Origin of the sequence: Gottfriedia sp. NPDC057991 (genome assembly GCF_042886615.1) — a bacterium.
Lineage (GTDB): Bacteria > Bacillota > Bacilli > Bacillales > Bacillaceae_G > Gottfriedia.
Genome location: NZ_JBHVQN010000008.1, coordinates 57,672 through 115,342, shown reverse-complemented (window position 1 = coordinate 115,342; position 57,671 = coordinate 57,672). Strand labels below are relative to the sequence as shown.

Annotated in this window: 53 protein-coding genes and 3 pseudogenes (1 of these 56 only partly in view); 10 read left to right on the top strand and 46 right to left on the bottom strand. The window is 31.1% G+C overall.

Annotated features, from left to right (window positions below; all coding sequences use genetic code 11):
* Positions 1-402 precede the first annotated feature (402 nt).
* Positions 403-1,047, bottom strand: a pseudogene (locus ACFVR2_RS22730) (sugar phosphate isomerase/epimerase family protein); the annotation flags it as partial.
* Between the two features lie 371 nt (positions 1,048-1,418).
* On the opposite strand from ACFVR2_RS22730, the gene ACFVR2_RS22725 reads away from it, so the two are divergent.
* On the top strand, positions 1,419-1,994 hold the full coding sequence (locus ACFVR2_RS22725; RefSeq protein ID WP_387367165.1) for a hypothetical protein: 576 nt from the start codon (positions 1,419-1,421) through the stop codon (positions 1,992-1,994).
* A 493-nt stretch (positions 1,995-2,487) separates the two neighbouring features.
* Here the strand turns inward: ACFVR2_RS22725 and ACFVR2_RS22720 are convergent, their stop codons facing one another.
* Together ACFVR2_RS22720 and ACFVR2_RS22715 are read right to left on the bottom strand one after the other, a co-directional pair.
* Complete coding sequence (locus tag ACFVR2_RS22720; RefSeq protein WP_387367162.1) at positions 2,488-3,135, bottom strand: DUF1345 domain-containing protein; 648 nt, start codon at positions 3,133-3,135, stop codon at positions 2,488-2,490.
* Positions 3,136-4,117: 982 nt separating this feature from the next.
* Complete coding sequence (locus ACFVR2_RS22715) at positions 4,118-4,312, bottom strand: DUF2187 family protein (RefSeq protein WP_387367159.1); 195 nt, start codon at positions 4,310-4,312, stop codon at positions 4,118-4,120.
* Positions 4,313-4,811: 499 nt separating this feature from the next.
* Here ACFVR2_RS22715 and ACFVR2_RS22710 point away from each other — a divergent pair, with 499 nt between their 5' ends.
* On the top strand, positions 4,812-5,042 hold the full coding sequence (locus ACFVR2_RS22710) for a hypothetical protein (RefSeq protein ID WP_387367156.1): 231 nt from the start codon (positions 4,812-4,814) through the stop codon (positions 5,040-5,042).
* Between the two features lie 429 nt (positions 5,043-5,471).
* Here the strand turns inward: ACFVR2_RS22710 and lsrF are convergent, their stop codons facing one another.
* From lsrF to ACFVR2_RS22690, 4 genes are read right to left on the bottom strand one after another with little or no spacing between them, the layout of a single operon-like run.
* Positions 5,472-6,263, bottom strand: a complete 792-nt coding sequence (gene lsrF, locus ACFVR2_RS22705) for a 3-hydroxy-5-phosphonooxypentane-2,4-dione thiolase (protein WP_387367151.1) — start codon at positions 6,261-6,263, stop codon at positions 5,472-5,474.
* A gap of 3 nt (positions 6,264-6,266) precedes the next feature.
* Complete coding sequence (locus tag ACFVR2_RS22700; protein WP_387367148.1) at positions 6,267-6,635, bottom strand: cupin domain-containing protein; 369 nt, start codon at positions 6,633-6,635, stop codon at positions 6,267-6,269.
* Positions 6,636-6,654: 19 nt separating this feature from the next.
* A complete protein-coding gene (gene lsrK, locus ACFVR2_RS22695) occupies positions 6,655-8,217 on the bottom strand; it encodes an autoinducer-2 kinase (RefSeq protein ID WP_387367145.1) in 1,563 nt (520 codons plus the stop codon).
* A 4-nt stretch (positions 8,218-8,221) separates the two neighbouring features.
* Entirely contained in the window at positions 8,222-8,545 is a 324-nt protein-coding gene (locus ACFVR2_RS22690) for a sugar-binding domain-containing protein (protein ID WP_387367398.1), read from the bottom strand.
* A 1,264-nt stretch (positions 8,546-9,809) separates the two neighbouring features.
* Between ACFVR2_RS22690 and ACFVR2_RS22685 the strand changes: the two genes are divergently transcribed.
* Positions 9,810-9,941, top strand: a complete 132-nt coding sequence (locus ACFVR2_RS22685; protein WP_387330404.1) for an anti-repressor SinI family protein — start codon at positions 9,810-9,812, stop codon at positions 9,939-9,941.
* A gap of 1,269 nt (positions 9,942-11,210) precedes the next feature.
* Here the strand turns inward: ACFVR2_RS22685 and ACFVR2_RS22680 are convergent.
* Both ACFVR2_RS22680 and ACFVR2_RS22675 read right to left on the bottom strand, forming a co-directional pair.
* Entirely contained in the window at positions 11,211-11,531 is a 321-nt protein-coding gene (locus ACFVR2_RS22680; protein ID WP_088011817.1) for a YbjQ family protein, read from the bottom strand.
* Between the two features lie 166 nt (positions 11,532-11,697).
* Positions 11,698-12,290: pseudogene (locus ACFVR2_RS22675) on the bottom strand (AAA family ATPase).
* A gap of 139 nt (positions 12,291-12,429) precedes the next feature.
* Between ACFVR2_RS22675 and ACFVR2_RS22670 the strand changes: the two are divergent.
* Complete coding sequence (locus ACFVR2_RS22670; RefSeq protein ID WP_387367142.1) at positions 12,430-13,131, top strand: polysaccharide deacetylase family protein; 702 nt, start codon at positions 12,430-12,432, stop codon at positions 13,129-13,131.
* 88 nt (positions 13,132-13,219) lie between these two features.
* Here the strand turns inward: ACFVR2_RS22670 and ACFVR2_RS22665 are convergent, their stop codons facing one another.
* From ACFVR2_RS22665 to ACFVR2_RS22635, 7 genes are all read right to left on the bottom strand, one after another.
* Complete coding sequence (locus ACFVR2_RS22665; RefSeq protein WP_387367139.1) at positions 13,220-14,323, bottom strand: MGDG synthase family glycosyltransferase; 1,104 nt, start codon at positions 14,321-14,323, stop codon at positions 13,220-13,222.
* A 32-nt stretch (positions 14,324-14,355) separates the two neighbouring features.
* Entirely contained in the window at positions 14,356-14,928 is a 573-nt protein-coding gene (locus ACFVR2_RS22660; RefSeq protein WP_387367136.1) for a hypothetical protein, read from the bottom strand.
* 149 nt (positions 14,929-15,077) lie between these two features.
* A complete protein-coding gene (locus ACFVR2_RS22655) occupies positions 15,078-15,710 on the bottom strand; it encodes a VTT domain-containing protein (RefSeq protein ID WP_387367133.1) in 633 nt (210 codons plus the stop codon).
* A 26-nt stretch (positions 15,711-15,736) separates the two neighbouring features.
* On the bottom strand, positions 15,737-16,966 hold the full coding sequence (locus ACFVR2_RS22650; RefSeq protein WP_387367130.1) for a sensor histidine kinase: 1,230 nt from the start codon (positions 16,964-16,966) through the stop codon (positions 15,737-15,739).
* A gap of 100 nt (positions 16,967-17,066) precedes the next feature.
* Positions 17,067-17,741: a response regulator transcription factor gene (locus ACFVR2_RS22645; protein WP_387367127.1), complete on the bottom strand. Its 675-nt coding sequence runs from the start codon at positions 17,739-17,741 to the stop codon at positions 17,067-17,069.
* Between the two features lie 27 nt (positions 17,742-17,768).
* A complete protein-coding gene (locus tag ACFVR2_RS22640) occupies positions 17,769-18,350 on the bottom strand; it encodes a phosphatase PAP2 family protein (protein ID WP_387367124.1) in 582 nt (193 codons plus the stop codon).
* 253 nt (positions 18,351-18,603) lie between these two features.
* Positions 18,604-19,815 (bottom strand): serine hydrolase domain-containing protein, encoded by a 1,212-nt coding sequence (locus ACFVR2_RS22635; RefSeq protein WP_387367121.1) that lies wholly within the window; start codon positions 19,813-19,815, stop codon positions 18,604-18,606.
* 172 nt (positions 19,816-19,987) lie between these two features.
* Here ACFVR2_RS22635 and ACFVR2_RS22630 point away from each other — a divergent pair, with 172 nt between their 5' ends.
* Complete coding sequence (locus tag ACFVR2_RS22630; protein ID WP_387367118.1) at positions 19,988-20,614, top strand: trimeric intracellular cation channel family protein; 627 nt, start codon at positions 19,988-19,990, stop codon at positions 20,612-20,614.
* Positions 20,615-20,678: 64 nt separating this feature from the next.
* On the opposite strand, the gene ACFVR2_RS22625 is transcribed toward ACFVR2_RS22630, so the two are convergent.
* A complete protein-coding gene (locus ACFVR2_RS22625; protein ID WP_387367115.1) occupies positions 20,679-21,230 on the bottom strand; it encodes an NADPH-dependent FMN reductase in 552 nt (183 codons plus the stop codon).
* 396 nt (positions 21,231-21,626) lie between these two features.
* Here ACFVR2_RS22625 and ACFVR2_RS22620 point away from each other — a divergent pair, with 396 nt between their 5' ends.
* Positions 21,627-22,541, top strand: coding sequence for a DMT family transporter (locus ACFVR2_RS22620; protein ID WP_387367112.1), 915 nt, complete (start codon positions 21,627-21,629; stop codon positions 22,539-22,541).
* Between the two features lie 700 nt (positions 22,542-23,241).
* On the opposite strand, the gene ACFVR2_RS22615 is transcribed toward ACFVR2_RS22620, so the two are convergent.
* Positions 23,242-23,823 carry a MerR family transcriptional regulator gene (locus ACFVR2_RS22615; RefSeq protein ID WP_387367109.1) on the bottom strand — a complete coding sequence of 194 codons (582 nt, stop codon included), beginning with the start codon at positions 23,821-23,823 and terminating at the stop codon, positions 23,242-23,244.
* Between the two features lie 831 nt (positions 23,824-24,654).
* A complete protein-coding gene (locus tag ACFVR2_RS22610; protein WP_387367106.1) occupies positions 24,655-27,825 on the bottom strand; it encodes an ATP-binding cassette domain-containing protein in 3,171 nt (1,056 codons plus the stop codon).
* A gap of 317 nt (positions 27,826-28,142) precedes the next feature.
* On the opposite strand from ACFVR2_RS22610, the gene ACFVR2_RS22605 reads away from it, so the two are divergent.
* Positions 28,143-29,744, top strand: coding sequence for a glycoside hydrolase family 10-like protein (locus tag ACFVR2_RS22605; RefSeq protein ID WP_387367103.1), 1,602 nt, complete (start codon positions 28,143-28,145; stop codon positions 29,742-29,744).
* A gap of 62 nt (positions 29,745-29,806) precedes the next feature.
* Here the strand turns inward: ACFVR2_RS22605 and recQ are convergent, their stop codons facing one another.
* From recQ to ACFVR2_RS22500, 21 genes and pseudogenes are all read right to left on the bottom strand, one after another.
* Positions 29,807-31,918, bottom strand: coding sequence for a DNA helicase RecQ (recQ, locus tag ACFVR2_RS22600; protein ID WP_387367100.1), 2,112 nt, complete (start codon positions 31,916-31,918; stop codon positions 29,807-29,809).
* Between the two features lie 40 nt (positions 31,919-31,958).
* Positions 31,959-32,399 (bottom strand): YaiI/YqxD family protein, encoded by a 441-nt coding sequence (locus ACFVR2_RS22595; RefSeq protein ID WP_387367097.1) that lies wholly within the window; start codon positions 32,397-32,399, stop codon positions 31,959-31,961.
* On the bottom strand, positions 32,383-33,099 hold the full coding sequence (locus ACFVR2_RS22590; RefSeq protein ID WP_387367094.1) for a pseudouridine synthase: 717 nt from the start codon (positions 33,097-33,099) through the stop codon (positions 32,383-32,385). The genes ACFVR2_RS22595 and ACFVR2_RS22590 overlap by 17 nt, the downstream gene beginning before the upstream one ends.
* 83 nt (positions 33,100-33,182) lie before the next feature.
* On the bottom strand, positions 33,183-33,686 hold the full coding sequence (locus ACFVR2_RS22585; protein ID WP_387367091.1) for an ankyrin repeat domain-containing protein: 504 nt from the start codon (positions 33,684-33,686) through the stop codon (positions 33,183-33,185).
* Positions 33,687-33,688: 2 nt separating this feature from the next.
* Complete coding sequence (locus ACFVR2_RS22580) at positions 33,689-34,633, bottom strand: 5-oxoprolinase subunit C family protein (RefSeq protein ID WP_387367088.1); 945 nt, start codon at positions 34,631-34,633, stop codon at positions 33,689-33,691.
* Between the two features lie 4 nt (positions 34,634-34,637).
* Complete coding sequence (locus ACFVR2_RS22575; RefSeq protein ID WP_387367395.1) at positions 34,638-35,393, bottom strand: 5-oxoprolinase subunit PxpA; 756 nt, start codon at positions 35,391-35,393, stop codon at positions 34,638-34,640.
* Complete coding sequence (gene pxpB / locus ACFVR2_RS22570) at positions 35,383-36,126, bottom strand: 5-oxoprolinase subunit PxpB (protein ID WP_387367085.1); 744 nt, start codon at positions 36,124-36,126, stop codon at positions 35,383-35,385. The genes ACFVR2_RS22575 and pxpB overlap by 11 nt, the downstream gene beginning before the upstream one ends.
* Positions 36,119-36,736 carry a pyroglutamyl-peptidase I gene (locus ACFVR2_RS22565; RefSeq protein WP_387367082.1) on the bottom strand — a complete coding sequence of 206 codons (618 nt, stop codon included), beginning with the start codon at positions 36,734-36,736 and terminating at the stop codon, positions 36,119-36,121. The genes pxpB and ACFVR2_RS22565 overlap by 8 nt, the downstream gene beginning before the upstream one ends.
* Before the next feature lie 280 nt (positions 36,737-37,016).
* Complete coding sequence (locus ACFVR2_RS22560) at positions 37,017-37,973, bottom strand: LacI family DNA-binding transcriptional regulator (RefSeq protein WP_387367079.1); 957 nt, start codon at positions 37,971-37,973, stop codon at positions 37,017-37,019.
* 327 nt (positions 37,974-38,300) lie between these two features.
* Positions 38,301-38,414, bottom strand: a pseudogene (locus ACFVR2_RS22555) (hypothetical protein); the annotation flags it as partial.
* Positions 38,415-38,584: 170 nt separating this feature from the next.
* Positions 38,585-38,809 (bottom strand): hypothetical protein, encoded by a 225-nt coding sequence (locus ACFVR2_RS22550; RefSeq protein WP_387367076.1) that lies wholly within the window; start codon positions 38,807-38,809, stop codon positions 38,585-38,587.
* Positions 38,810-39,276: 467 nt separating this feature from the next.
* Complete coding sequence (locus ACFVR2_RS22545; protein WP_387367073.1) at positions 39,277-40,116, bottom strand: protein-glutamine gamma-glutamyltransferase; 840 nt, start codon at positions 40,114-40,116, stop codon at positions 39,277-39,279.
* A 2,007-nt stretch (positions 40,117-42,123) separates the two neighbouring features.
* The gene (locus ACFVR2_RS22540; protein WP_387367070.1) at positions 42,124-43,152 is read right to left on the bottom strand and encodes a Gfo/Idh/MocA family protein; all 1,029 of its coding nucleotides are present in this window, start codon (positions 43,150-43,152) and stop codon (positions 42,124-42,126) included.
* A 39-nt stretch (positions 43,153-43,191) separates the two neighbouring features.
* On the bottom strand, positions 43,192-44,160 hold the full coding sequence (locus ACFVR2_RS22535) for a sugar phosphate isomerase/epimerase family protein (protein ID WP_387367067.1): 969 nt from the start codon (positions 44,158-44,160) through the stop codon (positions 43,192-43,194).
* Positions 44,161-44,184: 24 nt separating this feature from the next.
* Entirely contained in the window at positions 44,185-44,901 is a 717-nt protein-coding gene (locus tag ACFVR2_RS22530) for a ThuA domain-containing protein (protein WP_387367064.1), read from the bottom strand.
* Positions 44,902-44,943: 42 nt separating this feature from the next.
* Positions 44,944-45,690: a sugar phosphate isomerase/epimerase family protein gene (locus ACFVR2_RS22525; protein ID WP_387367062.1), complete on the bottom strand. Its 747-nt coding sequence runs from the start codon at positions 45,688-45,690 to the stop codon at positions 44,944-44,946.
* Between the two features lie 21 nt (positions 45,691-45,711).
* Positions 45,712-46,788: a Gfo/Idh/MocA family protein gene (locus ACFVR2_RS22520; protein ID WP_387367392.1), complete on the bottom strand. Its 1,077-nt coding sequence runs from the start codon at positions 46,786-46,788 to the stop codon at positions 45,712-45,714.
* Between the two features lie 86 nt (positions 46,789-46,874).
* Positions 46,875-47,726: an AraC family transcriptional regulator gene (locus ACFVR2_RS22515; protein WP_387367059.1), complete on the bottom strand. Its 852-nt coding sequence runs from the start codon at positions 47,724-47,726 to the stop codon at positions 46,875-46,877.
* A gap of 169 nt (positions 47,727-47,895) precedes the next feature.
* Positions 47,896-48,270, bottom strand: a complete 375-nt coding sequence (locus tag ACFVR2_RS22510; protein ID WP_387367056.1) for a DnaJ family domain-containing protein — start codon at positions 48,268-48,270, stop codon at positions 47,896-47,898.
* Between the two features lie 232 nt (positions 48,271-48,502).
* Positions 48,503-49,186: a hypothetical protein gene (locus ACFVR2_RS22505; RefSeq protein ID WP_387367053.1), complete on the bottom strand. Its 684-nt coding sequence runs from the start codon at positions 49,184-49,186 to the stop codon at positions 48,503-48,505.
* Positions 49,187-49,611: 425 nt separating this feature from the next.
* Complete coding sequence (locus ACFVR2_RS22500) at positions 49,612-50,097, bottom strand: AraC family transcriptional regulator (RefSeq protein WP_387367050.1); 486 nt, start codon at positions 50,095-50,097, stop codon at positions 49,612-49,614.
* A 218-nt stretch (positions 50,098-50,315) separates the two neighbouring features.
* Here ACFVR2_RS22500 and ACFVR2_RS22495 point away from each other — a divergent pair, with 218 nt between their 5' ends.
* The gene (locus ACFVR2_RS22495) at positions 50,316-51,083 is read left to right on the top strand and encodes a HipA family kinase (protein WP_387367047.1); all 768 of its coding nucleotides are present in this window, start codon (positions 50,316-50,318) and stop codon (positions 51,081-51,083) included.
* Positions 51,084-51,313: 230 nt separating this feature from the next.
* Here ACFVR2_RS22495 and ACFVR2_RS22490 read toward each other — a convergent pair whose 3' ends face one another.
* Both ACFVR2_RS22490 and ACFVR2_RS22485 read right to left on the bottom strand, forming a co-directional pair.
* A complete protein-coding gene (locus tag ACFVR2_RS22490; RefSeq protein ID WP_387367044.1) occupies positions 51,314-51,817 on the bottom strand; it encodes a CcdC protein domain-containing protein in 504 nt (167 codons plus the stop codon).
* A 214-nt stretch (positions 51,818-52,031) separates the two neighbouring features.
* The gene (locus ACFVR2_RS22485; protein WP_387367042.1) at positions 52,032-52,472 is read right to left on the bottom strand and encodes an NUDIX hydrolase; all 441 of its coding nucleotides are present in this window, start codon (positions 52,470-52,472) and stop codon (positions 52,032-52,034) included.
* A 228-nt stretch (positions 52,473-52,700) separates the two neighbouring features.
* Here ACFVR2_RS22485 and ACFVR2_RS22480 point away from each other — a divergent pair, with 228 nt between their 5' ends.
* Positions 52,701-53,165 carry an NUDIX hydrolase gene (locus tag ACFVR2_RS22480; RefSeq protein WP_387367039.1) on the top strand — a complete coding sequence of 155 codons (465 nt, stop codon included), beginning with the start codon at positions 52,701-52,703 and terminating at the stop codon, positions 53,163-53,165.
* 144 nt (positions 53,166-53,309) lie between these two features.
* Here ACFVR2_RS22480 and ACFVR2_RS22475 read toward each other — a convergent pair whose 3' ends face one another.
* The 4 genes from ACFVR2_RS22475 to ACFVR2_RS22460 form a co-directional block, all read right to left on the bottom strand.
* Positions 53,310-53,828 carry a hypothetical protein gene (locus ACFVR2_RS22475; RefSeq protein ID WP_387367036.1) on the bottom strand — a complete coding sequence of 173 codons (519 nt, stop codon included), beginning with the start codon at positions 53,826-53,828 and terminating at the stop codon, positions 53,310-53,312.
* Between the two features lie 172 nt (positions 53,829-54,000).
* The gene (locus ACFVR2_RS22470; RefSeq protein ID WP_387367033.1) at positions 54,001-55,056 is read right to left on the bottom strand and encodes a peptide ABC transporter permease; all 1,056 of its coding nucleotides are present in this window, start codon (positions 55,054-55,056) and stop codon (positions 54,001-54,003) included.
* Positions 55,053-55,931 carry an ABC transporter permease subunit gene (locus tag ACFVR2_RS22465; protein ID WP_387367030.1) on the bottom strand — a complete coding sequence of 293 codons (879 nt, stop codon included), beginning with the start codon at positions 55,929-55,931 and terminating at the stop codon, positions 55,053-55,055. Before ACFVR2_RS22465 ends, ACFVR2_RS22470 begins: the two co-directional genes overlap by 4 nt.
* A gap of 34 nt (positions 55,932-55,965) precedes the next feature.
* Positions 55,966-56,487, bottom strand: a complete 522-nt coding sequence (locus ACFVR2_RS22460; protein WP_387367027.1) for a hypothetical protein — start codon at positions 56,485-56,487, stop codon at positions 55,966-55,968.
* Positions 56,488-56,705: 218 nt separating this feature from the next.
* Here ACFVR2_RS22460 and pepF point away from each other — a divergent pair, with 218 nt between their 5' ends.
* Positions 56,706-57,671, top strand: partial view of an oligoendopeptidase F gene (gene pepF, locus ACFVR2_RS22455; protein WP_387367024.1) — the 5' portion only. Its footprint extends 846 nt past the window's final position; the window shows 966 of its 1,812 coding nt (coding positions 1-966); the start codon lies at positions 56,706-56,708; its stop codon lies beyond the right edge, outside the window.

The window sequence follows — 57,671 nt, the reverse complement described above, 5'->3', positions numbered from 1 at the left end:
TAGCGTCAAAATCTCTCATTTTATACTCCATGTAAATAGACCTCCTAAAAGTATTGATGTTAAACACTAACGATTTCACTCACTAATAAATGTACGTCATTTTGAACGTTCGAAATCATAACTTTAAAGACCATGCAATAATCTAACAAGTTAGTTTAATTGCTTCCTCCAGAATTACCTAATCACATTATGAATTTGATTATATCAAGTTTATTTTTTTAGGTCTACGTGAGGCTTCTTTGATTTAGCATGAAATTAATTGCAAAAATTTGTTAATCCTTCTTTTTAAAATGATGAAAATGTATCTTTTTTCTCATAATTATCAATATTTAGCTTATTTTAATTATATTACCTGAATATTGGGGAAATAAAGAAAAAAATACCGCGAGTGGGAACTTATTTTTATTCTGATTTACGGCTCAAATAGGCAATGCTTTTATCTATAAACGGTTCTTTAGTTCCTTCTATTAAAATATTTATATTTGGCTTTTTTTCCTTTTTTAGACCAAATAGCTTTTCGTAATTTAACAAACCATGCCTCACTGGCACTTGTTTTAGTGAACCACCCTCAATAATAAAATCTTTCGCATGGAAAATAACCATTTTGTCTCCTAATATTTCAAATGCCTTTTCAAAAATCTCCTCCTGATTTATATAGTTATCAATGGTCAATAGATTAACCGGATCAAAAATAACTTGGAGATTAGGAGAGTCAATCATATCTAAAAGACGCTTCATGGTTGGGACAGAATAAATCGGATGATTTACTCCCGCTTCTATTCCAACAATGACACCAAATTTTTCAGCCTCTTTAACAAGTTCTAAAACACTTTCAACTACTGCCATAAAAGGCTTTTCTTTAAAGTTTTCTTCTGTATATATAAATTCTGCATTGACGTTACCCGTTTCTGTTGCCACAATGTTGCAGCCAAAATCCTTTGCGTATCTCAGATGTTCTTTGAAACGATCCATCCCTTTTCTTCTCTCTATTTTGTCTGGATGAATCATATTAAAATAACAACCCAAAACTGCAATTTGAAGCCCTTTGTCTGAGAAGGCACCCCCCCTTTAACTGTGCCATATATCTTCGTAAGAGGGCCAGTACTTAATTTTATTTGGTTTTCACTGTAAATTTTGTTTTCATTTAGCAACCAACAAAATCATATTTTTTAATGAAATAAATTGAACAAAAGTAATGATTGCTTTAAGAATTGGTACCTTTGCTGGATTAATCACATTTTCCAGTGGAAACTTAGTTTTTATCATTTTTAAAAATGAATGAAAGAGTTATTTTTAAAAAGAGTTATTTTTAATATTATATTTATCTTTTACTTTCTCTCTCCTTTTATCGACAAATTTATATTTATTATCATGCTAAGATAAAACGAATTAAGTTTTGATTAAAAGGAGAATAAATTATGATTAAGAAATTATCTATTATACTTATGGCTGCAATGATGCTTACTGCTTGTTCTGATTCTAACAAAACAACAAAACAAAAAAATGTACAATCAACCGAAGTGTCATCTTCTGAAACATCAAAGAAAGCAATTAAAAAAGTTCTTGAGCACCTTTTTACTGGTCCAGATAAGAAGCTTATTGATCTAATGTGGAATCCTAAATATAGAACTGTTGTAAATTATAAAGAAGAAAATCCAATGTTCGATAAATATGTAGCAGAGGTATACGGACCATATATTACAGATTCATGTCTCGATCCCTTCGTTTCAACAATTCTTAGTCAATATTCGAATTTTGCATACGATAATGGATATAAGTTAAGTCTTAAGAAGATTTCAATTAAGCAAAGTGATACGGATTCAACTCGTTATACATTCATAGCAGAAGTCGGCTATCAGAAAAATAAAGAAGAAGAAAAAGCTGCAAATGTAGAAGGTAAAGTCTACTTCTATTCCAAAGAAAAAGGAAAAATCTCGGTAATCAAAATCATTAATGACAATGGCTTATCAGAAAATTTAAGAACGAAAAATTAATATTTTTTACAAGTTTGCATTTTTCGGTTCAAGAAGTTTTATTAAGAAAGTAAGTTACCGCTCAAGTTTTACGTCCGCACACCTCTCCGTGAATACTAAACTTGTTAAGCCTATCTATATTTTTTCTTAGTTAACATTACTTTCCTCCCTCTTGAAGAAAGCACCCACCCCCGGTTGCCTTTTTCTTATGAGAGATATTTAGAAAGATGCTTTAATATTTCAAAACCTTCCCACATAATAAATTAACTCTCCCATACAGCATTACATGATCTTCAGCTAAAGCATGCGTTTGCTCAATATGGTTATAAAATAGATCAACCATATTACATTCTTAACCTGAAAATAAATTTTGAGCAATTTTTTGATTTAGTTAAATCAAAAAAAGCCGAATTCATTGTTTGAAATCGACTTTAAATATTCTAATTGAACTAACAAATGCGTATGTTACATTGAACTAATTAAATTTACAGATTGCCTAAGGGAAATTATTTACTCAGGCTATATTAATTGCTCGTGCAGCTAATACTGCTACTATAATAAGGGAGATAGATGATTGAATCATCATAAGAATCTTTGCCTTTTTGGAAATAACCATCGTATCTGTTGGACTGAATGCTGTATTTGTATTGAAAGCAAGATATACATAATCAAATAATGACGGAGTCCATTTTTCCCATCCTGGGATTTCAGAGGTCATTTGCGGAAATAAAAAATCGATTGGATCACTTTTTCCACAATGCCTCTTTAACGGGCCTCCTCTGTCGATTTCCCAATACCATACTGCAAAAACCCCAATATTAATAAACCATAGCAAGCCTGCACTCCGGAATAAACTTGCTGCACTAGCAGAATGATGGAACAATGCATAAATCAAAAATGACACACTGCTGATTAAACCTAATGTAATTACCCCTGTTATACTAAGGGACAATACACGGGTCCATCCATGATGACCACGGACTATACTTATTACCATTGGTACAAGCAGAATAACTACGACAGTAAATATTATCCAACTAGGACCTAGTGTTAATTTTTCAGAAATAATACTAAGTAGCGAACCAATGACTAGAACCGTAAATAAGTATGCTCCCCGTGGAACTTTAAAATGGTGGTTATCTGAAAATTGAGATTCCTGCAATGGTAAACTCCTTTCTATTTATTAAATCCGCTCAAAAATCATAATGAAAATATATTTATCTTATCCTTTATATAGTAACATTTAATTTAATAATAGATATCACGTTATGATAAGCTTATCATTTTTTCTTGTCAATAAACTTCTTAACTTTTAATTTAGGTGCTCCTATGACACTTGTAGCTGATTTTATTGTTAGAAGGTTTTCCTTGTATAACTACTATTGTCAGTTAAATCGATCTTGAAAGATAACTTTGATGGATTGACCTTACTTAGTGTCATTAGTTCTTCTTCACTTTTAGTCTTGTTTATCCATGCTCTTTTCGTCAGTTTACACATTGCATATCTTACGCGAAATACAGAATCAGAATTAATGAAATTAGTTGGAGAACAAGACCTAAAAAAGTAGTAGATATGTAATTTGAACTAAATGTAAAAGTCTATGGATATACAATTATCAATGTCTTTTTTAATTTGTTTAACACAATATAACTTTCATAATTAAATTAAAATAATTATGTAATTGTGTTTTATGACCACATTTATTACTAAATTTTTTACTCCATAAAATCCATAATTAAAAAGCACATTCTATTTTTCTACTCAAGAAATCGTTAACTACTATAAAAAAGATCGAAGAAATGTCATTCCTGTTGTGGAACTAGTCATTGCTAGTGAGATTTTTTAAAAAACAAAAACTGGATAGCCCTTTAAAACTATCCAGTAATTTCTTTTTATCCAATTACATTATTACTCTTATTACTTTTTATCGATTCATCACATTTTCAAAAGCATTAACAATTTACATCACATATACTATTTCATTAGTCCCTTGTATTGGCCCCACCTACGCCAAATACGATGATAGCCACACATGCCATCCAACCTACTATTTAGTATATCAGAAAACGCTTACATTTTCAATATTTAGAATTTTCATTTAAAATATTTTATAACTCATGTATAACTGACTTTCCTTTTTCCTTCATACATCATCAATTACTTGATAATTTTTGTGTGCTACAACTGTTCTGTTTCCTTCAAACACCAATTCCGTTTTATTATCAATTATATTTACAATAACTGTATTTTCATTGACCCTCTCAACAATCCCTTTAATTCCATTCTTAAAAAAGACATGTTCCCCTAATTCAGCTATATTTTTTGCCTTGAATTTCATCTTCTTCTCCCCAATCATCATTATTTTTCTTAGTTTTACTTCATTGTTATATTTTGATTTTTCTGATTCACAATTGAAAACTCATTCATCAATATGTAGATGAACATTAACTCGTACCAAGTTAGCTAGCCTTAATGAGTAATACGACTAAATCCTTTTTGTAATTCTAACTTATACAAATAACCTAGTGGACATTTTTTTATTCGTTTCATACAATGATGAAAAATTAAGAATTAATGATTTTAATTACTTTTTCTTTCAAACTACTTTTTTATTATATTACCAAAATTTTAGATATAAATAAAGTATTTATATTGAATAATAAAAATTTAGGAGTGTAGCATCGACTTTTCATTTTTAATAAAGAAAGTACTTTTAGACATTGTGTAAGTATCCTAGAAAATGAAGGTTTTGACATCGAGAGGGATAGTAAAGAAACATAGAACTTTTTCAACTCATAACCTTCTGGCCATTGAAAATATGCTTGAATATAAAAAACATGACGGTTTTGACACTTAAAAAAACGGCTAAAATGGTTGTTCGACAATCAAATATACCAACTCATAAAGATATAGGGGATTATGAAATTCAATCTGGGCTAATGAGGGATCTGGTTAATTCTAGAGTAGAAAAGGCATTAAAGGAGTATGAACAAAAGGCAGAGGAAATACATGATAAGTTGCTTATAGAAAATATTCGATTAAAGCTTTTTCGGAAAGCAAATCACTAACCTGTATGAAAACAGCTTCCCAGCAATCTAAGTATAAAAGAAAATGAAACGGTATCGTCTTTTTTATTTAACTCGAACATACGGCCTATTGAAAGATTACTATAAACTACAATAAAGACCAGTCTCTTTTTTAAAAGTACTGGGACTATCTGTAGTGTAATTGCATTTTCGAGCTACTATATAAACTGGGAAAACACGTTGCTCGTATCAATTTTCACTTATTAAAACTAACAATCTTTTAAATTAATAAAAAAGTGCAAGAAATTTTTACATCCCTACACTTTTCTTAATTGATTAATTTTTTTCGTGATATTGTTATTGTTTTTGGACTTGTCGTAACTTTAAAGCCTTGTTTACTAATCACTTTTGCTGATACTGTGTTCGTAGCATTAGGGTGGTATTGTAAAAAGTTTCCTTTTTTTACTCATATTAAGCTTTTACTTTTGAAGAAGATTCATATAAATCTACCGCTTCATTTACTGTGAATCCTTTATGAACGATGGAATGTATCGCTTGGATCATTGCAAGAGGATGTTGAGATTGCCAAATATTTCTTCCCATATCCACACCAGCTGCACCTTGCTCTAAAGCATTATACGTAATTTCTAGTGCTTCACGAATTGTATCAAATTTTGGGCCACCTGCAATAACTATTGGAACCGGGCACTTACTCGTTACCTGTTCAAAGTCGTCGCAGTAATAAGTCTTAACAATATCGGTTCCCATTTCAGCAAGAACTCTTGAAGCTAATGCTAAGAACCTAGCATCCCGTTTTTCAAGCTCTTTTCCAACTGCAGTAATTCCAAGTACAGGTATTCCGTAATCATGAGCATCAGTTACAACTTGAGCTAGATTTGTTACTGTTTGAGTTTCATAGTCAGATCCAATAAAAACCGAAACCCCTACACCAACAACATTATGGCGAATTGCTTCTTTTATTGAAGTAACGATCGTTTCATTCGCTAGATCCTTCCCTAACGTTGTAGGACCGCCTGAAACACGAAGAACCATAGGTTTTTCCGTATTTTTCGGAATACACGCAGCAAGTGTACCTCTTGTTAAATATAGCGAATCCGTGTATGGAAGTAAGTCTCTGACAGTTTCCTCAGGCTTTTCTAAACCTCTTATTGGCCCTAAGAAATAGCCATGATCTATCGCAAGCATAACTGCCCTCTTATTTGGTAATATTTTGTTTAATCGATTTTGAAATCCCCAGCTCACTATCTATTCACTCCTTAACTTGATTTCTGGATTCTTTATATTCACAACATCTCTTTCCAAAATATGCGGAGATTTAATGAAGAGGGCTTTAAAGGTTTTGTCAGTTTGATTGATAAGATAATGAGCATCTCCTGGGCGGCATTGAATCATATCACCTGGTATTGTAGGAACCTTATTACCATTAATATAGAAATCTATCTGCCCTTCGAGGATATAGAAAATTTCTTCGCAAACTTTATGATAATGATTTTGGAAGTCTTGACCTGGTTTCAATACAACCACACCAATATCTATGTTCGGACCTTTTGTTAAATATTTCGGCCCGTTGTCGCCAAACCGATAATCGAAGTCATTTTCGTGAACTTTCTTCATCCCTTCACCCCCTTTCACATTATTCCAAACCAGGTGCCTTCCACATATGAGTCGTTATACCACGATCAGCAAGTTGAAGCTGTTCTAAATATACACTTCTCCACTTTTCATAGATTTCTAGGTATTGGTCATGATTTTCATTGTTAGGTATATGTGTCCTCTCCCACTTTACAACTTGTTTTACTGCTTGATGGATATTCTCATAAATTCCTATGCCAATCCCCGCAAATAATGCGGTGCCTAGTGCTGCTGTTTCTTTGACTACAGGTACTTTCACTGGTACTCCAAGGACATCTGCTAGGGTTTGACTCCAAAGTTTTCCTTTCGAAGCACCACCTGTAAAAATAACTTCACTTGGATAATAACCAGTTTCTTCTTCTATAATCTTTAAGTTTCCTAGTGTGATAAGCGCAGCATTTTCTTGAATCGATTTAAACATTTCTTTTTTGCCAGTCTTTAGAGGATCTAGAGTGAGATTAATAAATGATGGAGATGCATGGCGCCAAGCGCTATAATTCATCGTATCTGAAAAGATAGAAATAATCCCATTTGCCCCGATTGGAACACTTTTTGACTTTTCTTCTAAAATTTCATACGGGTCTCTACCGGTCACTTTTGCTTCTGTTTTTTCCAAATCACAAAATGCATCACGAAACCATCTCATTACAAGCCCGGGGAAAAAAGCAATGGTTTCTAGCTGCCATAATTCAGGCACTGCATGGCAGTTAACACGTATACGGCCACTTTTGTCAACTAAAGGCTGTCTCACATTGACTTCCTGCTGCCAAAATGATCCACCTGATACAACGGCTTGCCCCGCTTTTATCGCACCGACACCAACGGAAGCCATTTGAGCATCTCCGCCTCCACAAATAACCGGAGTTCCTGCATTTAATCCTGTATACGCTGCTACTTCCTCCGTCAAGTAACCGATAACAGTACCAGCTTCATTTACCGGCGGAAATAAGTTATTTTTTAGTCCGCACATTTTTACTACATCACTTTCCCAATTCCTTTTCTCAATATCAAATATCCCTGTAGTACACCCATTTGAAGGATCCACTTGTAGTTTCTCTGATAATTTATAAAGAATCCAATCATTAATCATTGTCATGTAAGTGGCTTTTTCATAAATCTCTGGTAAATGATTTTTTATCCACAAAAGCCTAGGCAGTGCTCCTAATGCAAACATTTGACCTGATAACCTATAAATCTTGTATTCTAATTCAGGATCTAATTCCTTTAATGCTTTGACTTCATCCGAAGCTCGAGCATCTACATTTGCACAAGCCCAAATCTCCTTACCCATTTCATCATAAAGGACAATTCCTTCCCTCATACTCGTTGCACTTATCGCTTTTATTTTTTTACCGTCTACTCCTGTTTCTTCAATAACAGACTTTACACACTGAACGACTAACTTCCAGTTTGTTTCCCAATCAAAATCCATAGATCCTGGATACTTTTCATTTGATAAATGGTTCCATTCTATTTGTGAAAACCCAACTTGATTTCCTAATTGATCAAACAAAACAGCGCGAATACTACCAGTACCAGCATCAAATGCCAGAATGTACGCCATTAATTTATTTCACCTCCATATTGAGTAATGAAATAGCTGTAGCTTCATCTGTAATCAACACCGTAATATACTTTCCTTTTAAAGCTCTGTAGATGGCCTCAATTTTTTTCTCTACGCTTGCCACGGCTATAACATTTAAGACTCTTAGACTCTTCAAGTCCGTTCCGATTAGCCTTTTTTGGTGTGGCAAATCAATAATTTTACCATTTTGATCGTAAAATTGACCTAAAATATTGCTGGCTGCATTCGGATGTTTAATAAATGTCAGTTCGTACATGGTCATTTTTTCTTCCTGAATTATCGTGGCATCAAGATAAATACCGCCAATACCAACAATGATTTATATTGTGGATTTAGCCACCTCGGGAATGTCTTTTATTGAAAGTTCAGTCAAGTATTCAATCGTTCTGGAAACGGCTCTTCCCCAAACTAGGCCAACCATAAATATTCATTTTGAGTTAAGTTCTCTTTATAGTAGTACCAGACTACTTTCATCAGCATATTTTCCGTATAACGTACTTGGCTCATCTACTACTACACCCCTTAACGAAAGTTTCCCATTAAAAAAATTGTCACCTGCTTATTAGAAATATATCCGTAATTTTAATAATAAGACCTTACAAAATAAGTTTCCAAACATCCAAAATTTATTCAGACTGGTAATATTTTTATAATTTTTTCTGTATTAAGTAATTACTGTTGTCTCCAAATACAGAAGAATTATATCGTAATTTGATTGGACAATTTGTAAACGTTTCCGAATTTTTCAAATCAGTAAATTTAATTGTTGCTTTGTTGGATTACTTAGTATTGATACAACTTGAGATCGTAAGAATATTTCCATTTCATAAATCTCCTATGTAGTTAATCCATTTTAAACACATAAAACATTACTTCTGCGAAAGTGGTTTAATAGAGTAACTTGATTGAACTGTTACTAAACGTTTGGTTAGTTGGCGTGTACAAATTAACTGATTTATGCATGGTTCAATCTCGTGTTTTTTCAAATTATCACCAAGAGCATAGCCGTCATATGCAAGATAATGAGCGAGCATGAACTTATTTTATTTTTATCTTTTGTGGCGATCATTTCTTAATAATTAAATTTCACTGTAACGCCTTAGAATATTATGTAAATTTTGGAAATTAGTAAAAAAACATTAGAAATTCTTATAATTCGCCCAATTTTATTAGAATGTTTTTAATCAAAAAAAATATAATAAATGGCAAAAAATTAGTACTTTTTTTAGTAAAAAATCTAAAACCGCTTCTATTATTGTCTATTTAACGTCATCGATAATCAATTTTATCGATAAATGCCGAATAAAAAAAACTAATTTTATCAATATTCCCCCAATATACAATGTATTTCCGTAACAGTATTATGAAAAGAAGGAATTAACATTACAATTATTACAAAATCACGTAATATTAGAAAGAAAATTTTCAATAAAAAGAACAAAAGTAAAATGACAGAGAAGTCGAAGGATCCAGATGTAATCAAAAATAATAACATACTAGTTAAGGAAGATAGACGGAGGAAACATTGGTATTAACGATTTAATACATTCATTATTTAAGGGGGCTTTGCTATGCAATCAGAACAAGAAAAAATTTTAACGGATTTAAACTGGATAGATTTGTTATTAGAATGCATCGAAATAGGAATAAGCGCAGAGCAAGTTAGATCATTTCTTTGTACTAAAGATTCCAGTCAAAACTGAATTAATTTAATTTTGCTAAAAAGATTGAATTGAAAACACTAGATTGACAACGGTTTAACAGAAAAAAGACCCCGAAGTCGCAAAAGTATTTTTTTAACGAAATCAAGCTCGAACTAGCAAATGTTTATTTTAATTTTTTAATTATACATCTTTAATTCAACATGCATCATGACTTCTGCATGTTTAGTTTGTAATTGGCAAAACGAGATGCTGGTATGTTACATAAAGATTATAAAACTTAAACGTGTCCAGTTGACAGGGACGCTAACGAGTTCATAAAAAAGATTTGTTTTCCTTCATCCATTCATGTTGATTTCCATTCTTTTTTGGCTTGTGAGTTTCCTTTCATCTCCTATCATCAAGCGTAGAGATCCCACATAAATTTGAATCAAAGGGTTGAGAAAGAACGAAATATTTTTCTTGCGTTTTCAGATATTTGGTGTAACTTTTAAGCGAGGTGAACAGGTGAAGAAAATCATGATCTTTTTTTGTGTTCTTATGATGACGCTGACGTTAACAGCTTGTTTGAAAACAGAAACCGTCACCATTAACTAAAAAAGAAAAAATGGTGAGCAAGCGATTTATCAAAATTGTGATAAAAAGACATCAAAATACAGTGAAAATGCCGTTTCCAAAAAACAAACAACCAGTTTATGAAGTGGTTTGTCGAAAAGAGAAAATCGACGTTTACATAATCAACCAAAACGTCATCATCAAAAACAGGACAGACTGGTATACCATCTCAAAAAGTGAATATGGTACCATTCAAGGTTAAGCAAACTAAAAGACTGAAACCTTCAGTCCTTTAGTTTAATATCCCCTGTATAATCAACCGAATATATTCCCACTCAAATTGCCTCTTTTCAAATAAAAAATCCTATTTATCTATCATTCGATAGTTTAATTATTTACTAAATTTTGTTTTTTCTAATTTTAGACTAATTCTATGAGTTTATAGAAATAAAGTAAATTCAGCAAAAAAGTAAATAGCCCAAACCCTTGATACACTTAGGTCTGAGCCCTCTCATTAGTATGATTCTATCTGGACTTAAATCAGCGACAAACCAGCGACCCCTACTATGTCATTTAAACATTTGAAAAACAGGTAATCTAATTTGTGATTTTATGTCCATTTAGTCTGACGATCCTAGGTTTTAAATTTATTTTTTTCACAAAGAATCTAGTATTTCTGTGCAATTTAAATAGCCGTGATTGGAGAGGTGTCTAACAATTACATAAAAAAAACCTTGAAAATTCAAGGTTTTTCAATCATATTTTCTCGACTACTACAGCCGTTCCATAAGCGACAATTTCACTCATGTTTTGCCCTATTTCACCTGAATCAAAGCGCATCATAATAATTGCATTTGCATCCATTTCACTAGCATTTTTAGTCATTCGATCCATCGCTTCTTTTCTCGCATCCTCAAGCATTGCAGTGTATTGTTTGATTTCTCCACCAACAAGACTTTTTAGACCAGCTAAAATATCGCCACCTAGTCCTCTACTACGTACAATTACTCCAAATACAGGTCCTTTTACTTCAACCAGTTTATACCCTTCAATATTTTCAGTTGTAACTACGATCATATTGTTCACCTCAAAATTTTTATTCTTTACACAAAAAGATTAATCCAATTTTGTGTTTTTATTTCAATACCATTTTTATACTACATTAGTTAAAAATGGAAAATTTAAAACGTATAATGTATTAATTCTATGTAATAGGTTTAAACCCTTTTTATTAAAGTGAAATTCAATTTCTTAAAAAATTATGATTAGTTAATATTTCCAAGACTGATTTTTCTACTTTAATTTTTGCCTTCTCATTTACATCAATAAACTTAGTGTTAAACTGCTTATACCAATCTTTTTCATATTGATATAATTTCATATTTTGATCAAATGAATTTCTTCTTTTTGACAAATCATTTTGTTTTCTTCTTTTAAGAGTTTCAAATTCTGCATCTAAGTAAATAATTAAATCAGATCTGCATTTTCTAAGTTGATTTAATTCATCTTTTAAGTAATATTCTATATCCCATGTATAACCGTTTGCAATTGGAAAAAAGAGCGTGTAGAATTCGATATCTTCAGGACCACGATCTAAAAGAATATTTTCATGATAAAAATGATTAAATCGCTTAATTTCTGCTTCAATAAATAATTGCTGATTTTTTTAAACCCTTCTAATGTATGTAAATCGAGTTTTAAATTATTCCTACTTTGAACAATTGGATAAGGATTTTCATATATTACTTGAAAATTTTTTATTTGATTTTCTAATCTTTTCGCAAGTGTTGTTTTTCCGCCAGCCATTGGGCCTTGAATCGATATAATCTTTCTCATTTTATCACCTACTTACTTTTCAATAGCACAATCTTATTTCATCATAATATTATCTTCTTTTAATTACCAACAAAAAGTAAATTAGATTATAATAATGTTATATTATTATTTTTATTTTAAGGTTAGTTAAGGAGAATATATGCTTAGAATTTTCGTCATAATCGGAGGGTTAATTGTAATATCATTTATTTTCTATGGACCAATTCCGAGTTTGCTAACACGTTTATTTAAATTCTTTTCAATACATCAATTGTCAAATAATAGTCAAAAACGTATTGCTTTAACTTTTGATGATGGTCCACATCCAGTTTATACGACTTTACTTTTAAATTTACTCCAAAGTCATTCAATTAAAGCAACTTTTTTTGTATTAGGTTCTGAGGCAGAAAAGTATCCAATGCTCATTAAAAGAATACATGAAGATGGTCACTTAATCGGAATACACAATTATAAACATAAATGTAATTGGTTTCTCAGTCCAAAATACTTAAAAATTCAAATAGAAAAGACTGCAAGTATTATTAAGAAAATAACGAACAGTGATCCACTTTATTATCGGCCACCTTGGGGATTAGTTTCACTGCCTCTCCTATTTCAAAAAAAGTTCAAAATTATTTTATGGTCTGTAATGGCAAATGATTGGAGTAGTAAAAAAGGAAGTGAAGGCATTTATAATCGTTTGTTAAATCAAACGAAACCAGGGTCAATTATTTTATTACATGATAATGGGGATACATTAGGTGCAGATGAAGATGCACCTATTCATACATTAAAAGCATTAGAAAAATTTATTGAACATTGTTTACAAAACCAATATCAATTTGTTAGAATTGATCATTAGTTATTTATTCATTCAAACCAAACACCACAAGGAACTCTTTACCTTGTGGCGTTTTTACGTATTTATAAAGTTTTTAGTCATAAAAATTCTAAGAAATTGACCTAAAAATATCATTTACAATTAATTGTGAACTAAAACCTTTATTTAATGCGGTTAAAGATGATTTCATTTGTTCTAAATGATTTGATTTGAAAAGAATTCGATTTATATAAAAAGTTAATTCATTTAACGACTTTACTGTTACTGAAGCACCAGCATTTTCAAATAATCGGGAATTCTCTTTTTCTTGACCTGGTGTTGGTTTATATAGGATTGTCGGTAAACTACAGGCAATACATTCTGATAATGTAATACCACCAGGCTTCGTAATTAAGAGGTCAGATTTTTTATATAAATGACGTATATTATTTACGTATCCAAATACTTGTAGTCGGTCTTCGTATGCTTCGCTCAGCTTGCTTAATTTATTATAAAGTATATGATTATAACCACAAACAACTGCTACATTAAGTTTTGTTTCTGCAAGTAACTGCTTGGCCATTTTTTCTACATCCTTTAATAATCCGACTGCTCCAGCAACTATTAAGATTTGATCGTTTGATTTCGATTTATTTGGTCCTTCATTTAAAAAATCTATTTCTTTAAATTCTTGGCGAAGAGGTATACCACTTACAAATATTTTCGATAATGAAACGCCTAAATTCACCATTTGATGTATTAAACCTTCCGTCGCTATATAGTAGCGATCAATTTCATTATGAATCCATGAACGGTGAATATAATAGTCGGTTACAACTGTAAATAATTTACAAGGATGTGATGAATATTTTTTCCATTTTGCTACAGAACCAACTGGAAATGTAGTAATGATAATATCAGGCTTCTCTTTTTGAAGAATACTTTTTATATTCTTTCCGCATAATTCTAAAAGCCTGTCAAAAAAAACTGTACTGAATAATTTCTCAGTTCCATAGAAGAACCATTTATAAATTGTTTGGGCATGTTGGAATAATTGCAAATGAATACTTTTTGCAAATACATTTATTGTTGGATATGCTTCTTCATATATATCAATAATTGTTACATCGTTAAGGTTAATATGTTCAAACTCACTTTTTAACGCTTTTGATACTTCTTTATGCCCATTTCCAAAACTCGATGTAACGACAAGTATTTTAGGCTGCAATACCATACTAATCAACCTCTTTATAATAGACAAATTAATTAAACGAATGTATGAATTAACATTGAGATTACTACTGCAAATGAAAGATAGTAATGCCAGTTTTTATCTTTGCGTTTATATCTTAAAAAACCAAATATTCCAAGTGGAACTAAGAGCAAATAAGTTATTACGCCTGAAATATAAACAGCATCTGTTTTCCATTCAAAAAAAGTCATAATCACAGAGTGAACTGTAATTAAAGCAAAAGTAATTAACGAGATTGGGACATGTATTAACTTGCACCATTTCAATAATTTACCTAAGTATTTCTTAAATTGCTTTTTGTCCTTTAATTTTTTAAATCTAATTAAAAAATAAAGTGGAAAGAGAATAAATGCCGCAAATACACCTATTCTTCCAAGGGATCCTTTATCTTTCGCATAAATTTTCAAAGGATTTATTTTACGAAATCCATGTTGTAAACCATTTTGTAAATGTGGTCCAATATTCGTTAATAATTCAGTTCGATGCGAGACTTTCCATCCTGCAATAATGAAAATAATGATCGAAATTGCAAATGCTATATAAATTAATTTTCTCTCATATTTATTTTTTATCCAATTACTAATCATTTTGATTTGTTCCTTTCAAGTTTTGAAGGAAAATTGGTCCATTTTTTGGAATTTCCTCCTTTTTTTATACAACTAATGTACAAAATAAAAGTGAAAATTTAATGAAAATAGTATTATGTTTTAGTGAAAATGATTAATTTTGTTTCAATTTATTTTTTCTTAATTATTTTTTTAAGTATATCGATAAAAATTGGGATGATTGAAACAAAAATGATCCCAATCGTTAAGAGCCCAAAATGATTTTTTACAATTGGAATATTTCCAAAAAAGTAACCGATTGACACCATTAGTCCAACCCAAAGTGTAGCACCGAAAATGTTATATGAAAAAAATTTTGAATAGTTCATTTCACCGATTCCTGCTACAAATGGAGCAAAAGTTCTAACAATCGGAATAAACCTTGCTAATACAATAAATTTAGGTCCTTTTTGTTTGTAAAAGTTTTCAGTTTCATGAATGTATTTTGTATTTATTTTTTTACTCTTACTTAATTTACTTCCGAATTTCCTACCTATAAAATAATTTAAAGAATCACCTAAACTAGCTGCGATTATAAAAAGGATTAATAATCCAAATAAGTTTAATAAATGTAAGGATGCAAGTGCACCTGCAGTAAAAATTAGTGAATCTCCTGGTAAAAATGGTGTCACAACAAGTCCCGTTTCCAATAAAATAATGAAAAATAAGATGAAATAAGTTATTGCCCCATAGTTGTGCACAAAAGTTAATAAATGTTGATCTAAATGCAATATGAGATCAATAAAATTTTTTATAATCTCCATATACTCTAACTCCCTCAAAATTTTCTCTATATGTTTGTCTTAATTTCAAACAAATTTGAAATCGGAATTTTAATTTTAAAACTGCTTCCCTTACCAAATTCGCTATTAACAATAATTTCTCCATTGAAAGACTCTATTATCGATTTTGCGATTGATAACCCTAGTCCGGTATTACCTTCATCTCTTGATCTATGCTCTTCTATTCGATAAAACCGATTAAATATTTTGTCTTGTAGCTCTTTTGCAATTCCAATACCATTATCATTTACTTCATAATAGAAATAGTTTGCTTTTTTTTCTGATCTTACGTAGTAATTTAACGAAATTGTACAATCCTCAGATGAGTATTTAATCGCATTATCAACAAAGATATTAATCAATTGTTTCAGACTTTCTTGATTTGTTTTAACATTAAATTTTTCTTCATTTAATAACTGTATTATTTGTTTTTTTTCTGATGCTTTATATTGCCATGCTTTTTGAATTTGTTCAGAAAAGACATCGATTCTAAATTCTTCAATATTAACTTTAGCGATTTGTTTATGACCAAGTCTTGCTAGAAACAGTAATTGATGGACTAGATTACGTGTATCACTTAATTCCTTTTTTAAATCGGATAAGGTTTCTTTTCCGAAATCAGATAGGCGATTTTGCTCAACGCTTAATACATCGATACCAGCTTGTAATACAGATAACGGTGTTCTTAGTTCGTGTGAAGCATTTTCTACAAATTCTTGTTGTTCTTTATAAGATGCGATAATTGGTTCCATTGCTTGATTTGTAATTTTCTTGCCAAAGTAGTACGCCATAAAACAAAAGATAATTGAGAGTAAAAATGAGATGCTGATAAACTGCTTTATTAAATAAATAACTGATGATAAATCTTTACCACTATAAATTGTACCGAGGTAATGATTTGAAGAATCATATACCTCTTCCGCAGCAATCATTAAATTTAGTTCTTCTTTATCATGAGAATCAATTCGTTTAATAACTACTTTATTTTGATTCGGATTAATCCGTTTTAAAACTTTTTCTATATCATTTGTATACCCGGGTGCTGTTTCATCATAGATTTCAAATCCGTTATTTTTATTTAAAAAATAATTAAAATAAACATTTTTACGTTTATGTTTTCTTTGCGTAATGTCATCATTTGGACCTTGAGATGCAGCATTCATTTTTACTTCTTTTATTTCTTCCTTTAATACTGTAATTAGATCGCTCTTTTGGTCTAAATAAATGTAAAACGACAATACAATTCCTACTGAAATATTAAATAAGATAATGAAAATCATTAAAATTCTAAGATTAAAAAAAGTTAATCGCTTGCTAATTTGATGAAATAATGAGACCTCATTTTTCGATTGTATATCCAACACCTCTAACACTCTTTATATAAGTTCTCTGATTTGGTGGATCGATTTTTTTTCTTAGATTTTTTACATACGCTTCAACAGCATTACTTGTTACCTCTGATTCAATTCCCCAAACTCTTTCAAAAATAACTTCTCTAGTGAGCACGATCCCCCTATTTTTTACTAATAAATCAAATAATTGTAATTCTCTTTGAGTTAATATTATTTGTTCATTCTCTCTACATAAACTAAAGTTTGTCCGGTTATATGATAAGTCTTCAATCGTGATTATTTCATCTTGTAGTGGCGCAAAATTCCTTCGATTGAGTACTTTAATTCTTGCGGCAAGTTCACTAAAATCGAATGGTTTGATTAAATAGTCATCCGCTCCAGCTTCTAAACCTTCAACACGATGGTTAATACTATCTCTTGCTGTTAACATTAAGATAGGCCCTTTAAATCCATCTTTTCTAAGCTTTTTGCATATTTCTAAACCACTAATTTCAGGTAACATCCAGTCCAAAATGAGTAAATCAAAATCATAGTGAGTTGCTAATTCCAATGCTTGCTTTCCATTTGTAGTCCATTCGATTTGAAATGGAGTTTGTGTTTTTAGCAAATGAGTTGTCATTTTTCCTAATTTTTGATCGTCTTCAGCAAATAAAATTTTCAAAAGATGTCTCCTCTATTAAGTTCTTAATCAGAAACTTAATTTCTTTTTATTAAATGGTAACTTTTTTATTATTCTTTCGTATATTTTCAATAATATTTTCATTAATGGTTCCGTTAATGATGATGTTTTTAAAACAACAATCGCGACGATACCAGCCAAAATAAATGCACCAATTATATCAAATGGATAATGTACCCCAACAAAGATACGTGAAATACCGACTAATATCGCCCAAACAAGTGAAACCATACCTAAACGATCTTTTCTAAGCAATAAAATAAGAGCTGTAGAAAATACTAATGTTCCGTGATCACTTACAAAAGATGAATCGGATGAATGTGAAATCAGTTTCGTCACATGGTGATTCACAAATGGTCGTGCGTGATAATAAAATTGATGGATTATAAAGTTACCGCCTAGTGCTAAAATAAGTGTTAAAGCGATATAAAAAGCTGTATGCTTACGTTCGCTACCTTTTTGAATCCATAAATAACATAAAAGTCCTATTACGATTAAAATGGCAGATTTAGATAAAAATATCATTAAATTATCTAATGAAGGCCATTTGCCAGCAAAACTATTTATTAATTTAAATATTGAGTAGTTCATTAAATTCCCCTCCATTTTTTGTTCGGAAATTATTATATAAAAGTTTTATGAAAAATTGATGAAAATTTAATTTGGAATTGATTTTTTTAAAAAAAAAAGATCTATTGTGAAGTAGATCCTTTTACTAAGACTTCAGATATTCAATCAATTAAAGTGCTGTTTTCTAAGATAGATTGTCTTTTACCCCCATAAGAATAAAAAATAAAAAAGTGTATCGTTAAGGACTACTTTTCACTATTTTTTATTATTTACCTTAAATCTGTTTCAATAATCTTTCTTCAATAACATATTTATATATAACTTCTGCTAATTCTTTTTCTACTTCGAATCTTGAATTTTTTGATAAATCAAACTGACTTCCGTTCAAGATAAAGATCATGCCGAATTGTTTTTCTTCATGCCAATATAAATTGCTAATTAAACCGTATGCTTCACCCGCATGCCCAATCATTTCTTTATAACCCGGTAAGAAGTCGTGGCTAATATGAAAACCAAGACCCATTTTACTAAAGAAATGATTAGTTTCTTCTCTAGACCATTGAATTGATGTCATTAATTTTGACGTTTTTTGTTCAAGAATTTGGTGACCATTAAGACTCCCGTTTAACATATGTGCTCGTAGAAACTTACTTAATTCAACTGCACTTGTCCTTAGTCCACCTTGAGGTTCAAATAATCCTCCATGGTTTCCTATGATATAATGATCCCAATGAGATTCCGAATATCCACTTTGCCTAATGTCATCAATTGTTACTTTATATTCGTGTGTATCTTTATTTTTTTCATATAAGTTTGCTAATTCATGGCTTTTATTAATATTTGAATATGAAAAAGCTACATTCTTCATTTCCAGAGGTTCAAATATATTTTGTTTAATATACTGGTCAAAGCGTAAATTAGAGACTTTTTCAATAATTGCACCGCATATGATCGCCCCAATATTTGAATACATCCAATGATCTCCTGGTTTCCAATCGCCCCATATTTCTTTCGTAAAATACTTACCATATTCATCAAATAATTCTGTAAGTTGTAAAGAAAAATTTGAATGTCCATCTCTAATAAAATTTGCATAAATACTATTTGATGCATCGTCTGAATTAAGTGATGATGTATGAGTTAAAATTTGTCTCAACGTAATATAAGAATTTGGGAATTTAGGATTTCTTATTTTAAATCCTAAATAATGACTAATATCTTGATCTAAATCGATTAATTTTCTTTCGACTAATTGCATGATTGCTGTAGCTGTAAAAAGTTTTGAAATAGAAGCAATTCGAAACATCGTATTTTCTGTAACTAAGTCACTTGTTTCTAAATTACGAAAACCATAAGCATCAGACCAAATCAGTTTATCTTTTAAAATCGCAGCTGCTTGACACCCGACAATATTAAATTTGTCCATTATTAATTGAATTTCTCTCGATACTATTTTATTTTTTTGTTGTTTCATATTGTTTTGCATTTTAACCTCTCCAATCTATAAATTTCAAGTGAATTTTATGTAAAATACTGTAAATTTTTTATGTAAAAAAAATTTTTTAAATGAAGCGTTTTCAAAGTTATTTTAATATTGTAATAGTCCCTTCCTGTTGCTAAAATGAATCATAGAAAATGGAATTAAGGGGATAGAATGGATGATTTTGATCGAGGTTTTTGTATATGCAGGAATTATAGTTGCTAGCATTTCTGGTACTTTGGTTGGTATTCAAAAGAAATTGGACTTATTTGGTGTAGTTTTTTTAGCAGCTTGTACTGCGCTTGGCGGAGGGTTAATTCGTGATATTATTTTAGGTCAAACGGTACCGAATGCTTTTGCAAAACCTCAATACTTTATCGTAAGTACAGTAGTTTCAATTGTAACATGGTTATTTTATCAACGAACAATGCAGTTCCAATCAACTTTAATCATTACAGATGCAATTGGTCTAGGTGTTTTTACTGCAGTTGGTTCATATTCGGCAATTGATCACGGTTTAAAAGGTTCTTTTTTAATTATTTCGATGGGTTTAATTACTGGAATTGGTGGTGGAATTATGCGGGATGTATTCGCAAGAGAAATTCCATTTGTATTCCGAAAAGAAATTTATGCAATCGCAGCAATTATTGGCTCTATAACAATTTTGTTTACGCATGGTGAATTTACTAAACTACAATCTTTGTATATTTGCTTTTTAATTACAACAGCAATTAGAATGATCGCTGTACGATACAAAGTAAACTTTCCTATTAGAAAAGTAAATGATAAATCGTTTTTACTTTAAGCTTAACAAATATGTTAAGCTATTTTTAATGGTCCTAACCAATAATTGATTAGGACCATTTTTATTACTTAGAAACACTATTTGATTCTATGTATTCTTTATATAAAATTTCTTTTTGTACATATTCTTTTAATTCATCAATTACTTCTGTTACTTTTGCAAAAGCTTCAGGCTTCACAACTGTATCATTTTCAAAATCAACTGGGTCTAAAACTAGTTGTTTTGGTAATGCATTTCCATAAACACCACGAATTACTGTTCTCATACTATTTAAAGCATTAATACCACCTTTTCCTCCACCAGCTACTGCTAATAAAGAAATTGGCTTTTTCTTGAATGGCTCAGAGCCTAATAGTTCAACTAAGTTTTTTAAAGCTCCACTCATCGCATTATTGTACTCTGGTGTACATATAACGATTCCATCTGCTTTAACTAATAATTCCCTAATTGCTTTAACTGCTTCTACTTCTTTTTGTTCAGCTTCCCCATTATAAAGAGGAACTTGTTCAAATGCTAAATCTAAATTTGTATAATTATTAGATTCTGCGATTTGCTTTGCTAAGAATCTAGTTCGACCATTTGCTCTAGGTGAACCATTTACTACTACGATATTCATTGATATTCCCCTCACAATTTAAAATAGTTGCCATCATTTTGACAATTTTTTACTAAAGATTCCTTTAAACTACAAAATATAGTATAAATGAAATCTATTTATTTGACTAATATTTTAAACAGAATTTAATGAAAACTTCGATTTTAAAAATCATATAAGATCGTGGAAAATATTATTATTATGAGTAAGGAATTCTTTCCTTCTTGCCATTTTACTTCCTCATGAACTTTTTATGTGTTAGTAAATCTCATCTCCTTGAATTTTTCTTACTCAATATTACCCTATGAATAAGGTATTTCCTTATCCACAATCTATTCGATTGATATAATACTAAAGTTTAGTATATACTTATTTGACAGAATATTGAAATTACACTTGGAATGGATGTGATACATATTGGGGAATTTGGCAGTAAATAAAAAGGCGACAATTAGTATCATTATTGCAATGGCTACTTTCGGCACAGTAGGTTTCGTCGCTCCTAAAACGGGCTTAAAAGCCATTGATTTAGTTTTTATTAGATGTGTTTTTGCGAGTATATTTTTATTTTCTGTTTGGTATTTTTCAGGGATAGTAAAAAAAGAAATATTTAATAAAAAAGATATAACTCTTTCATTATTTAGTGGAATCTTATTAGTTTTGAATTGGGTATTTTTATTTAAATCATTTGAAAATTTATCCGTTACAATTTCGGTTTCAATTTATTACTTAGCTCCCGTAATTTTATTCTTATTAGGTAGTTTAATTTATAAAGAAAAAATTACGCTAGTTCCTTTACTTGGCGTTTTAAGTAGTTTTATCGGATCGATCCTTTTATCTGGTATTAATTCTGATTTTACACTTGATAAATTCCTTTCGTCTGGGGTCATTTGGGCATTTCTTGCTGCAATCTTTTATGGATTATTAATGATTGTGAATAAAGGGATTACACAAACAAGTTCATATTTTACGACTTTACTTCAGACAACATTAGGGTTTCTACTTTTAATTCCTTTTGTTAAATTTGATTCTTTTCAAAACTTGCATTTAGAAAACTGGACTTTTATTTTGATTATTGGATTTGTTCATACAGGCGTTATTTATGCATTATTCTTTGGTAATATTCGATTTTTACCTTCTAATATGATTGCTGTGTTAACATTTTTAGATCCTGCAGTTGCAATTGTTTTGGATACAGTCATAACAGGATTTAAACCAACACCAACCCAAGTAATTGGAATTTTTATGACTTTTTTAGGTATCGCTTTAATTTTGCTACTGAATTCACCAAAGAAAGTATCGCAAAATTCAAATGAAAAAATTGCAAATTAACGATTTATTCAGTTAAAAAGAACTTTAACTTCATTGTCAAACTATACTAAAAGGACTATAATAAAGTCATTAAGAATATACTAAAAAGGGATGTGCTGCGAACACACCCCTTCCGAGTAGTAATTGGTAAAGTTGCTTTCCTCGGACCCAGTGAAGAAATAATCACCACAACCATTTCGAGGGGTAGGGTGGTTATTTTTTTTTGCTAATAGAAATGATAATACCGATTATGCTTAAGATTACAGTTGCAGTTATCCCAACACTTTGAATAATTAAATTTGCAATCTCATAGCCAGTCACATTCTCACCTCCCTTCTTAGCGAAGAAAGGCACCTACCACAACTCTACTCTACCTAATTTTACCATAAGTATATTCAAAATACCAGAATGTATGTTCTGTTTTTTGTGATATTTGATTACAAGCCATTTCGTCTATTCATGAAGAGTAACCTTACCTCAACAGCATTTTTTGAACTTAATAAGGGTACTAGAATGATGGATTAATGAAAATCCTTCATTCCTGAAGAACGATCAATAAGAAACAAGTTTACATAATAATTTCAGATAAATAATAAAGAACACCTGTTATAAGTGCTCCCTAATTTCTACTATTAATTATTAAGTATAAAATTCCATATAAGATGGCTATTATCATTCCAACGACAAAAGCAACGCGAAATCGCTAGTATGTAATATAAGCTCATATTTCGAAATACCATTTTTTTAATTCTACTATTTTTTCACTTACTTTCTTTAGTAATGAATTCTTTTCTTGAGTGGCTGCCGTTTCTAATAACAGTTGTTGATCTTGTTTTCTTTGTTCTCTCCATTCTTCTAACAGTAAGCTAGTCTGCTTTTCTCGTTGCTTTAATACTTCTTTATGTTGTAGATCCATCTTTTTAGAAAGTCTTTCTTCCATTTTATTCATTAGTTTTTCAATTGTTTGCAACTGGTGTTCATTGTTTATCTGTATTAGGTGCTCTGTTAAGTTTAAAGACTTTTCTTCGACTATCATGTCAGTATGAGGTATTAATCTATTGGTTTGCTCTTTTATTATTCTCGCAGACTTCTCTAACGTCATACCATCATGCTTACTTAATTCAATTAGTTTTTCGAAGATCAAGACATCATAATTTGAATATTGTCGATGTCCTCTACTATTCTTCTTGATTGTATAACCAACATTCTCTAAGATATCCTGATACTTTCTGAAGGTGCTTGGTTTCAACTCCAACTGCTCTCTTATTTGAGTACTAGTTAATATTACATCTCCGTCTATCATGCCCCTCACACTCCTTACAATGCTTATATTCTATACTGGCATGTTATCTCCTTTTTGCATTGCAAAAGGTTTATCGAATTTAGCATCAGAGTTTATTGAAAGAGAAAGATTTGATGAACGAATAAATGAATTTTTAGTAAAGAGGACCACAACTTAAGTGTGATTCTCTATTTAATTTCTTCTAGGATAATTTATTAAAAGTAAGGTATTTAAAATAAACAGTTAATTCAATATCAGCAATGTTGTCTGATTTTTATATTGTGTAAGGGCATACTTAAGATAAACCCATAATATCAAAGTTGCTATGTACATTTGTATGTATATTATCTTTATATACTCTTGATAAAAGCATTGTTCTAATTTACAGTTCTATATTTATACGAATGAAATGATCTAATAGTTTCTTTATTTTTAAATGTAATATAATAAAAAACTCATTTGTATTTTTAACAAATGAGTTTTCAGATCAAATTATTATGCAAATACAAAATTTTAGTTTAAAAGATATGACATCAAGAATATTACAAACACAGTTAAACCCGCTGATATTTTTAAGTTCCTACCTAAGTTTAAATGATTCAACATATCTCCTACTTTCAAATAATATATTGGTGGAATATTATATTTTAAAAATATATTTTTAGAAAATTCGTTATATGCTACAGATTAATAATACTAATAATTCTGTTTTATTTCCATGTATAAACTGTGAACATTATTCTATGAAAACTTTTTAACAATTTTAGCTGTTATATTGACACATTTATATATAAAGCTCCAAAATGAAAAACTCATTTCAAAACGATCTTTGAAAATGAGTTTTTATTTTTGTTAATTATTTTGAATCAAGCATTGATAAACTGCCATCATATCACGTTTATTTAGTTCTCTTATGCGATTGAATATCGGTATATTTTTAACTTCTTCAGTTAGTTGATTTTCAGGAACTATTTCATTTACTTTACCAGTGAGCCATGTTTGAACCGCAATGCCCTCAACAAGTTGTTGACGTCCACTCTCATTGATCCCACTAGCAAAACAGCTAACACAAGGAATTGTTAATTTATATACCCCGTCATGTAGATTATCTTCAGAAATTACTTTCTTTCCTTTACAAAACGGACATGGGTTACTCGCTTTTACTTTATTAATTAATGTAACGATTTTTTTATATCCAAATGCTTCATAAACATATGTTAGTTTTTTGAATTTACCATTCGTAAAATATTTGTCTATAATGTCTTCTCTAGTCTCAAATATATCTTTAAAATCAGTTATCGTTACTAAGTTTTTATTACTTACTTCTTCAATATTTGTCTTAACACGATCCCAAAATGGCAAAGCATTTTGTAGTACTACTTCATATCCAACGAGGCTTGCTTGTTTTATTTCTAGCATCTTTAACGCGACTTGTTGCTCTCGGGATAGTAAAGAAACTTCTACTGTTAATGTTGTTTCTCCACCAACAATTGATTTTATTTCTTCTAGGACTGATAGCTGACCAACTATTTTAATTACTTGATCTATAGGTTGATTGATGATTTCACGAATATCAAATTTGCCAAATATTAATTTTTTGTGGTGGTTTAATACTGTACCTTCGCATATAGGGCATATAATTTGCTCTTTGGAAGCCTTCATTTGTTCTTTGATAGACGATTTTGAAATTGACATATATCGTCCAATAATCGTGTTAAAGCCTTCCCATAATCTTTGCGTCTTCCCAGCTTTATCGTAAAAAGTTTTTTCATAGTATCCATATAAAAAAGTATGCATTTCTGCTTCTGACATCTCATTAAAACTTTTACTAATGTCTTGTCCAAGTTCATTTTTTATTTCATCAAATAGGAATTGTAATTTAGGATATTGGTAATATTTTAAAACTTCCATTACATCTGAATGTAATAATCCTTCCCAAAAAGGTACTGTTTTATCTTGTATGACGACATCAATATCAAACTTCTCAATTACTCTACGGCCAGAGCAGGATGGACAATGATTTTCTTGGTTATAAAAGTCAAAACTTCTTGTATCTTTATTAGTCGGATGTGAAGCAACGATTTGATTAATTAATCCGCCGATCTCATATAAAAATGTATATTGACTGTATAAATGTCTTTCTAAATCAATTGCAATAACAGGAAGAATAGCATCAGATTCATATTCTCCATAAATAAGTCGTGCCATCGATGATAGACTTTTTAATATTCCACCTTTATAAATGTTTTCTGCATTTTTGAAATAATTTATATTATTTTCTTGTAAATATTGAACTCCCTTTTGTACTTTAAGCGATGATGAAATATGCGCCTGAGGCTTTTCATGATCCTGTTTTATGTGATTAAAATAATCATCATGATTTACAACTTCAAGTTGTTCAACTGGGGTAATCTTTCTTTTCCCAAAATCAACAATAAAATCTGAACTTTCTAACATGTAGGCATTATGTTCAATCATCATAATAGAAATTGATTCATCTTTTAGAATTTCTCGAACACTATCTATAAATTGATTTAATATATTTTGTGATAATCCTTTGGATGGTTCATCAAAAATGAATAGTGTATGAGGGTTTCTTGAATTAGAAAATAGTTCAGAAACTAAATGTACACATTGAAATTCTCCAGTTGAAAGTGTTTGTGTTTTTCTTTCAAGAGTAAGATAGCCAAGACCAAGTTTAATTAATAAGCTTAAACGCTTATGGGCAATGTCTTCGTTCGGCAGTTCTTCAATGAAATCCTCGATTGAACGTAGAAAAATATCATCTATTTCCTCACTATATTTTGTTAGCTTTCTTTTTATATCTAAGAATGTAGCAACTGTTGATCGGCTCGTAATCGATTGGTTTCGATCCTGTCCTACCATCACTAATTTATCTTTTGGATATCGTTTTAAAAAGTCTTTTGACATACATTCGTTTACTAGAGTAGATTTACCACATCCAGATTCGCCAGTAAATGTGACTAGTCTATTTTTAGGGATCTGTATTTCCTGAATTTGGATATTACGACAATGAAGATCTTTAAACTCATAGAACTCATTTGGCAAAGTCTGATTTCTTTCCCAATAAATCGGTTTAGGTCGTGGAGATACTTCAACAATTTTCCCGCCGTATTTACCACTTCCAGGTCCGAAAAATACTTGATCATCTGTTGCATCTAGCACAGTGTCGGAATGGTCAATTAACCATATTTGATTTTTAAATCCTAATTCTTTTATCTCGTCTAATATTCTATTTAAAGTATCATGGTCAAGACCAACCGAAATTTCATCGATGATAATTACAGTATTTTCACTAGTTGCCATAAATTCAGCTAAATAAAGTCGAGTTATTTCTCCACCGGATAATGTTCCTGTTATTCGATTTAGGGATAAATAGCCAATATTCATTTTGATTATATTGTTGAGTAAATGCTGTTTAGCTTCACTAATTTGTAATTCTTCTGCTAGTGATAAGATTGTTTCTACACTTAAGTAATTAATATCTGAAATAGAATGTGGACGATCAAATAACTCAATTGTATATTCTTCAATTTTTTGATTATAACGGTTTCCTTTACACTTTTTACATTCAATATTTTTTGTAATTCCGCGGCCTTTACAATCCGGGCACCAGCCTAATTCATTATTAAATGAAAAAACTTCTGGAGAAAGATTAAATTTTTCTGCAAGACATACACGAATGTCTTTAAAAACACCAGTATGTGTTCCAAGTGTTGAACGTGGATTCGTAGAAATGGATGATTTGCCAAGGAATAGTACTAATGGCATTTCTTCCATTTTAATCGCACTAAAATTTGTTTCCATTATGTTTGGGAATAAATATTGATATTCAGCCTTTGGAAGTAAAGACACTAGTCGTTTCTTTGACTCCTCACCAATTGTTTGACAAAAAGTAGTTTTACCAGAACCAGATAATCCAGCGATTCCCAATGATTGGTTCTCAGGTAAAATTGCATCTAATTTATTAATATTATTTGCAATTAATTGACTTATTTTCAAATTCTTATCCTCTCTTGTCTCGTAAAATTTGAATAAATTATGTATGTTCTTTCCTTATATGACCTTTAATTTCTGCAATTATACTTACAATCAATATTTTACCAATTTAAGACAATCCAAGCTATAGATCATGAATGATAAAATGATTTATATTTGAGGGATTTCACAAAAATATCAAACAAACCGAAATTTAATTTCTTAATTTTTTAGATTCTTTTGAAATTTAATTTCAAAAAATATAGACAATACTTTCCATTTTTGGTAGTTTTATATTATGTAAGCGCTACTAATTCAATAGAAAGTAAGGTGGAACACTTATGAAGGCAAGAAAACTAGGAAAATATGCGATTGCTGCTACAGTAGGCGCATCTCTATTATTTCAACAAATTCAAAATGTTCATGCTGAAACTACTTCACAGTACTCAGTCCCGCCTAAGCATGAGCTGCGAGCAGCTTGGATTGCTTCAGTTACAAACATAGATTGGCCATCAGCTACTGGCTTGTCTGAAATGCAACAAAAATCTGAGTTTATGAAACTATTAGATGATGTGGAAAAGATGGGAATGAATTCAGTTGTTGTACAAATTAAACCGACCGCTGATGCTTTTTATCCATCTGAATATGGTCCTTGGTCAAAATACTTAACTGGTACACAAGGAAAAGATCCGGGCTATGATCCGCTTGCATTTATGGTTGAAGAAGCACATAAACGGAATATTGAATTTCATGCTTGGTTTAATCCGTATCGTATTACAATGCCTCGAACTGCACCAGGAGATGCGACTTTAGCAGATTTAAATACTTTAGCAGAAAACCATCCTGCAAGAAAACATCCTGAATGGGTAATCCCATATGGAAAGCAATTATATTTTGATCCGGGCAATCCTGATGCACGTCAATTTATTATTGATGGGATAATGGAAGTTGTAAAAAAATATGATATCGATGCAGTACATTTGGATGATTATTTTTATCCATATCGTATCGCAGGTCAAGAATTTCCAGATCAATCCTCGTACGAAAAATATGGTAAACAAAAGTTTGCTAATATTGAAGATTGGCGACGAGACAATGTAAATCAGTTCGTTAAAGTTCTTCATAATTCAATAAAAAAAGAAAAAACTTATGTTAAATTTGGGATTAGTCCTTTTGGAGTTTGGCGAAATATAGCAAAAGACCCTACTGGTTCAAATACAACTGCTGGTCAAACAAATTATGATGACCTATTTGCTGATACAAGAGAATGGATTAATAAAGATTACATTGATTATATTACTCCTCAAATCTATTGGAATATAGGATTTGAAGCTGCTGCATATGATACGTTAGCAAATTGGTGGACGAAGGAAGTAAAGGGTAAGAATGTTGATTTATATATTGGACAAGCTGATTACAAAATTAATGCTAACAATGAGGCATGGGCTCTACCTGACGAATTACCAAATCAAATTGCATTAAATCGTACAATTCCTGAAATCAAAGGCAGTATGCATTTTTCAATTAAAGACTTAAATCGAAATCCACTTGGAATTAAAGATCGTTTAAGCCAAGACTTATATAGAACTAAGGCATTAATTCCTTCTATGCCATGGCTAGATGACCAAGCTCCAAAGAAACCAAAATTCGAAAACGCTCTTCGTACTAAAGATGGAATCCAACTCACTTTGAATACTCACCCTAATGATCAAGATGTTTCATATTATGTTGTATACCGTTTTGATGGATTACATAAAGGTAGTATTGATGATCCAAGAAACATCTTAACTACCGTTCGTAAATCAGAAAATGGCAAAACAACATATTTTGATACAACTGCAAATATAGATAAAGACTACACATATGAAATAACTGCTGTAGACCGACTTCATAATGAAAGTAAAGTAAGTAATCAAATAAAGGTTAAAGCTAGTAAGAAATAGGTATAATAAAGAGCTTCCAATTCAATATAGGAAGCTCTTTATTCTTTTAGAAAAAGGTTATATTAAGTTGCAGATTTCATAATCACTGCTTTTATCATAAAATAACTAATTTCAGTTGGTAATTCATCTTTAATAGGTCGAAGTTTTTCACTTCCAACTGTATGAATGACTTCTTTAATTTGTTTTTCAATATCAATAGGCACTACTTCATTCCAATCAAATTGATCATCTTCCATTGCACTTTGCAGAATATGATTTTCAACAGTAGTCATATTTAATCCTCTCTCTTTTGCAATTTCAGAAATAGTAAGTCCGTTTTGATAACATTCGTAAGATATTTTGTGTGAAGGGACTTTATTAATTGTTGTCGCTTTTGGTCTTGTAGTTTCTACTTCAATATGGTTCTCTTCTTTATATTTCTTGATCACTTCTATAAATTGCGTACCAAATTTTTGTTGTTTTTGTAATCCGACACCTTTTGCCTGTAGGAACTCTTCATCAGTTGTAGGGAGCAATTTACATAAATCTCGTAAAGTACTATCCGCAAAAACGACAAATGGTGGTACTCCAAGTTCTGTAGCAATTTCTTTACGTAAACTTCGTAGTTGATCAAATAAATTATTATCAACGTTTGTAATTTCAGTAACTTGGATTTCTTCTTTTTTCATTACGTTTATTTTATTTAATAGTACTTCTCTTCCCCTATTTGTTACAGTTAACAGTGGGAATTTACCGCTAGTAACGCCAATAAATTGTTCCGATGTTAAATAATCAATTAAATCACCAACACTTTTTAATGTGCGATTTTTGAATAAACCATATGTCGTTAAAGTATGAAAATTTAAGTCTATTAATTTTTTATTCATTGACCCTGTTAGTACTGATGCAACCATCGTTTTACCAAATCTTTCGCCCATTCGAATAATGCATGATAAAACGATTTGAGCATCAATTGTAATATCTATTGCAGTTCTTTGATCAATACAATTACTACACTTACCACAAGCATGGTCTCTTTCATCACCAAAGTATTTTAAAATAAATGCTTGTAAACATGTTTCGCAATAACTGTAATCCTTCATGGATTGTAGTTTTGAAATTTCTTGTTTTAGTCGATTAGGTTCAAAGGTAGATTGTTCAATTAAAAATCTTTGTATTTGAACATCTTGTGCAGTAAAAAGTAAAATACATTCACTTTCTAATCCATCTCGACCTGCTCTCCCAGCCTCTTGATAATAGCTTTCCATATTTTTAGGCATTTGGTAATGAATTACATATCTAACATTACTTTTGTCAATTCCCATACCAAATGCATTTGTAGCGACCATTACGGTAATATTATCTTGTAAAAATGCATCCTGTTGTTTTGAACGTTCTGAATCGCTTAAACCTGCATGATATTTTCCGACAGAAATGCCTTGGTTTTTTAATTTATTCGTAACATTATCTACTTCTTTTCTAGTTGCGGCGTAAATAATACCTGATTCGTTTTTATTTTGTTTTATGTAATTACAAATATAATCTAATCGATTTTGACCTCTAATGACTTTAAATGACAAATTCTCTCTTTCAAAGCCTGTAATGATTGTCGTTTCCTCAACTATTCCTAGTTGATTGCATATATCAGATTTAACTTGTGGAGTTGCCGTCGCAGTAAGTGCCAATATTGTTGGGTTAGTAGGCAATTCTTGTATTAAGTTTTTTATTCTTAAGTAACTTGGTCTAAAATCATGTCCCCAAGAGGATATACAGTGTGCCTCATCTACTGCTACTAGTAAGATCGGCAATCTTTTTAATTCATTAATAAAGCTTTCTGATTCTAAACGTTCAGGTGCAACATATAGAATTTTGTATTCACCATAGCTTAAATCCATCATTCTTTCATTTACTTCATTATAAGAAAGTGAACTATTAATAAATGTGGAAGGAATACCTACTTGATGCAATGCATCTACCTGGTCTTTCATTAAAGAGATTAAAGGAGAGATGACGAGGGTAACTCCTTGGAGAATTGTCGCTGGAATTTGATAACAGATCGACTTTCCACCACCTGTAGGCATAATACCTGCTGTGTGCTTTCCTGATAAAACTCGTTCAATAATTTGTTCTTGTCCAACTCTAAAATTTTCATATCCAAAATACTTTTTTAAGTTTTCTCTTGCAAGTGTTAACATGCTTGCCTCCTTTTTTATTTATTTGTACAATTCTATTTTACTATAAAGAAATTGAAGTAAGTAAATTTCTTAAGCCGTTTTCGAAATTTGTATTATCAAGCTTCTGACGTTTTTTCGGTCCCTTCACTCTTCCACCTGCATTTCGAATTTTCTTTGAAACATATCGAGTATGTAAAAGTGAATCAATATTTTCATTTGTATATTGAAAACCGTTTTGATTTAGTACATAAGCTTGCTTTGATAAAACCATTGCAGCTAGACCATAATCTTGAGTAATGACGAGATCTCCATTTACAACTCGATTTACTAAAGCAAAATCAACTGCATCCGCACCTTGTGAAACAACGATCGTTTCAGCACCCTCTCTTTGCATTATATGAGCAGTATCACATAATAAAAGAACGTTGATCTTAAATTCTGCCGCAATTTTAATTGTTTCTGAAACTACTGGACAGCCATCTGCATCAATTAAAATTTTCATTTGATTCTTCCTCTTTCAATTGTTCTTTTAAATTAAATAATTCGTTATCTGTTAATTTTCTCCATTTACCTGTTTCTAGATTTTCCATATGGATATTCATAATTCGAATTCTCTTTAATTTAATCACTTTAAATCCAAAACTTTTTGCCATTTTTCGAATTTGACGATTTAAGCCCTGCGTTAAAATAATTCGAAATGTATATTCATCTATTTTTTCAACTTTACATTTTTTAGTTAAAACAGTTCCTATAAGAACCCCATTTGACATGCCATTAATAAAATCTTCATCAATTGGCTGATCGACTGTGACAATATACTCCTTTTCATGTCCATGTTCACTATGTAAAATTTTATGTGCAATAGGCCCATCATTTGTAAGGATGATTAATCCTTCAGAATCTTTATCTAATCTACCTATTGGAAAAACTCTCCTTGGATAATTGACAAAATCAATTATATTTCTTTCGACAGTTTGTAATCCTGTACAAGTAATTCCTACTGGTTTATTTAGGATGATATAGTCTTTTTCACTCGTTAAGTAAATAACTTCATCATTTACTTGTACAAGATCATCTACTTCTACTATGCTGTTTTTTTCAGCAGTTAGTCCATTAATTTTAACCTGTCCCGAAGCAACTAGTCGTTCTGCCGCTCTTCTAGAACAATAACCTGATGCGCTAATATAAACATTAATTCTCAATACTTATTCCTCTTTTACTATTCTTTCTTTTATCATAACAAAAAGTGCAGTGACATAACAGTCATCGCAACACTTCGAATTATTCATGAAGTCACTTCTTTTATAAAATTGATAAACGCTGAATTTCCACGTTCTTCAGCAATTGCTATTGGGGTTTTACCAGAATGATTCGTTTTAATTTCAGCACCGTTTTTTAATAAATGTTCAGCTATAGACGTATTTCCTTCAAATGCTGCGATATGTAATGGAGTGTGACCTTCACTGTCGTAAATATTTGGATTTGCTCCATTTGTTAGAAGAAAATCGATCACTTCTAATGACTTAGCACCTGCAATTGATGCGTGTAGAGCTGTGTTCTGTGGAATGAATGAAAGCTTTGAATGAGAAAGTGCATTGATTTGTGCACCATTTTTTACTAAAGTTTTTACAACTTCATATTGACCGTAATGTGCTGCAATTCCAAGTAATGTTAGACCATGCTCATTTTCTTCATGAATCAAATTTGGCTGTTCACTTATTATCTCAATTACAATTTCATTTTCACCTTTTTCCGTCGCTTCAAATAATTTTGCAAGTAAATTTGCCATCGTTATCTCTCCCCATTTCTACATTCAATTTGTAAATAGTTCAAAAAGAATTGAAGCCTTTTATTTAAAAGTCTCGCCTCGTCCACATCTATTGGTATTAATTGAATTGTATTTCCTTGTTGCATTTGTACAAGTTTCCAAAGGTCTGAATAAATGACTGTACCTAATGTGGCATATCCCCCTGTAGTTTGAGAGTCTGCAAGTAAGATAATTTCTTGTCCAGTTGGTAGGACTTGAATCGATCCAAAAGTAGTGCCTTCTGATAGAATATTTGAATCAAACGGTTCTAAATTAGTATTTTTAGAACTTAAATACATACCCATTCTATTAAACGTACCAATTGTAAGAGGATTAGATAAAATTTGTGATTTTATATAGGTAGGTATTTTCTCAAAATGACTACTTTTTATAAAATAAACCAAATTATGTTTTGGGTAGATTGGAATATACTCATGTTTTAGTCCATTTTTCACTAGTTTATAAGTAGTACTTGAACCATAAATTATTGTACCTTTTTTAACAATTAATCCAAGAGAAGCAGGCTCATACGAGGACTGACTTTCGAAATGACATTCACTTGTAATTCCACCCGGTACTGATATATATGAATAAACGCCAGTATTTCCCCCGTTAAAAGTCAAAATTTCGCCTTTTGCTATGTCGATTATTTTATTCATCTCAACTAATTTACCGTTAATTGTAGGTTTCAAATTTCCACCTGTAATGACGATTGAAAATTGATTTAATGCTTTTAGGACTGTACCACCAATCGCAATTTCAATACTAGCAGCGTTAACTTTGTTTCCTATTAATAGATTTCCAATTTGATAAGCCAACTTGTCCATAGCACCAGATACAGGTATACCTAAATGTCTAAATTTATTCCTACCAATATCTTGAATTGAAATAGATACACCTCTTTGTAAAACTTCAAAATACTCTTTCAAAGTATTACGCTCCTATAGACTTAACGATAATATTATTTTCACGAAATACCTTGCGTAATTCCATCGCTAATTTAATTGAAATGTCAGAATCACTATGTATACAAATGGTATCAGCTTGAAGTGGAATATCTTTACCGGAAATTGTCGATACGGTTTTGGTTGTTACAATTTGAAGTGCCTGGTTAATGGCATCTTTTGTATTGTGATGTACCGAATTTGACTGATTACGAGGTACTAATAAACCTTCATCATTATATGCTCGATCTGCAAATACTTCTGAAGAAAAAGGTATATTCATTTCGATCGCTGCTTCAATTAATTTGCTATTTGCTAGTCCATATAAGGTTAGTGAAGAATCAAAGTTTTTCATAGCTTTTGTAATCGCTAAAGCGATCATTAAATTAGTAGCTGCCATATTATAAAGTGCACCATGAGGTTTTAAATGATGAAGTTCAACTCGGTTTACTTTGCATACCGAATAGAGTGCTCCAATCTGATAAAGAACTAATTTATATATTTCTTCTTCACTGAAATTCATTTCTCTTCTGCCAAAACCCTGTAAGTCGGGAAAACTTGGATGCGCTCCAATTGATAAATTATACTTTTTTGCTAATTTTACTGTTTCATAAATTACAAACGGATCTCCTGCATGAAATCCACAAGCAATATTGGCTGAAGTAATATGTGGCATAATTTGCTCATCATTTATTTTGTAGTTTCCAAAACTTTCACCTAAATCACAGTTCAAATCAATGTGAATCAATAAAACGCACTTCCTTTTTAATTGAATAGTTGTCCTCTTTCACTAGCTGTTCTATCTGATTAAATCCTTCGATATTAATCTCAAAAAATTTTACTAAATCTCCAGGTTTAAAGTTTTCTGTGCCATTATTTTTAATTGAAAATATTGAGATTGGAGTACGTCCAATAATATTCCACCCACCTGGGGAATCAAATGGATAAATTCCTGTTTGATTGCCAGCAATCCCAACTGAACCCTTTAAGACTATTTTTGGCTTTATTAGTCTAGGAGTTGAAAGTTTAGGATTTAACCCGCCAAGATATGGAAACCCTGGTATAAAACCAATCATATAAATGGGATACTTCGTTTCTAAATAAAGTTGAACTACGTCTTCCGTTATTAGTTTATTATGCTCTGCTACTTTTTGAAGTTCTGTCCCAAAAGTGGAACTAAAACAAATAGGAATTTCATAAATTGCTTGCTCTCGCTTAATTTTCGAACGATTATAATGATTAAAATGATGATTTATTTCTTGTTTTATTTCTGTGTATGAAAAATTAAGAGAATCATAAAAAATCGAAATGGAATGATAAGATGGTACGACTGCTGTTATTTTAGTCATTATTTTAATTCTTAGATATTCTGAGAAAGCATGTACTAGATTATTTGTTTCCATTGATATCGAATCACTTAAATAACATACTAAGCCAGAGCAACCTAATGGAAAAATATTTAATTTGCTGTTAGTCATTTAGACTAATCACATCAATTGCAAGCTTTATAGCATTCGTCAAATCTGTTTGCGACCAACTTGGCAACTTCCGATCAATTACGGCCATTTCATGTGAAGCTGGAATATGAATAAAGCCACTCGGAATTTGCTTGTTTATTTTTTTTAATTCATTAAGCATTTGATACATAACGTTATTACACAAATAAGTACCTGCAGAATCGGATATTTCAGCCGGAAAATTGTGATTGTTTAATTCATTAACAACTTTCTGAATTGGAAGTGTTGAAAATAATCCATCCGGGCCTTCAGGATCAATTTTAGCTCCCTCATATTTATTCCCTTTATTGTCCGCTGCACCATCATTGCAATTTATGGCGATCCGTTCTGGCGTAATTTTAAATCTACCACCTGCTAATCCTAATGATATAACCGCAGATGGGTTATACGTATGAAACAATTTTATTAACTCATTACCCGCTGTACTGAAATCAACAGGTAATACTGCCCCGATAATTTGAAACCCTCCAACCTCTTGATTATTTAACTCTTTCACTATTTCTTCTGTAGGATTAATTGAAAAGTTCAGAAAAGGTTCAAAACCTGTTAACAATAATGTATTCAAAAGCACTCATTCCTTTGGTAGAATTTATATAGTTCAATATTTCGACAAGGTCAGTTTAATTTCCTGTCATATTAGTAAAAGAGGTTGAATTCTAAGGTATGTTCTTTTTAAATTAAGTCATCTGCTCAATATTGACTATTAAAGACTGTGTTTTTTCGTTTTGTCCATTTCATTACGGTATGTGAAATTTTCAGTATTAGACAAAAAAAAGAAACTTAAACCTCCCTTTTTAAGTGGAATTTTAGTCTCTTGAAGAAAAACTTAAGTTTCTGATCTAATTTTCTACTTAAGAAGAACCACCAATAGTTAATGAAACTTCAATTTTCTTATTCTCAACAACTTCGTTAGATATGAGTTTCAATAAATTTTTAGCCGCTAATGACCCCCAATCAAATGTCGAATAAGATACTGTACTTAATCTTGGTGATACATATTGTGATAATTCGATATTATCAAAACCTACAATAAAAACATCTTTGCCTACCTTGTAATCTGTATCTTGTAAATAGTTGTAGATACCCATTGCCATTTCATCATTCAAACAGAAAATTGCACTTGATTCATTATAATTTGAAAAAATTTGTTGTGCTGCTAATTCTCCTGAATCTTTCATGAAATTTCCGCCGATTTCAATTAGCTCAATTTCAGGATAATTTGCTAATTCTTCTCTAACACTTTCAATACGTTTACTTGAATCGTATGATCCTTCTGGACCTGTTACAACATATACTTTCTTTACATCATTTTTAAGAAGTTCTTTAATCGCTAATTTAGCTCCGCCGTTATTATCTAATAGAACACCTTTAATATTGTTGTGCTGTAATTCCCGATCCATTACTACCATTTTATAATTTTTTTCAGCATAATCTAAAAGTTCTTCATCTGAAAAAGCTTGATCTAAAATGATTCCACCATCAATTACTTTTTCTAGTAAAAGTCGGTGTGATTGCACGCCAGAGCAAGCAATTAACTCATACCCTTTGTCGTTTAAAGCTTGTCTCATTCCTCTTAATAGTGGTCCGTAAAAATAACCTCCATAATCAGCTAAGAATACCCCAATAATTTTAGTTTCTTTAACCTTTAACATTCTTGCCGCTGCATTAGGAACATAACTTAATCTATTTGCGATCTTCATAATTCTGCTTCGAGTTTCTTCTGTTACTTTTGGACTACCATTCAACGCATATGACACTGTTGAAATGGAAACTCCAGCTTCTTTGGCTATATCTTTTATTCCCGCCATCCCATATCCTCCATTCAATGTATACCAAAAAGCCAATTTGTTCTATTTTTCACTTTTATTACGTTTAGATTAAATGTAGATGAATTTAATACATATATTAATTTTATCAAAATTAAGTAAAATTTCCCTACATTTTTTTTTCCATTTGTACCTAAATGAGACATGTTAAATTTTTACTTATAAAAAGTGAGCACTGAAGTATTTTGAACTTCCATTGCCCACTTTTACATCTCTGGTAAAATTTAGAAGTAATTAAGTTATTGCGTTTCCAGCCTAAAAATTTAACCCCTTTCTTTACATAATCTTTTTTCATGAATAAATCCCAAATTAATCCCCAGTTCCATAGTTTTCAATCTTCAGCAATGTTGCACCTTTATCTATTCCTATTACTCGATCTGACACCAAGTTTGATGTAACGGCTCGATTATATGAATCTAGAAAACCATTTTTTGTCGAGTTTTGAAGTACTCAACTTAATGTTTACGTCTATTTTAAAAACAATTGTATTAATACAAAAAAGCCATATCTAAAATATGACTTTTAAAGACTTTCAAATAAGGTGTTATTTTAAAACATCTCTCGTATCTGTTTTTTGAATAAGCTCTTTCAAATCAAGATTTTTCAAATACGGACCAAAATTCATTATCTTTAAGAAGTTGAACTACGACATCTGTTATAGTTTCACAACTTATATCGTCTATTAATATCATATCACTTGCCCAAAAATATTTACCACTTAGATACTCGCCAGTAGCTTTATTTTTTTCTTTTAAACTTAAAATATTTTTATATGTAATATAGGTTGCAACCCCTTCTGCGCCATCACCAAAAATCACTTTCACATCTGTATTTTCATTATAAATATCATATTCGTTTGACCACTCTTCAGCTTCAATCCAAATTTATTTCATAATACACCACTTTCTTAACTAGCTTTTTTTACATTATTTATACCAAGTTAGTTTGACTTATAATTTGGGGTAATTCCGACTATATACTTTGAATTTCAAGTTATCTTTTGCCATTTACTAAAAACAAGAGCAGCTTTTGGCTGCTCTTGTCCTTTAACTAAAGCAATGCTTTAGTTAAAGAAGAATTATAATTTCAACCTTGTAAATAAATTAAATCTTAGGCATACCCATAATAAGAAGCAATGTAGAAAAAGCCTTTTTTTCGAACGATATAATTTTTTAAATATGAATTTGTTGCTTTATCTTTGGGTGATTTAGTTAAAGAATAACATTTCGCATGTTCTTCTACCTCACCTTGTAATTGTATAAGTTTAAGTAATAGCAATAACTATTTAATCTCGCGTAAAGAAATTTAACAAATACATATATTGATCAAATGAAATCGAACTTTCATTATGATGGATGACAATATTCTTATATTTATTAATTGACTGATCACGTTGCCAATTCGATAATTCCGCCAAATGTTTAAAATTCGGTCTTGTAACTGAATTAGTCAAGTAGGCAGACCGATATGCTCCTGGCCATCTCATTTTATTTAGCGAAAAAATCATTTGTTCAGCTGTCATTATTCCTAGTCCATGTCCAAAAAACGTACCATCTCCTAAAACAACTGCATTTTCTCCTCTCCACTCAGGGGTTAGTGGATTAAATTCTGGATTGTTAAAATATACGATATCTCCAGGTAAAATACGGTCAGAATACTGGGCACTTATTCCTAAGTCAGGATCAGCATGCCAGCCGTATAAATAGATGTTTTGAAAAATTTGATTAAATAAATTTTCACCAATCAGATTTAGAACTGCATGGTAATAAATAATGACCATTGCCGTTGCACATTCAAACGCATAAAATGAACTATTAAAGTAAATATCATTAATCGCGTCAGAAGGTTTTACACCTGGCCTTAATTGGAATGCTCCCGTTCTCATTAATTGCCAGTACATTGGATTACATTGCGATCTTGTAAATACGGCAAATCTCAATCTACTTTGAAACATAGCTCTCGCACTTAAAGTGATATTATTTCGTAACCTACTTTCAAACTCACCAATAGATCGATATGCATGAACCGTCGGATCTTCAATCATCTGTTGAATTTTCATTCTTATAACACTGTCAGACGCCCCTGTGTCACTTTGTTGAACTGGCATCCCCGATAAATGATTCATAATATACCTCTTTTCAGCATCAAATATTATTTTCCATATATACCCATCATATTCAAAGACCGCTTTGAAGTGTATATTCGCTGAAGAACCTTTTTCAATGATTCTTTTTTATTTAACATAAATTTAAATATTAACTGAAGATGTAAAGTAAACTAAGTAATGAAAAAATTGCATCTCCAATAATTAGTTATTTTAAATCACTATATTAATAAAGTTGGTATTCCTATCTGAAACGCATGCAGGATATAAATACATACAATTTATGGATGGATTTGTGAACATAACTAAATTTCTCATTGTAAAATTTTAACCAGAAATAAATAGGAACTTTGAAGTACCATAAGCACAAAAAAGTACCGTATATACCCATATTTTTGGTAAAGGTATAATATATCTAACTTAATTTATAGCAAATTTAATATTAGATTGATGTAAAAGTAAGTTTCTGAAATTATGTATTATTTACCACTCTTGTACTAAGCACCAACTAGCAAAAGGTAATAATACGTGAAGAGATATTATTTCAGGATTACGATATCCATAAATATTATTTTTGATAAAAGAGAGGAATTAAAAAAATGAAAGAACAAAAACTTGCCATAGATGTATACCATGCTGTTGAAGCTAATGTAAATGCTTATATTTTTTCTGATAATAAAGGAACCTTTATTGTAGACTGCACACGAAACAGCTAGGAGGCACGAAAAGTTGCGGCACTTGTTCTGTCAAAGGGTTCTATACCAAAGACAATGCTAATTACACACGGACATCCGGATCATTATCTCGGTATGGGGGCAATGTTGCAGTAATTTCCTGATCTTAAAATTGTCGTTGCTTCCCAGGAAGTAAAAGATGATATCATCAACTTTACAGAGTGGATGGATTCTGTGAATTGGCTTGAGGGTGAACCGCACATGAAACCAAAATCCGAAAAATAACTGGGCATGGAGACCCAACGGATATATCAATTTTTGAAATTGATAAGAAGTACATGGATGATTTACTGAACGCGGTCCAAATATCTGAGACAGAAGACGAGGCAAAACAGAAAATGATGAAACTCTATCCGGACTGGCAGAACACCGAGTTCTTATTAACTCAGAGTATTAAGAATCAGATAGAATTATCTCGTAAGTAACCCTATAATATTAGTTATTTTACACCTTATTATGGTGGTTAAAATTCGTCCATATCAAAATCTTTGATACAGACTTAATGTTTGATTGGGTTATTGCCTATTGGTTTTAATTGGTTTCAAACAAATGTGTAAATAGATCAAATGTTTATATTTATTGTCACACTTGAACTACTCACCACTTAACACCCTTACAAGTTGTTTGAAGTGGGAGATTCTTGGGAATAAAGCATACTTACTAGTGATTGTTTACCAGCAGAGGTTACTTTTATTTACCAAGCTAACCCCGTAGTTCCTACGGTTTGGTTCCACCTAACGTTAGGTGAAACGTACTCAGCCTGTTTTTTACTGAGGGGTATTCCAGTTGTTCTATTTGCGACTCTTGAATGGTATAGGCGAATGACAACCACCAGACGAGTTCTATTTACGCAACAAGCACTACACTTGAATTCATTCTTTTTCTACGGTATTTACATTATCTATTATACAGAATAGTAGTCTTTTAGCATGTTCTAGTAAGCTTCTTTTTCTTGTAGTTATTCTAAATGTACTAAGTACGGTAAATGAAATTTTTCTGCTAATATGCTAAATTCTTTGGTTGCTAAAAGATAATCACTTAAAGCTTTTATTGACCAAACAATTATATCTCTGTGGCTTTCACCGGCTTGAATACTTAAATATTTATTAAACATAATCCATTGTGGTCTATTACCATCGTCTTCATATTGATGAGTGAAAACAGTAAGTAAGATTTCCCTTACAATTTCAAAGATGCTTTTTAAATATAAAAAAAGCAAACAACGTGAAAGAAACAGTCCACATCATTTGCTTTTTCTCTGTCTAACGTTTAAATTTTAAGGAATTTAAATAGTTTATAAATAAATCCTCTCTTTTTTCTTACCTGATTCATAGATTGCACAAATCATTTTTTGAGTTTTCATTGCTTCTTCGCCAGTAATATGTAACTGAGAATGATCATTCAATGATTCATAAAAATTATTAATCTGTTTTACATGACTAACGCCCCAGTATCCTTTCGCACCATTGCCGTAGTCAAAGGTTTCATTTGGATTGTTATCTGCAGCGAACTCTCTTCCATCTTTTAAAGAGACAACTCCACGGTCAGCAACCATTTTCGCAATTCCATTTTCACAATGCAGTTCAATCGTAACTGGTGCATCATAAGAATAATAGTTTATCGTATGAAATGCCGTAACTACTCCGTTTCTATACTTGATAACTCCTTCTGCACAATCCTCAACTTCAATCATTTCATGTGCTCTATTACTAATTGTCGCGTCGACATATTCAATCTCATCATCAACAAACCATCGCATTAAATCCATCGTATGAATAGCTTGGTCAATGACTACCCCTCCACCTTCTTTTTCCCAAGTCCCTTTCCAATCGCTAGTCAAATAGTACTCGTCAGAACGGTCCCATGTTACTGATAGTTTTCCAGATTTTATTTTCCCTAAAGTACCATTTTGTAACATTTCTTTAATCAGAACTGATCCTGGATTATACCTATTTTGAAAAATGACACCTAATGTTACTCCATTATTTTTTGCTGTTTCTACCATTACTTGTGCATCAGAATAATGAATTGACATTGGCTTTTCAGTAAGAACATGGATTTTTCGCTTTGCGGCTTCAATTGCAACCGGAGCATGTAAATAATGCGGTAAGCAAATATGGATAACATTTAAATTTTCTTTCTCAAAAAGCTCTAGATAATTTGTATAATAATTACATTTGAATTGTTCAGCTTTCTCTTTTGCTCGCTCTTCTTTACTATCACAAACCGCTACCAATTCTACATTTTCTCTAATGAATGCAGGTTGTGCATGCATTAAAAAAATATTTCCACAACCAATAATCGCAACTCTTAATTTTTCCATTTTTTCACCAACTTTTTTTCTACTGGTTACCTATTTTGATCAAGTCCACCACATTTGTGATGGCTCTTCATTTATTAATACGGACTGTAAGTTTTTGACGGCACGTGAAAAACCTTCTTCAATCGACATGATTGGGTCTTCATGTTCAATACTTACAACATAATCATATCCAAACGTTCGTAGTGCACTCATCATATCTGACCAATCTTTCAAACTGTGTCCACAGCCTACTGATCGGAATGTCCAGGCTCTTGTTTGAACTTCACCATATGGTTGCATATCAGTTAAACCATACATATTTACATTATCTTGATCGATATAAGTATCTTTTGCATGGAAATGATGAATCGCATTTTCTTTTCCAAGTATTTTAATTGCTGCTACCGGATCAATGCCTTGCCACCAAAGATGACTAGGATCCAAGTTAGCACCAATAGCATCACTAGTTTCTTTACGTAACTTTAATAATGTATATGGAGTATGAACTAAAAAGCCACCATGTAGTTCTAGCCCAATTTTTACTTGATGATCTTCCGCAAATTTGCCCATTTCTTTCCAATAAGGAATTAGCTTTTCTTCCCATTGCCAATTTAGCACATCTCTATATTCATTTGGCCAAGCAGTTACAGGCCAACTTGGGTATTTTGCTTCTTCATGATCACCACTTGTTCCAGAAAAGCAATTTACAACTGGAACACCTAATAGTGAAGCTAGGTTAATCGTTTTTGCAAGAACATCATGAGATTCCTTCGCAAACTCTTTATCAGGTGATATTGGATTACCATGACAACTAAAAGCACTAATCGTTAGTCCACGTTTTTCCACTTTTTCAATATACTCTCTTCTGAGTTGCTCACTTTCTAATAAACGATCTAACGGACAATGAGCATTCCCAGGGTAACAACCAGTTCCTATTTCAACAGCCTTTAGTCCGGAATCTGCAACTTTATCAAGCATTTTTTCTAATGATTGATCCGCAAATAATACCGTGAATACTCCCAATTTCATCTTTTTCTCGCTCCAATCTATTCTTTACGTTAATGCCTCTATGGCCTCTTTATGTCCATATGAAGGATAATTTCTTTTTGATTTATTCGCCCAATTTACTGCATTAATGATAATTTTTTGAACTTCTTTTTGATGATAAGTTGGATAAGTTTCATGACCTGGTCTGAAATAAAAGATTTTCCCATTCCCTCTTTTAAATGTGCACCCACTTCTAAATACCTCTCCACCTTTAAACCAACTAACTAAAACTAGCTCATCTGGAGTAGGAATATCAAAATGTTCGCCATACATTTCTTCTTGGTCAATCTCAATATATTCACCAATACCATCTACTATTGGGTGAGACGGATCAACAACCCAAAGTCTTTCTGTTTCGGCTGCTTCACGCCACTTTAAATCGCAGCTAGTCCCCATTAATTTTTTAAAAATCTTAGAAAAATGTCCAGAATGTAGGACAATTAACCCCATACCTTGCAATACTTTTTCATAAACTTTTTGAACAATTTGATCTTCCACTTCATTATGAGCAATATGTCCCCACCAAATTAATACGTCAGTATTTTCTAGCACTTCATTCGTTAATCCATGTTCAGGTTGCTCTAATGTAGCCGTCGTAGTATCGTACCCTGCTTCATTTAAGAAAGTAGCAATGGTTGTATGTATTCCGCTTGGATAGATGCTTTTTACATCTGGATTAATTTGTTCATGTCGATTTTCATTCCAAATCGTTACTTTTACCATATGACTCACCCATCTCTATTTTTTTACATAAATTTTTGTGTCTTAAGCTTCAGCTAGTATCATTTTTAAGTTATTCAATCCAATTTCAACACTTTCTAAGTGTGGTTTAGTAAATGCCTCTTGCTCAACAATTAACCATTCGGCTGAATTTAGTTTTGCTTGTTCGACAATTCCTTTTATATTCATAATTCCATTTCCTACTTCGGTACTTTCCTCTTTGGATCGAGCCATATCCTTCACATGAATTAATGGAGTTCTTCCTTTATACTTATTCATAAATTCAACCGCATCTACACCAGCAAATTCTAGCCAATAAGTATCCAACTCTGCTTTTAAGAGATTAGTTGGAACTGAGTTTAATAAAATATCTAGTATATATTCGCTTTCTAATCTGATTAATTCATGAGCATGATGATGATAAACTAACGAAATTCCCGCTTCGGCTAGCTTGTTTCCAGATTGTTGTAAATGTTCCGCAAATTCTTCCCATTCTTCTAAACTAGTAAAATTGGCCCAAGGACATACAACATATTTGTTTCCTAATTCTTTTTCGAAAGCAATTACGTCATCAATATGATGAATAATTTGATCAGCACTTACATGGGCTCCCGCTACCTTTAATCCTAGTTTGTTTAAAACAGCTTTTATTTCCGAAGCATTTTTACCATAGTATCCAGCAAACTCAACACCTTCATAACCCATTTGCGCTACTTTTTCTAACGTACCGAAAAAGTCGATTGCTGCGTCCTCTTTTACACTCCATAATTGTAGGGCAATTGGTAATGTCATTTATTTCATCTCCTATACTAATTAGCTAAAATATACCGGTTTCTTTGATTTTGAAGATTCATAGATTGCCTCTAAAATTTGAGTTACAACCAGTGCTTGCTCAGGTTTAACAGTTGGCTCTGTATCATTAATAATACTGTCGATCCATTGTCTCGCTTCTAATACTTCAGCGGAATCGGTTGCACCTTCATAAAAAGCTACGTTGCCAGTTTGAATATCAATTTTTTTATCGTAAAGTCGCCCGTATGCTTCCCCATTAATTCGAAGACCATCTCTCATATCAGCTCCACCTTCAGTTCCACAAAGTGTAGTTTGAGCTTCTCCAACTTCTAGTGTGTTTAAAGCCCAGCTCGATTCTAGGATAACGGTTGCACCATTTTCCATCGTGATAAAACCAAATGCGGAATCTTCTACTTTAAATTCCTTTGGATCCCATGGCCCAAAAGCATTTGCAGCGTTTTCTTTATGTGATAATTCGTGGTAAACGTTTCCAACTACAAATTTAGGTTTATAATTATCCATTAGCCATAATGTTAAATCCAAAGCATGAGTACCAATATCAATTAATGGTCCACCACCTTGCTCTTCTTCATTTAAAAATACGCCCCAAGTAGGTACCGCTCTTCTTCTAATCGCATGAGCTTTTGCAAAATAAATTTTACCTAGTTCATTATTTTTACAAACTTCGCTTAAATATTGTGAATCGTTTCGAAAACGATTTTGATATCCTATCGTTAATTTTTTTCCTGTACGTTTAGATGCTTCTACCATCGCTTTTGCTTCTGCCGAAGTTTTTGCCATAGGCTTTTCACACATAACGTGTTTTCCTGCTTCTAAAGAATCAATCGTAATAAATGAATGAGATTTATTTGGTGTACAAACGTGAATTACTTCAATTGATTCATCTGCTAATAATTCTTTGTAATCTGTATATGTTTTTGCTTCCTCAAAACCAAATTGTGCCTTCGCTTTAATTGCGCGTTCTTCAATAATGTCACAAAAAGCTACCATTTCTACATGATCTAATGCTGCTAAGCTTGGCATATGTTTACCATTTGCTATTCCGCCACAACCGATTATTCCTACTTTTAATTTCATCATGATAACCTCCGGAAATGTTATTTACATTTCCAGTTTATAGAAATATTCCATTTCAGTCTTCCTTACACCTTGCCTAAAACTTCTCAAATATTGTCTTTTTTATATTGGGTTGGAGATAAACCAACTTCGTTTTTAAATAATCGATTAAACGTTTTCACATTGATGAATCCAACATTATAAGCAATTTCTGTAATAGGTAAATCTTCATTAAATAAATACCATTGAGCCTTCGTTATTCTGTATTGATTTACAAAATGACAAAATGTAGAACCAGTGTATTTTTTAAAAAACTTTGCAAAATATGTATTCGTAAAGCCGATATAATTCGCAACATCATTTAATGTAATATCATTCATATAATTCTCTTCTATAAAATGAAATATTTTTTCTAATTTTAAAAGACTAGCCTTCCTATTAGGATAGTTAAGCTTATTATTTTCTGTATGAGGTAGATCTCGATAGATTAGTAGTAAAATATCATATAATCTAGCTCTAATCGCCAATTCATATCCTTCTTTTTTATCGATATATTCACTTTCAAGTTCTTTTAAAAAGGTAATCATTTTCTGTTTAACTTCTTTATTCCAAAAAACACTAGACTTTTGAATACAATTAAACAATTCGATTAGTTCCATATTATTTTTCTTCAAAAACTGTATATCTTCGAAAATAGTAAAATCAAATTGCACGACCAATCTCATACAATTTGGTGAAGATAAAAAATAATGAATGTCACCACTATTAATGATATAAAATTCTCCTTCTTCTAAATGAAGTAATTCATCATTTACTCCAATCTTTAAAATGCCTTTTTGTACATAAATGATTTCTACGAGTTTATGCCAATGATGACCTACTAACGTCAATCCATCATTTGAAAATAAGCAAAATGGAAAATTCCGATCTAATCTCCTTACTTCAAGAGTGGCGCTCATTCCTATTCCCCCTGTACAACTATACTTACTATGTATTTATTTTACATTAACATTAAATATAGATTTTTTCATAGAATTACCATTTTAAAGTTGGAAAATAAAAAGATGCTTATACCGTCTAAAAAAGTATAAACATCAATATAGTGAAATCGTTCATTTTTTCACAAACTTATTTCCAATAAATCAATTGATTCTCAAGGTTTTCCTTCTTTACATAATTTCTTTGCATTGGAAAAGGACAGCCTAAATTATATTTCTTTATTTCATCATTTACTTCTGTGATCATTTTAGCTATTTCTTTACTATTTTCATCAGAATTTATCTTCATTAAAATCGTTTCAAGCTTCTGAAATATTTTCTTTTGTTGTATTACCCAATCTGGTTTATAACCCGACTTCTTAATAACAGTTGTTAATAAATCATCTTTTAGGAGCTCCTTAGGTAATGGTTTACCTAATCCAGGTAGATCTTCAAATCCACCTTCTTTTTCATGACGCTTAACAATTTCACTTAACCAATCAACATATTTTCCATTATTCGTCATCTTTTTAGCCACCTTTTTGGTTGGTCTTATATTATTAGTATTCGTTACGTTTTAACTTTTTCCTTTCTATATAATATGCAAACGAATGTTTTAAGTAAGTTTCTAACTTTGTACAAATAATGAACTTTTTTTGAATGAATAAAAAGAGAAACTAATCATTCTAGTTCCTCTTTGATTTAATATGTATTTTTAAAACTAAAATTCATCGTTAAATTAGGTTTGATGAAAACATCTATGCTCGATGTCTTTGAATAAAAACATTCTCTTTATAATTTTTTAACAAGCCTCTTTCTCTCAAATATTCCTTAAAATACAAGTTCGCTTCTTTTCGCTCATCATAAGGATTCTTAGAAAGTACAAACCCTAACTTATCTTCCTTTTGAAGTTCAACACCTGACATATATAAATGAATTTTATTTTGATGATAAATTTCTTTTAAAGGTTCCATGAAATTAATAGCAAAAGCAGAAAGCAACTTAATTTCTGTATCGAATGTAAACCTTGTAATATAGGATAAATCCACAAAAATTACGCCAATAAATCCAGTATTTGAAATTTCAGCCCTTATTGTTTTATCATTATGTAAGTGACCAATCTCACGAAGATATTCTATAAAATAACGAATTCCTTCTTCTTTTTCGAATGGCTTTTTTGATAAAATTAAACCTATTTTCTTTTCATCACGTAAATATTCACATGCAATATATGCTGGAATATTTTGTTTCTGAAATAATGCACATGCAGCTTGTAATAGACCATTTAATACTTCATGTATAATTAAAGGATGCTTCCTTGTGAAATAATATTGATTTTCTTGCAATTCTTCCATATCAATGAAACTTGCTCCGATAAAACCTGTATTGGATATAATAGGTGTTTTTGAATTCCTTTTAGTTGCTCCATTTCTTTTCATCATGCAAGTTCCTTTCCTTCTAAAATCTATATACAGAACATTAGTTCGCTTTTTATATTTTAATCATACACAATAAATTTTAAAATGTAAATCTCAAAAATGAAAAAAGGATACGAAAATTATTCGCATCCTTGAAATAATTCTTATTAAGATCGGTAGCTTAAGAAACAGTTTCTTCCTCAACGTCTACATAACAATCCATTGTATGTACTTCTTTATCTTCATGATTTCCAAAATAAATAGTGAAATTCATAGTCTAACACCCTTTCACAAAGGATATAATTTTAATTTAAATTCTGTTTAATTATATTATTATTACCAAGAAATAACAATACTTACATCATATATGAAAAAAGATGTTTAGGTTAATAGATAATCATTTTAATTATTTACTAATCTGTATAACATTTATTAAAGTAACTAGTAAGTTAAAGTGTCCGATTTTTAACAGGCACAAATAAATGAACTATAGCTTTTCCATCTGGGTCTTTGGCAGGATTATTCATATTAAATTCTAGGTTATAACGGTCGTAATCAGGTTCAAACTCACTATTTGGTAACCATTGTTCATACATAAATTTATAACCACTATTTAACATATTAGGAGAATCATAATATTGATATAAAGCGTACTGCCCACCATCTAATTTTCTAAATTGAATATTTTCATGTTTTTCTTTATTAAAACTATCAGGTATGGTTACACAGGCATCGTGACGACAATTATGACTTTCTACTAAATCTGGATTATCTAAAGAAATTCCTATGAAAGCTTGTTGTGGTGGAACAAGTCCATTATTTATTGCCCAATTTAATAGCTTATCCCAATGTTCTCCATTTGGTTCAAAATATGATCCATAGCGCCTGAAATAAGCAACTTCATATTCAGGTAGTTCTTTAACTAAAATATTCATTTTCACAACTCCGAATTAGAATAAAGACCATTATTCTCTATCTATTATTAAAATTCCTTTTCTTATCAAAATTAAATAAGAGAAGATAAATGACCGAACGTGATCTAATAAGAAATCCACAAAATCTTCTAGGTCATTAATTCTTATGTCCAATACCCTTCTACTAATGTGGAATATATTATTATGTTCTACTTAAAAAAGGAGGATGAGCTATAAAATTGATTGTACCAATAAAATATTTAGAAACATTACCAGGTAAGGCTGCACATTTATTTTTGTTTAGTGATGGTAATCGCTATGCAGTTAAATGTAAAAATAATTTCCATGGAACACGGGAGCTCGTAAACGAATACGTAGTCGCCAAATTAGGTCAGTTGTTGAATTTACCTGTTGTCCCATTTGAAATTGTAAATATGTCCGAAAAGCAAATTCAGCAAATACCCCAAAAATTTTCTTCTCAATACCAACCAGGCAACCAGTTTGCTAGCCTTTTTATTGATAACTGTATTGGCCTTGCGAAAAAACCTCCTCGCCCGACTATAAATGAAGTAAATAATCCCCATATTTTGGCAGGAATTCTCGTTTTCGATTATTGGGTGCATGATGCAGACCGCACTAAAAGCAATATACTTTTAAAACGACACCCAGATGGACAGTATGACATTCAAATGATTGATCATGGAAAATGTTTTCCAGGAGGATACAAATGGAATGCAGAAACTCTTCAAAAATCCAAAAAGTTTAAAAAGGATTCAATCGTTCATATTTGGACGGTAGACATGTTAAATGACTTAAACATCATAACGTCTTATATTGAAAAAATCCTAGCATTATCAGATGCCTCAATCGAAGAAGTTATTCAGGATATCCCAGTAGACTGGAATGTTTCAAACGAAGACAAAGCAGCACTTTTTAACTATCTGAAAGATCGCAAAAAAACACTTGCTGATTCAGTTTATACTTTTGTAAAAAGATATTTGAATTAAGGTACGCGGGTAGATATTATTCATTTTTTACACATCCATCTTATAACGGATCTTTGTAACATGAATTAATTTCTCCTTTTTTCGTTAAAATTAAATTATCATTATTTATTTTACTTAGATCTATAAAATCGACTATACGTTCGAGTATATAGTTGTTAGCATACTTTTTATATGAACGATTTCAAATGGCAGCATCGTGAGTGAATCTATTTTAGAAACCCAAATACCCTTCAGATATTCTTCTGAAGGGAATCTTTATTTTTATAGTTCCTTTTACTATATATTCGCCGAAACTTGAGAAATGAAACAATTCTCCAAGGGCAAATATATCCGATTGCAACGGTCATAAACAGTGCTGCCTCGGTCTCATTGCCGAGCCACTTTAAATAATCGCGAAGTACAAATCGGATAATAAAGATAATAATAAAGACGACGATGAAACTTCTGTTCTTTGTAGCATAGATTTGTTGATCGGATCGGAGTTCATAGTTAGTCATCCAAATAAGTGGAATAGATAAAATAATTCCAAAGAAAAGTGCACAAATCCATTCCCAGCTAGCAGCATGAGCCTTTGGATTCAAAACAATGGGAATGCTAGGTATCAGCAAATATAGTATTGGGAGGAGAAGTCGAATTCCGCTTCCTTTAATTGGGTGATACATAGCTCTCGTTCTTCGCCATAATACCAATGCAGCAACCGCAATAACAATCATGTAAAAAGAAGAAACGTTCATAAATTCCCCCATAATTCACCTATTTTAACTATTAAGATTTGAAAAACATTAAACTTTTTTATGTATATTCCTTAGATAAAGAGTTAAGAAGTGAAAAAAATTTGATAAAATGCATTTGGAAATTCAAAAATTAGGAAAAAAATATATTTTTAACATGATATTGTCATATTTCATAGATACTGGATTAACGAAATGTGTTAGTTGAACAAGAATCTTAAAACTCTATATAAAAGGGATGGTTGTTTTCATTCAAACAATATTCAATTCTTTGTTTGAAATTTTTCCAAGTTACCATCGTTAAAGCTTCATCAATAGGAAAATATCCCACTTCTAAACTTTCTGAAGAAGTTGTCAACTTTCCCCCGATTGGTTTAGCTAAAAACAAAGTGTTACAAATCGAAGCACTAACATTTTGAAATACTCCACAAAATTTCAAAACTTCAATATCAATCCCACTTTCCTCTTTTGTTTCCCTAATTGCAGCGTCCTTCAATGATTCCCCCTCTTCAACTTGCCCACCTGGCATTTCCCACCCTCTACGCGGACCCTTAATTAATAAAATATCATTTTGTTCATTCATTACAATTGTCGCAGCTGAAATAATATGTTTGGGTGGCAAAAACTTATTTTCTGTATTTTTGTCCTTAGATAACAAAAGAATTTCCCCTTTCTACTTTTAACTCTTATATAATACTTTTTATTTATTCTATTAATACTTAGAGAGTCCTTTCTTATTAAACTAAACGCATCTTTTTATAGTAACTATATGTCTATGGATGAAAATATCAATTATTCCGTTCAAAAGGTAGTCAGCTAAAAAAGAAGGAAAATTTATCACTACTGTCGAATTTTGAAGGATTAGTTCATTGAAGGAGATTTTCACATGGATTATATTAAGAATATGAGGAAATATATTGGTAATGAAACCCTATTTACTGTGGGTTGTGGGATCATTATAGAGGATAATGAACAAATATTGTTGCAACACAGAACAGACGAAGACAATTGGTGCATTCCAGGTGGCATTATGGAAATTGGCGAAACTTTTGAGGAGACAGCAAAAAGGGAATCTCTTGAAGAAACGGGACTTACTGTAACAGGCTTAGAGTTGTTTGGAATTTATTCAGGTGAAAAATGTTTTGTTCAGTACCCTAATGGGGATAAATCATTCAGTGTTCAAATAATTTTTAGATCCAAACAATATACAGGAGAATTAAAACAAAAGGATATTGAAAGCAGAGAACATCGTTTTTTCAGTAAGACAGACCTTCCTGTTAACTTAAATCCACGTCAAAAACCATTTATAATTGATTGGGCAGAAGAAAAAAGACATCCAATTATTAAATAGTTTCATGACCAAACAAAGGCTTTAAAGAAATTCATAAAGAGTGAAAAAATTGCACCCCTTAAAGTAGATGTTGAAAAACCCTTAAGTTAGACAACATTGAATTTAAGGGGTGTTTTTTATGGCTAAAAAAGATAATTGCATTTCTTAATCGTTGAAACATTTACCAGAATCAATTGTGTTAAATATTTGTGTATATACATCCTTAATGTTACGATCGTTTACTTTGTCATTATAAAGTCCATATCCACAGAAATGATCTTCATCCAAAATACCCGTTGCATAGGTTTGGTCAACTTTATCGGGCGCATCTTTGTAGGCTAATTTTCCATTTATAATTAATCCAAATGATTTTTTTGAATCCATAAAGAAAAATGGAAGACCAGAATGTTGATAAATAGTTAGATATTTACGATTGGCAGCTTCAGAAAGATGTTCCTTCTTAATCAATATGGCATCAAATTCCGACGAAAGATTTTTACTTTCTTCCATTTTATCAAAATTTATTTTTTTGAATTTCACATTTTCTTCTCTTACTTTTGGAAATTTACCGATCACACCAATAAATAATTTTTTCCCATGATAAAGTGGTGTGTAAACAGTATCAGAATTACAACCAGTAAATATGACTAATATTAGTAATAAAACTGGAATTATTTTTTTCATAAAATTAGACTCCTTATATGTATGTAGTTGATTATTTTTTTCTTTATCCAATAATTTCTTCCCCCGATGAAATAGATAAAATAATACTTCTATGTGGTATTCGTGTTTTCCTCTATATACAAAAGTAAAAACCTTTATTCTCTATTTAGAACAAAGGTTTTCAATTACTTTATTATCTAGTTACAAGCTGTCCACTAGATTTAGGTTCGTTCTCTACGATCCTACTAACTTCACTTAATTCTTCCTTATTCACAAAATCAAAATCATTTAATCCATGAAATAAACCTTCATTTTTCATTGGTTGCTTCTTTTTAACCCCAGTTTGGTTTTCTATTAAACGCTCAATACCCAATTTAATAAGATTAAAAGCAAATATCGAAACAATAAAAGCTATACTTGGTCCAATGATTACCCATGAATCAATCGATAACTCGATATAATTTGCACCAATCATTGCAGACCATTCATTAGCTTGTGACATCGGTCGATCGACCCCAAGATCTAAATAAAGAACTTTAACACCACCAATAAATAATTTAAAAACGCCTAATTGAGTTAGTAAAAATAAAGTTTGAATAGTTTGTTGTACAAATAATAAAAGAATACGGCTTCGTAAATATGGTATTACATGTTTTCGACGGATCCAGCTATTTCGTGCACCAATGACTCTAGAGCTAGTAATGAAATCATTTTTCAAAAAATCTCTAACTTCTTCACCGATTGAATTCATCAATACTGGAATCGAAATAATGATTAGTAATGATATTTGAATTGCAATCGTTTTTTCTCTAGCTGCTTCTGAAACGTCATTTAATCTCTCAAAAAATGGAAAAATAATGATAACAGCTGGCACAAATCGAAATGCATTCAAAATTGGTTCAATAATTTTTAAAAATCTTTGATTCATGAATCCAAAAAATGTTCCTAATAAACCGCCAAATATGACTCTCATTAGTCCTACAACTATGGCAATGGATAAAGTGTATTTAGCACCATCAATTACCATCCAAAATACATCTCTTCCAAATCGGTCGACTCCAAAAAGATATTTCCAACTTGGAGGATAACCATATGTATCTACTAATTTACCTTCAGCATTGTATAACAAAGCAGGGGCTGGTTTTATCGTATCCTTTATAAAGTAAGTATAAATAAAGCTAAAGGTGATCAAGCCAAGTAAGATAACACTTCCTATTATGATTGGTAAATACTTTTTATTTTTTATCATACAGCTTGTCCCCCTTTCATTCGATTAACCATTTGTTTAAATATAATTTCTAGTAAAAAGAATGGGATAAATAGTAAAACTAGTGCCATAAAAAAGATTTCAGGTGATCGGCTGTTATTAAATAGAAATGAAAAATAGCCCTTCATATTAAAGAATTTTTCTACTATTAATAGATTTGAAATCATCATCCAAAATATTAGCTTACTATTACTTAATAAAGTAATCGTAACATTACGAAATATATGACGAATAATAATCCAAGAATTAGAAAGTCCCTTTGCTTTTGCGTACTCTACATAGTCTCTAATTTTTTCTTCCTGTATTGCTAGAAATAACATTTGGAACAGTTGAATCGTAGGAATAATCGATACAAGGAAGATTGGTAATGCGTAAGCTTTCGATTCAAAGCCACTTATTGGATCCACAATTTTAACGCCGGTTTTATTAAAAATCCAAAAAAAGAAAATTTGAAATGCGCAAATCATTACGACGTCTGGTATAGATTGTAGGAAAAATAGGATGCTATTCATTATTTTTCTAAATGATTTTGGGCCTAAATTTACTATATAAGCAATAAATAATGCGACGAAAATTGAAAGTAAAAACGCTGAAAAAAGGATCGTAAAAGAATAAACATATGGCTCTAAAAATACAGAAGAAAAAGGAACATATTGATATTCTTTTAAGTAAACTTCTAAATTATCGAAGTAAAAAAAACTCCAAAAAAAGATTTGTATCTGATTCCAAAACTCTGCTAGTCGCTCTCCTTTTGGTAAAAATAGAGTAAAAGAAGTAGCCGTTATTAATCCAATTCCGAATACAGTTAAACAAAACTGGAGAAGATATTTAGATATAATTTTACTTGTTTGTACCATATTTTATACACAATCTTGTTTGTCTAATTGTGTATTATTTCCCCTCCTTTTCTTGCTTTATCTTATCTTTACTAAATACTAGAAAACCTCCATCACTTAATTTACCGAATTTCCAAAATGTACCGTACTGTTTAATATACATATATTTTTGGTTATTTTTTTTCCCAACTCGATAACCTTCTGTAGTGGTTCGAATGTTTTCACCATATTTGCCGAATTTGTCTTGAATGTTTTTTGGTTGCTCTTCAGGCTTAAAAAATAATAAACCTGTTAAGTTTTTATTTTTTGTGTCTAATAAAATTTTCTTATTTGCAGTACCATTTTCATCCGTTTTAATAGTAGTTTCATAGATTACTTTCTTTGTAACATCATCTTTAAACAGAAGATTAAATTTTGCATTTTTAGGAAGTGATGATTCCACTTTAATCCCAACAGTTTTTAAATCATAAGTACCTTGTGGTTTAATAGCTAAATTTTGTGGAGGTTTTTTAATTGTACATGCTGATAGTGCAACAGTTGCCAAAGCTAGTAAACAGATCATTTTAAATTTTTTCATTCGATTTAAAAAACTCCTTTCTAGGTAATAAAATTTATTTCCAAAATTATTTCTAAAAGTTGAAATTTTTAACCAAATTCAATTAATTTTATCAAAATAATGACTGCTTGTGCAGTAAAATTGTTATAATTTTCAATTTTATCGAATAATTTCACCATTAAAATGTTTTTATACAGTATAATAGACTCGTACCAACTACTACTAAAGGAGGCAATTTGATGGAAAAAATGTTAGTAAAACGTTTAACCCGTGCTGAGGTTCCTACAGAAATGACATGGAAATTAGAGGATTTATATCCGACTCGTGCTGAGTGGCTAGTTGCTTTAGAACTAATTGAAAATGATTTAGTAGAGGCGAAATCGTTGAAAGGTTCTGTCCTTAAGTCTGCTGAATCTTTAAAAAAGGCATTATTAACTTATGAATCTATTATGCTTCAATTAATTCGTTGTGGTACATATGTAAGCTTACGTCAGTCTGGAGATGGTTCAGATTCTCAAAATCAATCTGATAGTTTACAATTTTCTAGCTTAAGTACAAAAGCAAATACAGCTTTAACGTTTATTCAGTCAGAGCTTTTACATTTAACTAATGAAATGTTAGAGGCATTTATTAAGGAAGAAAATGAAATTGAGGTTTTTAAATTATTATTAGAAGAGATTATTGCATCTAAAAAACATAGATTACTCCCTGAGACTGAAGAAGCTTTAGCTGCGCTTGGTGAAGTTACTTCTGCCCCATATCGAATTTACCAAACTAGTAAGGCCGCTGATTTAGAATTCGATTCATTTGAAGATGAAAATGGAAAAGAATTAGAAAATTCGTTTGCCATGTTTGAAAACTTATATGAATTCTCTCCAAATCATACAGTGCGTAAACAAGCGTATGAATCTTTTACTAAAACTCTTACCCAATACAAAAATACATATGCTTCGATCTATGCTACTCAAGTAAAAAAGGAAGTCGCTTTAAGTAAATTACGTAATTATGAATCAGTTACGCAAATGCTACTTGAAGATCATAAAGTATCTTTAGAAATGTATCATAATCAATTAAATATCATCTTTAAGGAACTAGCACCACATATGCGTAGACTAGCGAACTTAAAGAAAAAACAACTTGGACTTGAAACAATTCATTTTTATGACTTAAAAGCACCATTAGATCCAGATTTCAACCCAAGTACT

Coding starts and splice junctions, on each gene's coding strand:
- ACFVR2_RS22725 (WP_387367165.1), top strand. CDS start 1,419: ATGATTAAGAAATTATCTATTATACTTATGGCTGCAATGATGCTTACT.
- ACFVR2_RS22715 (WP_387367159.1), bottom strand. CDS start 4,312: ATGAAATTCAAGGCAAAAAATATAGCTGAATTAGGGGAACATGTCTTT.
- ACFVR2_RS22710 (WP_387367156.1), top strand. CDS start 4,812: ATGACGGTTTTGACACTTAAAAAAACGGCTAAAATGGTTGTTCGACAA.
- ACFVR2_RS22700 (WP_387367148.1), bottom strand. CDS start 6,635: ATGAAGAAAGTTCACGAAAATGACTTCGATTATCGGTTTGGCGACAAC.
- lsrK (WP_387367145.1), bottom strand. CDS start 8,217: ATGGCGTACATTCTGGCATTTGATGCTGGTACTGGTAGTATTCGCGCT.
- ACFVR2_RS22685 (WP_387330404.1), top strand. CDS start 9,810: ATGCAATCAGAACAAGAAAAAATTTTAACGGATTTAAACTGGATAGAT.
- ACFVR2_RS22680 (WP_088011817.1), bottom strand. CDS start 11,531: ATGATCGTAGTTACAACTGAAAATATTGAAGGGTATAAACTGGTTGAA.
- ACFVR2_RS22670 (WP_387367142.1), top strand. CDS start 12,430: ATGCTTAGAATTTTCGTCATAATCGGAGGGTTAATTGTAATATCATTT.
- ACFVR2_RS22665 (WP_387367139.1), bottom strand. CDS start 14,323: ATGGTATTGCAGCCTAAAATACTTGTCGTTACATCGAGTTTTGGAAAT.
- ACFVR2_RS22660 (WP_387367136.1), bottom strand. CDS start 14,928: ATGATTAGTAATTGGATAAAAAATAAATATGAGAGAAAATTAATTTAT.
- ACFVR2_RS22655 (WP_387367133.1), bottom strand. CDS start 15,710: ATGGAGATTATAAAAAATTTTATTGATCTCATATTGCATTTAGATCAA.
- ACFVR2_RS22640 (WP_387367124.1), bottom strand. CDS start 18,350: ATGAACTACTCAATATTTAAATTAATAAATAGTTTTGCTGGCAAATGG.
- ACFVR2_RS22635 (WP_387367121.1), bottom strand. CDS start 19,815: ATGCAAAACAATATGAAACAACAAAAAAATAAAATAGTATCGAGAGAA.
- ACFVR2_RS22630 (WP_387367118.1), top strand. CDS start 19,988: ATGATTTTGATCGAGGTTTTTGTATATGCAGGAATTATAGTTGCTAGC.
- ACFVR2_RS22625 (WP_387367115.1), bottom strand. CDS start 21,230: ATGAATATCGTAGTAGTAAATGGTTCACCTAGAGCAAATGGTCGAACT.
- ACFVR2_RS22615 (WP_387367109.1), bottom strand. CDS start 23,823: ATGATAGACGGAGATGTAATATTAACTAGTACTCAAATAAGAGAGCAG.
- ACFVR2_RS22605 (WP_387367103.1), top strand. CDS start 28,143: ATGAAGGCAAGAAAACTAGGAAAATATGCGATTGCTGCTACAGTAGGC.
- recQ (WP_387367100.1), bottom strand. CDS start 31,918: ATGTTAACACTTGCAAGAGAAAACTTAAAAAAGTATTTTGGATATGAA.
- ACFVR2_RS22595 (WP_387367097.1), bottom strand. CDS start 32,399: ATGAAAATTTTAATTGATGCAGATGGCTGTCCAGTAGTTTCAGAAACA.
- ACFVR2_RS22585 (WP_387367091.1), bottom strand. CDS start 33,686: ATGGCAAATTTACTTGCAAAATTATTTGAAGCGACGGAAAAAGGTGAA.
- pxpB (WP_387367085.1), bottom strand. CDS start 36,126: ATGACTAACAGCAAATTAAATATTTTTCCATTAGGTTGCTCTGGCTTA.
- ACFVR2_RS22560 (WP_387367079.1), bottom strand. CDS start 37,973: ATGGCGGGAATAAAAGATATAGCCAAAGAAGCTGGAGTTTCCATTTCA.
- ACFVR2_RS22545 (WP_387367073.1), bottom strand. CDS start 40,116: ATGAATCATTTATCGGGGATGCCAGTTCAACAAAGTGACACAGGGGCG.
- ACFVR2_RS22540 (WP_387367070.1), bottom strand. CDS start 43,152: ATGGAAAAATTAAGAGTTGCGATTATTGGTTGTGGAAATATTTTTTTA.
- ACFVR2_RS22535 (WP_387367067.1), bottom strand. CDS start 44,160: ATGAAATTGGGAGTATTCACGGTATTATTTGCGGATCAATCATTAGAA.
- ACFVR2_RS22530 (WP_387367064.1), bottom strand. CDS start 44,901: ATGGTAAAAGTAACGATTTGGAATGAAAATCGACATGAACAAATTAAT.
- ACFVR2_RS22525 (WP_387367062.1), bottom strand. CDS start 45,690: ATGACATTACCAATTGCCCTACAATTATGGAGTGTAAAAGAGGACGCA.
- ACFVR2_RS22520 (WP_387367392.1), bottom strand. CDS start 46,788: ATGAAATTAAAAGTAGGAATAATCGGTTGTGGCGGAATAGCAAATGGT.
- ACFVR2_RS22515 (WP_387367059.1), bottom strand. CDS start 47,726: ATGAGCGCCACTCTTGAAGTAAGGAGATTAGATCGGAATTTTCCATTT.
- ACFVR2_RS22510 (WP_387367056.1), bottom strand. CDS start 48,270: ATGACGAATAATGGAAAATATGTTGATTGGTTAAGTGAAATTGTTAAG.
- ACFVR2_RS22505 (WP_387367053.1), bottom strand. CDS start 49,186: ATGATGAAAAGAAATGGAGCAACTAAAAGGAATTCAAAAACACCTATT.
- ACFVR2_RS22500 (WP_387367050.1), bottom strand. CDS start 50,097: ATGAATATTTTAGTTAAAGAACTACCTGAATATGAAGTTGCTTATTTC.
- ACFVR2_RS22490 (WP_387367044.1), bottom strand. CDS start 51,817: ATGAACGTTTCTTCTTTTTACATGATTGTTATTGCGGTTGCTGCATTG.
- ACFVR2_RS22480 (WP_387367039.1), top strand. CDS start 52,701: ATGGATTATATTAAGAATATGAGGAAATATATTGGTAATGAAACCCTA.
- ACFVR2_RS22475 (WP_387367036.1), bottom strand. CDS start 53,828: ATGAAAAAAATAATTCCAGTTTTATTACTAATATTAGTCATATTTACT.
- ACFVR2_RS22470 (WP_387367033.1), bottom strand. CDS start 55,056: ATGATAAAAAATAAAAAGTATTTACCAATCATAATAGGAAGTGTTATC.
- ACFVR2_RS22465 (WP_387367030.1), bottom strand. CDS start 55,931: ATGGTACAAACAAGTAAAATTATATCTAAATATCTTCTCCAGTTTTGT.
- ACFVR2_RS22460 (WP_387367027.1), bottom strand. CDS start 56,487: ATGAAAAAATTTAAAATGATCTGTTTACTAGCTTTGGCAACTGTTGCA.